Genomic DNA, 57671 nt, shown 5'->3' with positions numbered 1-57671 from the left:
GAAGGCATACAGATTAAAAGTAAGGGAGTTATTGGTATAATTACAATTGAATTGCAGCCACTCAAGGATACTTCCGAACCTTACTTTTTAGTCCTGTTTTATAAAAGCATTGTTAGTAAACTAGAAAATGACTCAGGCAATTTCAATGTGGATGAGATGTTTGAAAATGTAAATTTAAGAAGAATTGCACAACTTGAAAAAGAACTGGCAAAAATACACGATGATGTTAATGCTATCAGTGAGGATCAGGAGGCATCTAATGAAGAACTGCAGAGTGCTAACGAAGAATTATTAAGTGGTAGTGAAGAGCTGCAAAGCCTTAATGAAGAATTAGAGACTTCTAAAGAAGAATTGCAGTCGAGTAACGAAGAGCTTTTGCAGATTAATCAGGAACTTTTAAATAAACAGCAAGAGATTAATATTTCTAAAAATTACACTGAAGCTATTGTAGCCACACTAAGAGAACCTATAGTGGTGCTGGATACCGATTTAAGAATTAAAAATATTAACCGCGCATTCTCAAAAAAATATAATATTGCAAAAGAAGAGGCTACCGGTAAACTTATTTATGAAATTCAAAATCACCTTTTTGATAATAATCCGATGCGTGAAATGCTTGAAAAGGTACTTAAAGAAAAATCTCAAATTGATGATTATCAAGTGAATGTAAATCTTTTGCCTTACGGTGAAAGTATTATGCTGTTAAACGTTAGGCAGGTAACAAATGAAACAAGTAAAAAACATTTGATACTGCTTGCTATTGAAGATATTACAGAAAGAAGGATTGCTGAAAAAAAACTACAGGTTCTTTCAGATGGCTTTGAGGCCAAGGTTTTGGAACGTACAGCAGATTTGCTAAATGCTAATACTGAACTTGAAAGCTCAGTCAAAAAACTACATATTGCCAATGCCAAGCTACAAGAATATGCATACGTAGCAAGTCATGATTTGCAGGAACCTTTACGGAAGATATTAATGTTTATCAGCAGATTGTTAGGAATGGAAGAAAAAATTTCTGATGAAGCTCTGATTTTATTGGAAAAAATCAGTAAATCCTCTACAAGGATGAATACGCTAATTAAAGATTTATTGGCTTATTCACATCTTAATAATACTGACAAACAATTTGTAAAAACGGATCTAAATAAGATTGTTGAAAATATCCTTGTTGATTTTGAGTTGCTAATAGAGCAGAAAAGCATTGAAGTTAAGCACCATAAATTGCCTTTTATTAATGCTGTTCCCCTGCAAATGAATCAACTTTTTTACAACTTAATTAGTAATTCTCTTAAGTTTTGCAAAAATGACGGTTCAATTTGCAAAATAGAAATAAGTTCACGAGAACTTACTTTAACTCAAATTAAAAAGTTTCCAATTTTAGATCAAAAATTGGGTTACTGCGAAATAATTATTAAAGATAATGGTATAGGTTTCGACAAACAGTTTGAAAACAAGATCTTTACTATGTTTCAAAGACTTCACAACAATGAAGTGTATACTGGTAACGGAATTGGGTTATCTATTGGTAAAAAAATTGTAGAAAATCATAATGGTATTATTTTTTCTAAAGCAAAAGAAAATGTTGGTGCAGAATTTCATGTAATATTACCAATATAAAAAATGCGAGCCTAATTTTACTGGAAAGAGGCTAATTTTAAATCTTTAGGATTCACCATAACAGTCACTCAACAGTCTTAAATCTTTTATTAAAAGGCTTGAATTTTATCCTACGAAGTTCACAATTTGAAGTGATCCGATAGCGCGGATTTGCAATCCGTGCCCCTGACAATAAAACTTTAAAAAATATAAAGCCTAAAAAAACTCCTTAATTTCTTAAGAAGTTTTTTAGTGGTCCTTACGAAACTGTTTGAACCATTTTTTATAAGATTTAAGGAAGCTTTCAAACAAGTAGTTTTTAATAATCAATAGATATTTTATATCTTAGCTTACCAAAAATGACTAATTGGTCATAACATAAAAATTAAAGAGAGTAAAAAATAAAATTACTGAAATGGATAGTTTCGATTTTCTAAAAACGCCGAAGGTGGAGTCTGTCGATAAGATGGAAAGACCATTAACGACTTTAAAAGTACAGCCGGTCAGAAATAATCTGTATTGTTAATTTTTAAATATTATATATGAAGTCAAACCTTATTATTACAACACTTTTTATTATTTTTTCTAATTTTATTTTTGGACAAAGTAATTTCTCGGAAAATCCTTTAGATGCAATTTTTGAAACAAAAGATTCAAAGAATTTTTGGGAAGCATTTGACAAAATGGAAAAATCAAAACAAAATCCATTTATTGAATATATGCAAAAAGGTTCTCCGGGTATTAAAGGATTTACTGAAAACAGAATAATCAATGCAGACTCTCTTTTTGCTGTTGTGAAAAAAAGAAAAGCAGATTATGAGCTTTCAAGAAATGTTTTGGATGGTCTTTCTTCTAAGGAAAAGAGAGTAAGAGCCATTTAAGTGCATTAAAATATTGGTATCCAAATGCAAAATTTCCTCCAATTTATTTTGTTTATGGAAGATTTAATTCGGGGGGAACTTCTTCTTCTGAAGGAATTATCATTGGAACTGAGATGCTTAAAAATTTGGATGGAATTTCAGGCTTAATTGCACACGAGCTTATTCACTATCAACAAAAGATAGCAGGTAAAGAGATGCTGTTGAAATGGTGTTTACTCGAAGGAGGTGCAGACTTTATGGGTGAACTTATTTCAGGAGAATCAATAAATCAGTTTTCATATAAATATGGAGAGCAAAATCGGGATAAATTATCTCAGGAATTTGTAACGAGATTAAAAAATCCTGATTATCAGGATTGGTTATACGGAACCTCTAAGAAAGATGACCGACCAAATGATTTAGGATATTGGATGGGATATAAAATAACAGAATCTTATTTCAACAAACAAAAAGACAAACAAAAAGCAATTGAAGAAATACTAAATATAAAAGATCCAATGCTATTTTTAAAACAAAGTGGTTTTTTAGATGCATATATTGAAAAGTATCAAGAATCAAAGAATGAAAGTTATGATGAATTTTTCAAATAATGGAACTCATAAAATACATTGTATTACAAATTTTTGTGTATAGGTATGTGAAGTGCAAAATTCAACTATAATCTTTCTTGTTTAGATTATTTAATCTTTTACATAACCCTAACTTTTGCACCGGATCCATAAAATATAAAGCATAAAAAAACTCCGTAAGAAATTAAGGAGTTTTTTGGTGGATGTCAGGGACTGGAATCGAACACTTAATACCAATTTTGACATTCTTCGAAAATAATAAGAGGGATGCTAAAAACTATCCGCCATGTCATATAGGTTTATTTTTGAAACCTATGCTTATTATCTTTCATTTTTGTCAGAATATTATTTTTTAATTTGTAGGTACTGCTCCAATTTGTTGCAATAATGCTAATAAATCAGGTTGTCCATATTCTTCTGTAATCTGATTATCAGTAAGACGGTAAAAATTAGTAGCTTGTACTTTAATGCTATTTCCAGTTGGAGGAACTCCAAAAAAGGTTCCTTTATGTGTACCAGTCATTGTAAAACGAATAGCAGATTTATCGTTTTCTGAAATTATTTCTTCTAAATACCACTGTATATCAGGAAATCCTTCACGCATCATCAAAATAGTCGCCAAATATCCTGCTGGACCAATAAGAGGCTCTGCTTGACCTGGCGCATAAAATTTTGCTGTTGGATTAATAAGCTGTTGTGCTAAATTTTCATCAGCAGTATTAATAAATTCAACAAATTGCTTAAAGAAATTTTTGTGATTTGTCATTTTTTCATTTTTAAAATTTATAATGTAAATGTACACTGGCAATTTGCAATGAGCTAATAAACAATCTTAAGAAATTGGCTTAATATAGATTAAGAGTAAAAGCTATTTAATATTTGTTTCACTACGAATTTTGCTAAGAAATTCAGGTGTAATGCCAAGATAAGAAGCTATTTGAGTATTAGGCAATCTTAGTGCAAGTTGTGGATATTGTTCTAAAAAATCTAAGTAACGTTGATTTGCATTTGAGCTAATATTTTGTAATAAACGATTTTGAAGCTCAATAAATTTTTCTTCAATAATAACCCTGAAATTTCGATCAAACTTCGGCACATTAATGAATAAGTAAAGTAAGTCTTGCTTTTCAATTTGCAGGATAAAAGAAGGTTCTATTGCTTCAATAAACAGTTTACTTGGTTTTTCTGAATAGAAACTCCCTAAATCTGCTATCCATTCATTTTCGACCGCAAAACTAATATTGTGTTCAGAGCCTTTTTCATCGACGCTATACATTTTAAAACAGCCCTTAACTACAAATGTATAATGTTTGCAAACAAAGTTTTCCTGCAAAATCATTTGTCTGCGCTTGATTTGTCGCTGTGTCGTCCTTTTGTTTAATAATGAACTTTCTTCTTTATTTAACGGAAGATAATTTTTAAAATTTTCGATGATGGGCTGTGCAGTCAATTTCTATTTTTTTTTTCGTTTTAATCTTCTTTAATTCAGTCAAATTTACAGATTAAATATTTTATTTCAATGGGTTGGATAATTTGCAAGGTCATTTACAATATTATTTTTTACCACAGAGAACACAAAGATTTTTATCTATGAATGCCGCAGAAAACACAGAGTTCACAAGCTAGATCAATACAAAGCCTTGCGTCCCGAGGCTTCGGGATACCTTTTATAAAGTTAAGAATAAAACTTAGTGTTTTCTACGGTAATTTTTTTTAACTCTCTCCCACGTTTTGGCTTGTTTAACCGCAATGTTAGCAAAGGGTTACGCAAGGGACGCAATGTATAGCTTTGCGAACTTAATAAAGATTCTGCAAACACAGCAGAAAAAAAAATTGCGTGCTTTGCGGTAATTTTTTTGCTGGTCCACAAGTTTTCGTATTGATTCGTATTGATCCCAAATTTGCAATCCGTGCCCACAATAGAACTTTTGCACCTGATCCATAGATAGAATGACAGGAAAATATAAAGCATAAAAAAAACTCCTTAATTTCTTAAGGAGTTTCTTGGTGGACTGTCAGGGAATACAATCGAACACCTGATCTCAGTTTTGACATTTTTTGATAACTTAAAATAGTTTTATTCAAAGTTAATATTCCATTTAAGTCAAAAAAAAATAAAAGTACTTTTCAAAGTGTTTTGCTTTTTTTAGATATTATCAAATCTAAATAGTTCCAAAAGCTATACGCTTTCTGTTTTTTGTATTTTTATTCCCAAAATAAATTTTTAATATGCGATTCTACATCAATACAGAACATTTGAGGAATGAAATTGAATATCCTCAACGATATAAGTTTGAAAATCTTATCAAAAGCTCTATTGTTGTATTTCTTATCATTCTACTTTTTCTTTTAATGTTTAAACCATTTGGAGTTTATGATCCGGAACTGAAAATGCATTATTTCTTTATTTGTTTTTTACATGCTTTAGCTCCGGCAATAATTTTATTTGTTTATTTTGGAGTATTGAATTATTTCAGAAAAACGAAGAATCAAACTAAATGGACTTTACTTGAAGAATTCATTCAAATTGGAGCGCTATTAGTTTTAATTGGTACAGCAAGTTTCTTGATGCGAGATTTACTTTATAACAATCCAAACAACTGGTCATGGAATTATTTCTTTGAAGAAATCAGAAATTGTTTTGTTGCGGGTATATTTTTCTATTTTTTTCTACGATTATCAACTTTCTATTTTGAGTCAAAAAAAGGATCGCCATTTGTTCTGCAATTTACCCCGCTGACAGTTAAACCCGAAAAAACAGTTTTAAAATCTAATATTTTTATCACCACACAGGTAAAACAAGATGATTTTTTACTGGATATGGACCAATTACTCTTTGCAAAAGCAGATGGCAATTACATTGAGTTAACAAAATCGAATGGCCATCAAATGACTACAGAAGTAAAAAGAATTTCGTTAACTCAATTTGAAACTCAAATAACAGATTACCCGCACTTATTTAGATGTCACAGAACCTATTTAGTAAATATGTATAAGATCAAACAAGTAGCTGGAAACTCCCAGGGTTATGTATTATCATTTAAAGAAACAGACATAAAAATACCTGTTTCAAGAAAGCAAATCGATAACTTTAATAGCTGTTATCAGCAGCTTCAAAATAAAAACATTGCCTAAGCTTGTTGCTTATCACAAAAGCTAGTTGCTAGTAACAACCCTTGCTCTGGCTGTATTTTCTTGTTGTACGTTTGCCATAAATAACGCAAAACCTATTTATTATGCCAACTGCAACAGCTGTTTCAAATGAAGATTCTGGCTCTTTAAACAAATTATTATATATAGATAATATCAAAGTTTTACTGACAATTTTAGTGGTACTTCATCACACTTTAATTGCTTACAGTTCTTCGGGAGGCTGGTATTATAATGAACCAAGCAGCTTTTTAGGTGCACGTGCTGTTATGACAATGTTCGTTAGTATCAATCAGTCTTTTTTTATGGGGTATTTTTTTCTATTGGCAGCCTATTTTACCGGTTCTTCGTATTCTAGAAAAGGAGCTTCAAAATTTATTAAAGACCGATTAACGAGATTAGGAATTCCTATAGTATTCTATTCTTTTATCCTTACACCATTCATGTGTTATCTGGTCTATTATTTTACAAAAAATCATATCACTTATTTTGAATATCTAAGCGGTTACGATAGTTGGATTGACTTAGGAGTTACATGGTTTGTGGCGGCACTTTTGCTTTTTACATTACTTTATGCAGCAGTAAAAAAAATATTCAAAATTAACTTCGACAAACCTGTGGCAGCACCTAACACGCGTGCCATATTATTATTTGCATTAGCATTAGGAATTATTAGTTTCTTGGTTAGAATTATATTTCCTGTTGGATGGGTTCTTGAACCAGTTGGATTTCAGCTTGGGCATTTTTCACAATATATTGCACTATTCATTATCGGATTACTGGCTTCAAAAAACAATTGGTTCGATCAACTTTCAGAAAAAACAGGCAGACAGCTGAAAAGATCGGCAATGTTATGTTTATTGTTTTTTCCATTATTTTTTGTCATTAGTTTCAAGCTAAACACACCCTCTTCTTGGTTTTCCGGAGGTCTTCATTGGCAGGCATTATTATATACAGTTTGGGAACAATGGATCGGTATATCGATAATAACAGCATTATTAATTAAAGGAAAAAGAAACTGGAATATTTATTCAAAACTACTTACTAAAGTATCACGCTGTAGTTTTGCTGTTTACATTTTTCATCCGTTTGTAATTGTAGTACTTACATTAGCGGTAAGAAGCTGGTCTATTGATCCTGCAATAAAACTTCTAGCTATTGCTCCATTAATAGTGCTAAGTAGTTTTGTACTGGGATCACTTATTTTATTAATTCCAGGAATAAAGAAAATCATTTAGTATTTTATTTTAAATGATGGGATTAAAATCTTTCGCTGCAATAAATCATTCCTTCGGGATTTTATAAAGAGTTCCGGACGAACGAGATATAAAATTTCTCTTCAGATTTTGAGATTGATCCATAAAAAAATTAAGGCAAGCAATTTGTGAAGTATAAAAAACAACGCCATTGGAATCCAATGGCGTTGTTTGTCTTTGTGTGGGCGATGAGGGGTTCGAACCCCCGACCCCCTCGGTGTAAACGAGGTGCTCTGAACCAGCTGAGCTAATCGCCCTATTTTACTAGGTTGCTATTTTGTGATAGCGAGTGCAAATATACAGCTAGAATTTGTATTTGCAAGTGTTTTTACAAAAAAAATGAAATATTTTTTAATGATTCCGTTTACTAATCTATTTTTCAGCTTTTTAAAAAGTAAATAAAAATACTGTTTTCTTAGTATTAAGTTAAAAAATGAAATCTGAAAAGGGAATTTAGAATATTCTTTTGTATTCACTCGTTAGAATCATACATTTGCATACCTTAATTGTAAACTCAAATGGCCAGATTTCAAGAAAACGATTTACCTAAAGCTAAATTAGACTCTAACTCACTTCAAAAAGCACTCCGAATTTTTAAATATGGTAAAAATCATAAATGGAAATTTTTTCTGGGCTTACTCTTTTTATTACTTACCAGTGCTACTGCCCTCGCCTTTCCTAAACTAATGGGAATGTTGGTCGATTGCGTTACTAATAAAGATCTAAGCAGGGCAAATGAAATTGCTGTTGCTCTTATGGTAATTCTTGCACTACAGGCAATCTTCTCTTTTTTCAGGATATCACTTTTTGTCAATTTTACCGAAAATTCATTATCAAACATTCGTTTTGCATTGTATGAAAACCTCGTTAAATTGCCAATGGGGTTTTATTCTCAAAAACGTGTTGGAGAATTAAATAGCCGTATTAGTGCTGATATTTCACAATTACAAGACACTTTTACTACTACAATTGCCGAATTTTTACGTCAGTTTATATTAATTATTGGAGGTTTTGTTATTCTAGGAAACATTAGTCCGAAATTAACTTTAATGATGTTAGCCATTGTTCCGATTGTTGCTGTTGCAGCGGTTGTTTTTGGAAGATTTATTCGTAAATACGGAAAAAAAACACAGGATAAAGTGGCCGAAAGTCAGGTAATTGTTGAAGAAACCCTACAGGGAATAAGCAATGTAAAAGCTTTTGCAAACGAATGGTACGAAATTCAGCGCTATAAAAATAAGATCAAAGAAATTGTAAAAATTGCGATTAAAGGCGGTCAATACAGAGGTTATTTTGCATCATTTATCATTTTATGTCTTTTCGGATGCGTGGTTGCTGTAGTATGGTACGGAATCACATTGACAATAAAAGGAGAAGTCGAAGGTGTCGGAGATTTAATTTCATTCGTGCTCTATACAACCTTTATTGGTGCTTCTTTTGGCGGAATTGCCGAGATGTATGCCCAAATTCAGAAAGCGGTTGGAGCAACAGAACGCGTTTTTGAATTATTAGAAGAAACCCCGGAAGCCATCAATGCGAATCCAAAAACTTCATCTTCTATAGAAAAAATCAAAGGGACAGTTTCTTTTAAAAATGTTGCTTTTAGTTATCCTTCCCGTAAGGAAGTTGAAGTGTTGAAAGATGTGAATTTTACTGCCGATTTTGGTCAAAAAATAGCAATTGTTGGTCCGAGTGGTGCTGGAAAATCTACTATATCCTCTTTATTATTACGCTTTTACGATATAACTTCAGGTGAAATTTTGGTTGATGGAAAAAATATTTACGATTATGATTTAGAAAATCTTCGTGGAAATATGAGTATTGTTCCTCAGGATGTCATTTTATTTGGAGGAACCATCAGAGAAAACATTGCTTACGGAAAACCTGATGCTTCTGACAAAGAAATCATGTTAGCGGCAAAACAAGCAAATGCATTAAATTTTGTAGAAGGTTTTCCTGAAAAATTTGAAACTCTGGTAGGAGAACGCGGTGTAAAATTATCAGGAGGTCAACGTCAGCGTATTGCAATTGCAAGGGCTTTACTTAAAAACCCAAGTATTTTAATTTTAGATGAAGCAACTTCATCCTTAGATAGTGAAAGTGAGAAATTAGTACAGGAAGCACTGGAAGTTTTGATGGAAGGAAGAACAAGTATTATTATTGCGCACCGCCTTTCAACTATTAGAAATGCTGATAAAATCCTGGTTTTGGATAACGGAAAAATTACTGAAGAAGGAACACATCAGGAATTAATAAATCTTGAAAACGGAATTTATAAAAACCTTAGTAATCTACAGTTTAGTAATTCTTAAAAAGGAAATTTCAATTCCGAAACCTTGGAAGAAAATTCCAAATTCCAACAAAAAAAATCCATTTGCAGAGCAAATGGATTTTTTTCTAAAATCTAAAATCTAAAATCTAAAATCTAAAATTAGAACTATTTCCCTTTTCTGCGTTTACGTTCTGCTTTAATCATAGATAATTCACGGCTAGTTTGCCCTGCTACAGAAGTATTTTCTTCAGCACGACGAATTAAGTATGGCATAACATCTTTTACGGGTCCAAATGGCAAGTACTTCGCAACATTATAACCATTTTCAGCTAAGTTATAGCTAATATTATCACTCATACCATATAATTGTCCAAACCAGATTCTGTTATCGTTTTTGGCAATTCCTTTTTCCTGCATCATTTCCATCAATTTATAAGAACTCAATTCGTTGTGAGTTCCTGCAAAAATTGACATTGTCTCTAAATGATCTAACATATAATGAACAGCTGCATTGTAGTTCACATCAGTCGCTTCTTTAGAAACGCAAATTGGTGAAACGTAATTTTTCTCCTCGGCTCTTTTATTTTCTTTTTCCATATAAGCACCGCGAACTAATTTCATTCCAATAAAAAAGCCTTCAGTTTTAGCGATTTCCTTTAGTTTTTTCAAATAGTCCAAACGGTCCCAACGGTACATTTGCAATGTGTTAAAAACAATAGCTTTTTCTTTATTGTATTTACGCATCATATCAGTAACCAAATCATCAGCAGCATCCTGCATCCAGCTTTCTTCACCATCAATCAATAAAGCAACATCTTTTTTATGCGCTTCATTGCAAACTTTATCAAAACGTGCTACTACTCTATTCCATTCTGCTTGCTCTGCCGGACTTAAAGTTTGTTTTTCGCCTAATTTCTCATATAATTCAAAACGCCCTAAACCTGTTGGTTTGAAAACTGCAAACGGAATTGCTAAACGTTCTTTAGCAAATTCGATCGTTTTTAAAGTCATTTCTAAAGCTGCATCAAATTGAGCTTCTTCTTCCTTTCCTTCAACAGAATAATCTAAAACAGATGAAACGCCTTTTGTAAACATTTTATCTACTACAGTTATACAGTCATCTTCATTTACTCCTCCGCAAAAATGATCAAAAACCGTTGCACGAATCAATCCTTCAACTGGAAGATGCGCTTTGATAGCAAAATTAGTTACAGCAGTTCCAATTCTTACCAAAGGTTCGCTATCAATCATTTTAAAAAGAAAATAAGCTCTGTCAAGTTCAGTATCACTTTTAAGCGAAAATGCTACTTGAGTGTTATCAAATATTTTTTCCATTTAGGTTGTTTTTTGTGCAAATATAGAGAGAGTTTTGAATATTATTTAATAAAACAGGTCATATTTTGCATTCACTACTGTTAAAGTGATGAAGTAAGCTTTAACAAAAAAACTCATTTCAAAAAAATGACAAAAAAATATGACAAATAAGATTTCGTTATTTAATACCATTTTATTTAAGCAGTTTTTAAAACAAATTATACTCAAAGTTTGAATATTATTTAGTTAAAAATGCCGTATTTTGTGGTTTCATAAACCAAAAAGAAATATGCAATCAATTCAAGCCAATAATTATCTAGTACATTTCAACCAAAATGCATACGAAGCCTTAAATACACATTTAAAAGAAAATAAATACTCTAATTTGTTTATTATAGTTGATAATGAGACTAATGAACATTGCTTACCTAAATTTTTGCCTTTACTTGAAACCGACTTGAATATTGAAATCATTGAATTTGAAGCCGGAGAAGCGAATAAAAATATAGAAACCTGTATTCAGATTTGGAATGTTCTAACGGAGCTTGGCGCTGACAGAAAATCGCTTATAATAAACGTTGGTGGTGGTGTTGTAACTGATTTAGGCGGATTTGTGGCTTCAACTTTCAAACGTGGCGTTAATTTTATCAATATTCCAACTACCCTGTTATCTATGGTCGATGCTTCGGTTGGAGGAAAAACGGGAGTTGACTTAGGAAATCTTAAAAATCAAATTGGCGTTATTAATGTACCCCAAATGGTTTTAATTGACACAAACTATCTGGAAACTCTATCGCAAAGTGAGATGCGTTCTGGTTTGGCTGAAATGCTAAAACACGGACTTATATATGATGCTGCCTACTGGAAACAGTTTTTGGATTTAAAATCTATTGATTATGCTGATTTTGATGAATTGATTTATCGTTCTGTTGAAATTAAAAATAATATCGTAATTCAGGATCCAACAGAAAAAAACATTCGTAAAGCCCTAAATTTTGGACATACTTTAGGACATGCTATTGAAAGTTACTTTTTGGAAAGCGAAACCAAAACCACTTTATTACATGGTGAAGCAATTGCAATTGGAATGATTTTGGAAAGTTATATCTCATTACATAAAGGCTTAATTTCTGCTGAAGAATATGCTGAAATTAAAACTGCTCTTAAAAGCATTTATGATGATGTCCAAATTGAAGAAAATGATATCGATCCGATATTAGAATTGCTTATTCATGACAAAAAAAATGAGTATGGATTAATTCAATTTGCCCTGATTGAAGGAATAGGAAAAATAAAAATTAATCAATCCGTTGAAAATAAATTGATTCTCGAAGCGTTTCAAGATTATAAATCTTAAACTTTTTTTAATCAAAAGCATTGCTTTAGGTATATATTATTTTTTACATTTGCCACGATGAAAACAAACAAAAAACAAATACACTTTAGTTCTTATAGAAACCGCCTCAATAGTTCGTTACTTAGAATGTTGAACCGTTTTTATAATAGTAAAAGTCCGTTTGGTTTTGATGTATTTTTAGACTCGAAAGCAGAACACGAAAAACTGGAAATTGTATTTGCCAATATTAGGGTTTGAATTTTAGATTTAGGACCGTTTACTAAATTTAAAAATTATAACTTAAATATTTAAAAATAAATGAATACAAAATATTCCGATCTAATTAATCAAACTTATTACTTTCCTCAGGAGGAATTTAAATTAAACAAAGACAACCTACATTTTCACAATATCGATTTGATGAAATTGGTTGAACAATACGGAACCCCATTAAAATTTACCTACTTACCACAAATTTCTGAAAACATTAATAAGGCAAAAGCCTGGTTCAGAAAATCAATGGAAAAAAACAAATACGAAGCAAAGTATTACTATTGTTATTGTACAAAAAGCTCTCATTTTGAATACATTATGAATGAAGCTTTTAAAAATAACATTCACGTAGAAACTTCTTCTGCATTTGATATTAATATTGTTGAAAATTTGTTGGAGAATGGTAAAATCAATAAGAGTACGTATGTAATTTGTAATGGTTTTAAAAGAGACGAGTATATTACCAATATTGCAAGATTAGTTAATAACGGACATAAAAATACTATTCCTATTATTGACAATTATGAAGAATTAGATTTGCTTCAGGCTGAAATCAAAGGAAAATTCAAAATTGGAATTCGTATTGCAGCCGAGGAAGAACCTAAATTTGAGTTTTATACATCAAGATTAGGTATTGGATACAAAAACATAGTTTCGTTTTATAAAAAACAAATTCAGGAAAATGATAAATTAGAGCTGAAAATGCTTCACTTTTTCATCAATACCGGAATTAACGATACAGCATATTACTGGAATGAGTTGGTAAAATGTATTAAAGTATATATTGCACTTAAAAAGGAATGCCCTACTCTTGATGGCCTGAACATTGGAGGTGGTTTCCCAATTAAAAACTCTCTTGCTTTTGAATATGATTACCAATATATGATTGATGAGATTATCAATCAGATTAAAATTGCATGCGATGAAGCCGAAGTTGATGTTCCAAATATTTTTACAGAATTTGGATCATTTACAGTTGGTGAAAGCGGTGGCGCAATCTATCAGATTTTGTATCAAAAACAACAAAATGATAGAGAGAAATGGAATATGATTGATTCGTCATTCATTACCACTTTGCCAGATACTTGGGCGATAAATAAACGTTTTATCATGTTGGCGGTTAACCGTTGGAATGATACTTACGAGCGGGTTTTATTAGGTGGTTTGACTTGCGATAGTGACGACTATTACAATTCAGAACAAAATATGAACGCGATTTACCTGCCTAAATACAACAAAGAAAAGCCATTGTACATTGGTTTCTTTAATACAGGTGCATATCAGGAAACAATTGGAGGATATGGAGGCTTACACCACTGTTTGATTCCGCAACCTAAACATATTTTAATAGATCGTGATGAAAATGGGATTATTGGAACAGAAGTTTTCTCAGAACAACAGACTTCTGACGATGTCTTAAAGATTTTAGGTTATACAAAAAAAATATAAAAAAAAACTTGCAAATTAAATGTTAATATCTATAAAATTATTAATTTGCAGTATCATCTAAAGGTTAAACTTTTAATTCAAAAAAAACAAAAAAACAAAAAAAATGAAAGGACCAATCAGTCAGTTTATTGAAAAACATTATTTACACTTTAACTCTGCTGCTTTAGTTGACGCTGCAAAAGCATATGAACAACAACTTGCAAACGGTGCTAAAATGATGGTAAGTATGGCTGGCGCTATGAGTACAGCAGAAATTGGTAAAATTTTTGCCGAAATAATTAGACAAGATAAAGTACAAATTATTTCTTGTACTGGAGCCAATCTAGAAGAAGATGTTATGAATTTAGTGGCACACTCTCATTATGAAAGAGTGCCAAATTATCGTGATTTAACACCAGAAGACGAATGGGCTTTGCTAGAAAGAGGATTAAATCGTGTTACTGACACTTGTATTCCTGAGCATGAAGCATTTCGTCGTTTACAGAAACACATTTATAAGATCTGGAAAGATGCAGATGATAAAGGAGAACGCTATTTCCCTCATGAATTCATGTACAAAATGTTGTTATCCGGAGTATTAGAAGAATATTATGAGATCGATTTAAAAGATAGCTGGATGTATGCTGCAGCGGAGAAAAATTTGCCTATTATTGTTCCGGGTTGGGAAGATAGTACTATGGGGAATATTTTTGCATCATACGTAATCAAAGGTGATTTAAAAGCATCTACCATGAAATCAGGAATTGAATATATGACGTTCCTTGCTGACTGGTATCCAAAAAATAGCGCTAACGGAATTGGATTTTTCCAAATTGGTGGTGGTATTGCAGGAGATTTCCCTATTTGTGTAGTACCAATGCTATACCAGGATATGGAAATGCATGATATTCCGTTTTGGAGCTATTTCTGCCAAATTTCAGATTCAACAACCAGCTATGGTTCTTATTCTGGGGCAGTACCAAATGAGAAAATCACTTGGGGTAAATTAGATATTAAAACCCCGAAATTTATTATTGAGTCGGATGCTACTATTGTTGCGCCGTTAATTTTTGCTTATTTATTAGATTTATAGATATTTATGAAAAGAGTTATAGTTGACTACGCTAAACTTACCAACGAAATTTTAAACCTTTTGGTAGAAAAGTTTCCTGATGGTTATGATGATTCGGATGTAATCCGTTTTAGAAATGCTAAAAACGAATTGATCGAAGCTGTTGAAGTTCGTACTGAAGACACTATTTATTTAGTAAAAATTAGTACTAAACTTGCTGATAGAATTGAAAATTACGATGAGGATGATGATATTGACGTTGATGTTGATACAATCGAACCAGTAAAAGGTCTTGATCTTGATGATGATATTGATGATGACGAGGAAGATGAAAAAGAAGACAAGCCAGATGTTGACGGTGGTGATGATGACGATGAGGATAGAGATCCGGATGATATTGCTGACGAAGATGATGATGAAGACGATGAAGATTAATTTATCTCTTTAAAAATAAATTAAAGGAACTCTTTCGGGTTCCTTTTTTTATTAACCTGATTAAAACTTGATATTTTATTTAAATAATAAATTTAATATTTTTACATTTTATAAGAAATTTCTTTAAATTTAATGTTTGAAAAAATAACAGCCAAATGAATACAGAACTACTACACGCCAAGTTAAAAGAGAATTTTGGATTTGAAAAATTCCGTCCCAATCAGGAAACTATAATTAATACGATACTTTCTGGTCAGGATACTTTAGCCATTATGCCAACCGGTGGAGGAAAATCAATATGTTTTCAATTACCTGCTTTAGTTTTACCTGGAATAACCATAGTTATTTCTCCACTAATTGCCCTGATGAAAGATCAGGTTGATAGTTTAAAAACTAACGGAATTAATGCCTGTTATATCAATAGCAGCCAATCTAGCGAGGAACAACAATTTTATATTGATAATTTAAAATCGAATAATTTTAAACTTGTTTATATTGCTCCGGAAAGTTTATCTTATCTCGATGTTGTTTTTAATGAATTGACAATCAGTTTAATTGCAATTGATGAAGCACATTGCATTTCTTCCTGGGGACATGATTTCAGACCTGCTTATACTAATTTAGGATATTTAAAAAGCCGCTTCCCTTCTACTCCGGTTTTAGCTTTGACTGCAACAGCTGATAAAGCAACCCGTACCGATATTACAAAACAACTCAAATTAAAAAATCCGAAAACATTTATTGCTTCGTTTGACCGGAAGAATTTAAGTTTAGAAGTTCGTCCGGCATTGGATCGTGTAAAACAAATTATAGATTTTGTTGAAAAGAAACCAAATGAATCAGGGATAATTTATTGTTTAAGCAGAAAAACAACTGAGGAACTTGCTGATAAATTACAAAAACAGGGAATTACTGCAAAAGCCTATCATGCAGGTTTAGATAATAAAGTACGGGCCAAAACACAGGATGAATTTATAAATGATGATTGTCAGGTAGTTTGTGCTACAATTGCTTTCGGAATGGGAATTGATAAATCGAATGTACGTTGGGTAATTCATTATAATTTACCCAAAAATATTGAAGGCTATTATCAGGAAATTGGCCGTGCCGGCCGTGACGGCTTGCCTGCGGAAACAGTTTTATTTGAAAGTTATGCAGATGTAATTCAGCTGCAGAAGTTTGCTTCTGAAGGGTTAAATTCTGATGTACAGCTGGCAAAGTTGGAAAGAATGAAACAATATGCCGATGCATTGAGTTGCAGAAGAAAAATTCTACTCTCGTATTTTGGTGAATTGGTTAAAGAGAATTGCGGTAACTGCGATATTTGCAAAAATCCTCCAACTTTTTTCGATGGTACGATTCTCGCGCAAAAAGCTTTGTCAGCTATAAGCCGTTTACAGGAATCTGAACCTTTAGCAGTAATTGTAGATTTTTTAAGAGGCTCAAAAAACGCATATATCTACGAAAAAAATTATCAAAGCTTAAAAACATACGGAATCGGCGCTGATATTTCATGGTACGATTGGAATCAATATTTAATTCAGCTCATTAATTTAGGGTATTGCGAAATCGCCTTCCATCAACACAACAAAATCTTACTAACTTCTTTTGCGAAAAAAGTTTTGTTTGAAGGCGAAAAAGTAAAATTGAACACGGTTGTTAAGAAGGTAATTGATAAAAACGAAATCAAAGAAGCAAAAGCTAAAACAACTAAAAGCTCACTTTTTGAAATACTTCGAAAATTACGTTACGAAATTGCTAAGGATGAAGAAGTTCCTGCCTATGTAATTTTTAGTGATGCCGCTTTAAGACAAATGGAAACACTGCGACCAATGAGTGACGAAGAATTTCTTGCCATTGAAGGTGTTGGAAAAGCAAAACTCGAAAAGTATGGCTCTGAGTTTATAGATGCAATTACTTATTACGAAAAAGTAAAAAAGGCAAATACTAAAGCTAAAAAGAGTGGCAATACCTATAAAACAACTTTAGAGCTTTATAAAGAGGGCAATAGTGTAGAAGAAATTGCCGAAAAACGAAATTTAGGACAAACAACAATCATTTCGCATTTAGCAAAATTATATGTAGATGGTGAAGACATAGATTTAAGTCAATTTGTTACCGAGAAGGAAGTTATGAAATTACATGAAGCACAAATTGAGCTTGAATATCCTACGGCATTGAGAACATATTATGATCATTTTGAAGAAAAATTATCCTATGATAAGATTCGGTTTGGTTTGGCTATTGTTGAGAGAAATAAATAGAACAAACTAGTAAAAACTAACGATCATCAATACTTCAAAAACAAAAAATCCTGTGAAATTTCTTCACAGGATTTTTTTATTCTTAAATATTTTTAGCTCTTATAAATATCTTTCCAGAAAAACATTTTGATGATGTTTTTGATGTCCGATAATAACATATCCCAAAGCCCGAGCCGAAAGCTGATGTGTTGAAGCAGTTCCGATTCGTTTAAGTTGTTCTTCAGAAAGACTTTTATAAAACAATAAGGAAGAATGTCTTACTGCCGAAAGCTCCGTTAATAATTCCTGAATGCTTCTTCCGTTTGCATCTGTATTGTCTACATAATCATTTTCTTCAAATCCAGGCAAAGCTGTTTTGTCATTTCTTGAAAAACGCAAAGCACGATAAGCAAAAATACGTTCGCAATCAATTATATGCTGAATAATATCTTTTATCGTCCATTTTCCTTCTGCATAACGATAATCAAATTTATCTAATGGAATATTTTGAACAAATTTTATAAAATCATGAAGAGAAATTTCTAATTCCTCAATCAAATTAATTTCTCCGGCTTCCTGAATGTAATTTGCAAAAGGTCCGGAATATTCAGTTTCAGGTAATTTCATTGACTTCAATTTTTAGGCAGAGTTTCTACTCGCATTTGTATTTCCAAAAAGAGATCTTGTTACGATTTTTTCATAAACTTTAATCAACTCTTCGTTAGCACTTTTATCATTATTCAATTCGTTAATTCTTAATAACGCATATTGTTGTATTGTCAACAATGGCAATACAATACGTTCTCTTATTTGAATTGATGCTATACCATCAGGATAGTTTTCCATTAAGGTTTTATGACCGGCAATTTTCAATAAAAGACGTTTTGTTTCTGAAAATTCATCGTAGATAATTTGCCAGAATTCACCAAATTCAGGATCATTTCGCATGTATGCTGTTAATGGTAAAAATGATTTTGCCAATGACATCATACTGTTTTCTAACAACGTTTTAAAGAATAATGAATTATGGTACAAATCACTTACTTTATCCCATTGACCACTTTCTTCAAAATATCTTAAAGCAGAACCTACTCCAAAAAAGCCTGGTACATTTTGTTTTAACTGGCTCCATGAACCAACAAATGGAATTGCTCTTAAATCAGCAAAATCTAATGATTCTGATTTACTTCTTTTTGATGGACGGCTTCCGATATTTGTTTTAGAGTAATATTTCAATGTACTCATCTTCTCTAAATACGGAATGAATTTAGGATGATTTTTGAAACTTAAGTATTTATCATAACCTAAATCAGCTAATTGAGTCAAAATTTGAGTCTCATCAGCATTCAATTCATTGTCTTCCTTGCTAAAAACCTGATTAGTAACACCGGCACTTAATAGGTTTTCGATGTTATAACGACAAGAATCTAAAGTTCCAAAGTTTGAACTAATCGTTTGTCCCTGAACCGTGATCTGAATTTCATTGTTTTCAATTTTCGGCCCTAAAGAAGCATAGAATTTATGTGTTTTTCCACCGCCACGAGCCGGAGGTCCGCCACGTCCATCAAAGAAAATAGCATGAATACCATATTTTCTTGATATCTCAGTCAATGAAATTTTAGCCTGGTAAATACTCCAGTTTGCCATTAAATAACCACCATCCTTAGTTCCATCAGAGAAACCAAGCATAATAGTTTGTTTGTTTCCTCTTGCCTGCAAATGTTTAGAATATTCAGGATTCGTATATAACTGCTCCATAATTTCATGCGCATTCTGTAAATCGTCAACCGATTCAAAAAGCGGAATAATATCTACAGACGGATTTTCCCAATTATTCAAACGAATCATGGCAAAGGTTTCCATTACGTTCAAGGCGCTTTCGTTATTACTAATAATATAACGATTGGCACCAAATTCACCGTTGCGTTCCTGAATAGTTTTAATAGCTTGTACAGACTCTAATGTTGATCTTGTGATTTCGTCATTAAAATCAGAAGGATTTAAATCTCCTTTTACTTTCGATAAAACGACTAACTTTTCAGTTTCAGACAATTCAAAATAGTTTTCCGGGAATATTTTTGAATCTGAGTTTAAATAATGATTTACTACATCTTTGAAAACTGCGTCATGAATTTTACTATTCTGACGAATATCTAAAGTTGCAAAATGGAATCCGAACAAATTGATTTTTACTAAAAAAGCTTCCAATTCGTCTAAATATAACGATTGGTGTTTTTCGATAATGATAGTTCTGATTTTATTTAATTGCGCTAATAATTCATCTAAAGTGATATAAATTTCACCTTTAGAATAAAAAACTGAACGATAAAGCTTGTGTTCAAGTTCAGACACCAAAGTATCTACTCCTGAGAAGGTTAACTTTCTTTTTAAATTTCTCATTTCAACATAATAACACTTTAAAATAGAAGTACGCAAACGTTCTGCTACTTTCAAGGTAATTTCAGTTGTAACAAAAGGATTTCCGTCACGGTCACCTCCTGGCCAAAAACCAAGTTTAATTAATTGGTTTTTAATAGCGCTTCCATGAAGGATATTTTTCTGTAAATAGTGAACAATTTCTCCAGAAGTTGCATAAAACACATTCTCTAGGTACCAGATCAAACTAACCGCCTCGTCATAAGGATTTGGCTTTTCGTTCTGAATAAAAGGTGTCTTTCCTAATTGCGCCAGTAATTGTTTTATTTTTAATAAATCATTTAAACGAATAGCATCCGTTAAATCATTTATAATTCCTAAAACTGGCCCAGGGTAGAATTGTGTTGGGTGTGCTGTTAGAACGGTTCTAACATTAAAATTTTCAAGAAATTCAATTAATTCCTCGTTTTTCTCTTTAGCATCTGTTTTTTCTTTGATATCGCGCAAAGATCCACGTCCCTCCATATTATTAACGGCAGGAAAAGCGGCGTCTTCAATAGCATCAAACAATACAATCTGACGTTCTATATATTGAATAAATCGAAACATTAAGTCGATTTTTTCAGTCTCAGAGGCGTTATTCAGGTATTTATTTGAAAAGAAATCAAAGATTTCTTTAGGTGTTTCTTGTTTTCTAAATCCCGTTTCGCATGTTTCTGTGAATAACGGCAGCAAAACTCCCGTATTATCAATAGAATCGAAGGGTAATGTTATAAAAACACTATTATAAATGTGGTATTTTGAGAGAACATCTTGATTAAAACGTTCAATTTTTGGCAACGTGTACATAATCGTGTTATAGTTGGTTGATTAATTAGTCATAAAAAAACCCCAAGAATAAACTTGAGGTTATATTTTAATATAGCATTCAAGAAAATATTACATATTTTTAAAAATAGTATGCATCAAACGCTTCTTATCGTTAATACTTTCCTCTAATGAAATCATAGTTTCTGTTCTGTAAACTCCTTCAATATCGTCAATCATGAAGATAACTTCTTTCGCGTGTTTAGTGTCTTTTGCTCTGATTTTGCAAAAAATATTAAATTTTCCTGTAGTTACAGAAGCTACAGTAACGAATGGAATTTGATTGATTCGCTCTAATACAAATTTTGTTTGAGATGTATTATTAAGGAATACACCCACATAAGCAATAAATGAATACCCTAATTTGTCGTAATCTAAGGCTAATGAAGATCCCATTATTATACCGGCGTCTTCCATCTTTTTTACTCTAACATGTACTGTTCCAGCAGATATCAATAGTTTTTTTGCAATGTCAGTAAACGGAACTCTCGTATTGTCTATTAACATATCTAAAATCTGGTGATCTACTTCATCTAAACGAAATTTACTCATAATTCTTTAATTAATATTACTAATTGCTATTACAAAGTATAAAAATATATATAAAAAACAACAAATTCACATAAAAATTAACTTTTTATCAATCCGTTAACAAATTTAACATTTTTATTTAAATAAAAATCTGCTTTTTCATTCACTTTCGGAAAATTATTGTGATTATCAGAATAAATTGCTCCCTGAGCGTCATATTCATAATGTCCAAAATAATTTTCTAATTCACCTACTTCAGCGATGTAGGCATTAAAGTGAATCTTATTTTCAATCAATTCTTCTTTGTATTGTGCGACAAAATTCGTAATAATTTCGATACCATCATAATTTATTTTGATGTTTTTATACATAAAATCATAAAAAACCACTTTATTTTGTGAAATATTCAAATAATCATTAATTCTATTATCAACTAAATCGTTTTCGCTAAGCAGTTTAAAACTTGAAATAAGTGAGAAAAATATGAACTTTCGAGTAGTTTCACGCTCATAATCATTAGGAAAATGACCAGCTTCAAACAAAATTGTTGGTACACCCAAAAATTGAAAAGTATCTCCTATGCAATTGATATTGAATGAATCATCAAATCGACCAACTTGTCCCGGAATATACTTTTGCAGCACATCGTTAAGTCCGGCAATTAAATTTATAGCCTTTAATCTGTTTTCATTTATTTCTCTTTCTTCATTATAAGAAGGTGCTAAAAACGAAACTGTTGCTGGTTTCCCGGTATCACCTGCGCCAAAAATAGTACGCTGATCGTGCAGATTAAAACAATAATGTGGTTTAATGGTTTCGAAAACCTCTCTTAAAACCTTGCTTTCTGGTTGAGTCAGGTTTTGCGAGTCACGATTTAAGTCAATTTTATTCGCGTTTTCACGTGTATAAAGTGCTGCTCCATCAGGATTTAGAATTGGAATTGCATAAAAAGTAAACGTTTCAAGTAATTTTTCAGCAAAATCTGATCCGCTATTTAGGACATTAATAAAATCAAAAAGTGCTTTGGTTGTTGTGCTCTCGTTTCCGTGCATTTGCGACCAAAGGTAAATACGGGTTTTTCCTGAACCAATTTCATAACTATATATAGGTTTGTCTAAAACAGATTTACCAATAAGTTTTACTTGATTATTAGTATTTAATTTGTCTAATAAAGGTTGAATATGTTCTAATGTGAGGTATCGTCCTTCTATAGATTGTTCTTTGTAATGGCTAAATAATTCTTCTAAATTCATTGTCTTTTGATTAGTTTACAAAAGTAAACATCTTTATTTTTACAATTGTAAACAGTGAAAAAAGAAAGAAATTTATAATTGTAAACAGTTTTTTAAAGTTAAATCCGATCACTATTAAATTATTGATTAACATTTGTTATTACTTTATGTATTAAAAATCAAATTGATGTATATCAATTAGTTACATATAGTTACTTAAAGTGAAATACAATCAATTTCGAGTTAATTTAGATGATTTACAACTGTAAAATTGCTTTATTGAATCCTTTTAGTTACATTTGTAAACATAGATTTTTTAAATAAGAATTTACAATGGTAAACATCGATGATTTTGTAAAACGGCTTGAAATTATATTGGATTATTATAGTTTAAATGCCTCTTCTTTTGCTGATAAAATTGGGGTGCAGCGTTCCAGTATGTCTCACCTACTTTCTGGGAGAAACAAACCTAGTTTAGATTTTGTCATGAAAATTTTGGACGTTTTTCCGGATGTTGATCTTTATTGGATATTAAATGGAACAGGAAGTTTCCCAAAAACCGAAAGCCAACCTTTAATTTCAAGAGAAGAAATTGTTTCAGAAACTGTAAAACCTCCCACTCCTATTTCACCAAATGAAAACTTTACAGGTGGAAATTTATTTTCTCAGATAAATTTTAAAGAAGATGAAAAATCAGAAACAAGAAATTCAGTAGAAGTAAAAAACTCAAATTTCATTTCAGAAGAAGGGGAAATTGAGAAAATCGTCTTTTTTTATAAAAACGGGACATTTAAGGTATATATCCCGTAATTCTGATTTTCGCGTATTTGAAAATTTTTCAAAATATTTTTGATTTAAGAGATTCTCACGTAATTCAAAAAACATCTAAAAATTTACAATTTAAATCCATCGTTAGGAATTTTACCTAAAACGCCATCATAATGCTTTTTCAAAATTTGTAAGTCAGCTTCATAATCTCCGGTCGGATGAAAAGGCTTTCCTAAATTAACTTCTTTTTTGCCCCAATCAAAAGCAACTGGAATAATTGGCACGTTTGCCTTAAGCGCAATATAATAAAATCCACTTTTAATTTCGGTTACTTCCTTACGCGTGCCTTCAGGAGCGACTGCCAAACGAAAAACTTCTTTGCGATCAAAAATTGCAGCAATAGAATCCACTTTATTCAATCCGCCCGAACGATCTAAAGGCTCACCTCCTACGCTTCTGAAATAATATCCGAAGGGAAATTTAAATAATTCTTTCTTTCCAACCCAGTTCATTTCTAATCCTGAAATGCCACGGGTAAAAATTCCTAAATAAAAATCATGATTACTTGTATGTGGCATCACCATCATCACACATTTTTTCACTTCCACATTTTCAATTCCTCTTATTTTCCAGCCCATTAGCTTAAAAAAGATGAATTTGTACAACTGTTTCTTCATTAAATTTTATTATTTCATGCAAAATAAAAGATTTAAAATGGTATTTTTGAGTAAAAGCTTTACAAATGATCCAAAAAATTTTCAGTTATCTGATTCCAATCAAAATTTTCAAAAAAAAATCGGCAAGAAGTAAAATGATCGAAGTTACCTGGGCAAATGGCGAATTGGTTTTAGATTCTGAAAACACAAATTATTCATACGGAAGTTTACAACGCATATTAAGGTACGGATTACGAAATATTGGTTATAAAACCATTCTTGAGATGGATCATATTTTGTTATTGGGAGTTGCCGGAGGAAGTGTTGTAAAAACTTTGGTAGACGAAATTGAATACAAAGGTAAAATTACCGGAGTTGAAATTGATTCAGATATGATTCAGATTGCAAATGAGTATTTTAATCTCAATCAGATCAAACAACTTGAAGTTGTAATTGACGATGCTTTTGAATTTGTTTTAAAAACCAAACATCGGTATAACCTAATTATCATTGATATTTTTGAAGATACCAAAATGCCGAATTTTTTGTTTGAACGATTTTTTAGTGAACGGGTTTGTTCTCTTTTAAGAGATCAGGGATTTGTGCTTTTTAATACCATGATACTCGATGAAGCACAAAATGTCAGAAATCGGAAGTATATTGCAGAAATAAATTCTAAACTTTTCTCTTCAAAAATGTTGCCCCGCATTGAAGATCATAATGAACTAATAATAATTGAAAAAGTCGCCTAAATTTTACCTTTTATGAAAACCCTAGTTTCTATTTTAAAAGCCATTCCACCTACTAAAATTATCGATTCCAGCATTGATTTTTCACAATATATTCCTTTAGATTTATCAATAACGAATAAAGAATTAATGGAAAGCAAACCAGAAAATGCTACTGAATTCGAAATTTTTATTTCTAATTATTTAAAAAATAATAATGCCGAAGTAGCCTTTGGAGGTTATATAGAAGGGCGAACTTTATATAAAAGAAGTACCATTTTTAAAAATGAGTCTATTCCGGAACGTAATATTCATATAGGTCTTGATTTATGGACAAAAGTTGATACACCTGTATTGGCGGCACTTGACGGAAAAGTACATAGTTTTAAAAATAATATTGGTTTAGGTGATTATGGGCCTACAATCATTTTAGAACACGAAATTGAAAATGAAAAATTTTATACTTTATACGGACATTTATCGTTAGAAAGTATAGAAGACCTCAGTGTTGGGAAGCAATTTAAAACAGGTGAAAAAATTGCAACTCTTGGAAGTGCAGCTATTAACGGAGATTATGCGCCACACGTACATTTTCAGATTATACAAAATATTGAAGATTATTGGGGAGATTATCCCGGTGTTTGCAACAGTAATGATTTGAATTTTTACATCGAAAATTGCCCCGACCCTAACTTATTATTAAAAATAACATAAATAGTTATGAAGAAAGCAGGATTGATTATATGTTTGTTGTTGTTAATTGGATGTAAATCTAAAACCGTAAATCGTGACACCGAAGATTTAAAGATTAAACCAGTTTCAACTGCTGAAATCAATGCCAATCAGCAGAAAAAAGCATACGATTTAGGTAAACGGGTTTTAGAAACCTGCAATACGTCAAAATTTAAACCGTTTAACGAAACTGAGGTTACACAATCGGTTATGGAGAATACGACAGAAGAACGATTGACAAAAACCTGTCAGCGATTTAGACAATATTACGGAAGTTTTATTGATTTGAAATTAGACGGTGTTTACAGAACTAAACAGGAAGTCATTTACCGCTATCATGCGCTCTACACCAAAAAAGTGGCCAACAAAGAGTTACGCGTTTTTGTAAATGAAGACAATTTAGTTTCTGCAATAAAATCAATGGATTGGGATGAAAAATTTGATTCTAAATTAGAAGGACAATAACAAAAACTATGAAATTTAAAATACCATTTTTAATCTTACTGTTACTTTCAACTTTTGCAAATGCCCAGGAAACAATGAGTGTAAAAGGCTCAAAAGTGTATCCGGCAACGCAAAATTATACATTTATCTGTGAGAGATATGCTTTTTCAGGAGAAACAAATGTTCAGATTGCCAAAACAGAAAAAGGTGGAATTTTAAAATTATCAATAGCCACAGCCAATGGTGAAGCAAGAATTTCCGGAGGTGTTTATGTCGATCTGGTGAACGGCGACGTTATTGCCTGTGTTGACAAAAATGTAAAAGAAACAGTTGACGGCAAAACTACATCTTATTACTATTTCACTCCAGCCGAAATGGTTAAGCTAAAAAAAGCGGACATACAAGGTATCAGATTTATTGTAACCGGAAACTCAAAATCTTTTGGAAATCAAACGGGTTACTTTACTGCAGTAAATAAAATAGCTTACTTTTCTACAGCATACGATAAATCAAAAAAAACATTTGATACCGCAACAGCAATTAGTACATTATAAATAAAACATTTAGTATAATTAATCTTATATTTATATTCTAATTTTATTTAAATGAATGCCAACGAAAATTTAATTGCAAAATTCTACACTGCTTTTGCAAATGCCGATACTAAAACAATGAGTGAATGTTATCACCCAAAAGTGCATTTTATTGATCCTGCTTTTGGTTTACTAAAAGAAGATCAGGTCTCTAAAATGTGGGAAATGTTAATTTTAAAGAGCAAAGGCAATCTTAAAATTGAATTTTCAGATATTAAGGCTGATGAATTTACAGGCTCTGCAAAATGGGTGGCTGCTTATAACTTCAGCAAAACAAATCGAAAAGTAATCAACAAAATTTCAGCTGAATTTGTTTTTCAGGACGGTTTGATTATTAAACACACTGATAGTTTTGATGTATGGAAATGGTCTAAGCAAGCCTTCGGACTTACAGGATATTTGCTAGGCTGGACAGGTTTTTTTCAGGGCAAAATCCAAAAGCAGGCCTTATTGTCTCTTAAAAAATTTCAGCAATCAAAATAATTTTCATAAATTGAAATTTCAAAATTCTGATTAGTCAAAATATATTTCTTCTTATTTAAATATCTGCCTTATTGAGATTTTATTTTAGATGCTTGTAATATTGAATTAGTCGTTTTTTAATTTTCAATACTTATGAAAGAAGTCATACATAAAAAATTAAATCAATTACAGGCAACAGCAATTTGCGGTAACGATATTAGTTCTTCCTGTTTATATGTTTCGGCGTTAACCATTTTGTATGCAGGTCAGTATGCCTGGATTTCTTTATTAATTGTTGCTGCCGTTTTATTTTTATTCAGACGTATTTATGGTGAAGTTGTTGGAGCAATTCCTTTAAACGGTGGCGCCTACAATGTTTTATTAAATACGTCAACAAAACGTCTTGCCTCCCTCGCTGCTACATTAACTGTTTTGTCCTACATGGCAACAGCTGTGATTTCGGCATCTGAAGGAATGCATTATTTACACGGAATTTTTGAAGGGTTAAATGTAACCATCGCCACTGTCATTGTTTTAGTATTATTTACAGGACTCGCTATTTTAGGAATTGGAGAATCAGCATTTGTTGCCGTAATTATTTTCTTAACGCATATTGCAACTTTAACTTTGCTCGTTTTAGCATCATTATGGTTTTTGATGCACAACGGTTTAGAAACCTTTCATATCAATTGGCAAACCCCTATTGCCACCGGAAATATAAAAACAGCTCTTTTTCTGGGTTTTTCTGCTGCCATGCTCGGAATTTCAGGTTTCGAAAGTTCTGCGAATTTTGTTGAAGAGCAAGAACATGGCGTTTTTCCAAAAACACTTCGCAACATGTGGGCAATTGTTAGTTTTTTTAATCCGGTAATTGCTATACTATTAATAAGTGTAATTCCGCTGACAGAAGTTGGAGAAAACAAAGAATCACTTTTGGCACATCTTGGAGAAACTACCGGCGGATCCTGGCTTGCCTGGTTAATTTCTATAGATGCTGTACTCGTTTTATGTGGTGCCGTTTTGACTTCATTTGTCGGTGTTTCGGGCTTATTAAACCGAATGACTTTAGACCGAATACTTCCGAATTACTTCCTGAAACAAAATAAAAGAGGTTCGCATTACAGAATCGTAATTAGCTTTTTAGTTCTTTGTATATCAGTACTTTTCGCTACAAGTGGACATTTGGAATCGCTTGCAGGTGTCTACACTTTTTCATTTTTGGCTGTGATGGCCTTATTCGGAATCGGGAATTTACTACTGAAATTCAAACGACGAAAACTCCCAAGACCAGAGCGCGCACGAGGCATCGCTGTGGTAATAGCTGTTTCGTTTATTATCGCCGCCTTTATAGGAAACATGAGGCTTAACATCAATGCGTTTTACACATTTTTGCAATACATGATTCCATCCTTAATTTTTATTGCAATCATGCTTAATCGCGTCATGCTGATCAAACTTTTAATTGAAGCGTTAGAGTATTTCTACCAGCCCTTACGCCGAATGGTAATTGTCAGCAATCGATATTTACAAAAAATGAGTATCGAAATCAATTCGCAGGAATTTGTCTTTTTTACCAAAGGAGATGATATCGCAATCCTGAACAAGGTATTGCAATATGTCGAAAATAATGAAACTACCAAAAAGTTAAAAATAGTTCACATCAAAAGTGACGGTGCAAACAATGAAGAGCTTAAAAAAGATTTAGAAGTTTTAGATCGCGCATACGACGATATTGATATCGAATTTCTGGAAATTCACGGTGTTTTCGGTCCTGAAATTATCGATGAGCTTTCTGAAAAATGGAAAATCCCAAAAAACTTTATGTTTATCGGTTCACCCGGAAATAAATTTTCGTACCGCGTTTCAGACTTAGGTGGAGTTCGTTTAATTATGTAGTTTCATATTTTTCAGGAGCAAATGTCTTTGGGTTTTCAAGACGACCAGTCCCGCTTTCGCCTATATCTTTGTTCGTTCCTCTCAAAGGATACCGGTTCTATCGGGGCTAAATTATAAGTTTAGTTTTTCATAATGCGTTTAGCATAACGTTACCAATTTAACCACAAGGTTCGCAAAGTTTATTTTAAATCGCGCAAAGACGCGAAGGTGCAAAGTTTATCCTCAAAGCTTTGCGAACTTTTCATTTGTAAACACATAAGGGGAAAAAACTTAGCGTCCTTTGCGTTAAAAAAACATTCCAACCCTAAGATTTAAACCACCCGGCAACTAATTCATCTTCAAATGAAGTAGCATTTTTATGAACAAATTCATTGGTTTTATTATTATAAGAATAATCTAAAGCCCATGTTTCGTGATTATTAGCTAAATCTTTAATGCTATCACAAACATAAGCGATTTCTTCATCGGTGGTAGTTGGATGAATTGACATTCTGATCCATCCTGGTTTTTTAATCAAATCTCCAATTGTGATTTCGTCAACCAATTTATTTGAGGTTTCCTGATCAACATGAAGTAAAAAATGACCGTAAGTCCCTGCACAACTGCATCCTCCTCTGGTTTGGATTCCGAATTTGTCATTCAATAACTTTACACCTAAATTAAAGTGTAGATTTTCAATAAAAAAAGAAACAACTCCTAGACGATTTTTATGTTGTCCGGCCAGAATTTTAATATTCTCAACTGGTTCCAACGCTTCAAAAACATAATCAACGATTTCGTGTTCACGCTGCAAGATGTTCTCAATTCCCATTTCTTCTTTCAATTCAATTGCCAGTGCGGTTTTGATAACCTGTAAGAAACCTGGTGTTCCCCCATCTTCACGGTCTTCGATATTGTCAATATATTTATGTTCGCCCCAGGGATTTGTCCAGCTTACTGTTCCTCCTCCAGGACAATCCGGAATCATATTATTGTATAATTTTTTATTGAAAATCAAAACCCCTGAAGTGCCGGGACCTCCTAAAAATTTATGAGGAGAAAAGAAAATAGCATCCAGATAGGCTTCAGGATCTGAAGGATGCATGTCAATTGCTACATAAGGACCGGAACAGGCAAAGTCAACAAAACAAACTCCGTTATGTTGGTGCATTAATTTTGCTGCTTCATGAAAAGGCGTTTTCAAGCCTGTTACATTCGAACAGGATGTTATTGAGGCAATTTTAATTGTTCGATCTGCATATTTCTCTAATAAAACAGTCAGATTATCTAGACAAAAAAGCCCTTTTTCACAAGACGGAATAATTTCAACATGTGCAATAGTCTCCAGCCAGGAAGTTTGGTTGGAGTGATGTTCCATATGAGAGATAAAAACGACAGGTCTTTTTTCAGCAGGAACAGTGGTAAAATCTTTCAGGTTTTCAGGAATTTTTAAACCCAAAATACGCTGAAATTTATTAATAACACCCGTCATTCCGGTTCCATCCGTAATTAAAACATCATCCTGATTCGCATTAGCATGACGCTTAATAATATTTCTGGCATGATGATAGGCTTTTGTCATGGCAGTACCTGACACAGTAGTTTCAGTATGTGTATTTGCTACAAAAGGGCCAAAATCATTCAGAAGTTTCTCTTCAATTGGTCGATACAATCTTCCGCTGGCAGTCCAATCGGTATAAATAATCTGTTTTTTACCGTATGGAGACGTAAATTCCTGATTAATTCCAACTATATTTTTACGAAAATCCTGAAAATAAGTTTCTAAAGTGATGGTATTATTTTTGCTATTCATTAGTGTGCCTGAGTTTGATGCAAATATAATTGCTTTTTTGCAAAATTGCGAATTTATCAATTGTAAACTTCAAACATTCAAGAACTGATTAGTATATTTAACTAAAATGCTGTTTTTTTAACAAATTATCATAATATTCTATCGGATTAATAGGGCAATAGAAACTTAAATGAGACTATTCTATGAAGAATTTATCAGTAGCTACTTTTGGTGGTGGATGCTTTTGGTGTATTGAAGCTGTAATTCAGCGTTTAAATGGTGTAGAATCCTTAAAATCAGGATATTCAGGAGGTTTTATTAAAAATCCACCGTACCGTGAAGTTTGTACTGGCAGAACGGGTCATGCCGAAGTCATACAAGTCACTTTCAATCCTGACATAATTTCATATCATGATTTGATTTTTATATTTATGACAAGTCACGATCCAACAACACTCAATCGACAAGGAGCAGATGTTGGTACGCAATACCGTTCCATCATTTTATATCATGATACAGAACAAAAAGCGATTGCAGAGAAGGTTTTTGAAGAAGTGAAATCATTTTACGAAGATCCAATTGTAACGGAACTTACTGCTTTTGAAGTATTTTACGAAGCCGAAGAAGATCATCAAAATTATTATAATAACAATCAGGATGCGCGTTACTGCCAAATCGTAATTGACCCAAAAGTGCAGAAATTAAAAAAAATGTACGCAGAGAGATTAGTAAACTAATTTAAAAGTTTTTGCCACAGATTAAAGGATTTCATGGATTAATTTTGGAATAAAAATTTCCGCCACGAATTCACGAATTTTTTAAATACTTAGCGCAATCATTCGTGAATTCGTGGCTATTTTTATACATATAGCAGTAATTTTAATCCGTGTAATTGGCCGCAAAAAAAAAAGAAAAAATTCAAATGAAAAATTTAAAAATAAATAATCGATTTACAACTGAATTACCTGCAGATCCCGATGAAGCCAATGAAATTCGTCAGGTTAAAAACACGCTATTTTCTTATGTAAATCCGACAAAACCTTCAAATCCAACTTTAATTCACGCTTCTGAAGAAGTCGCAAAGATGGTTGGAATAACAGCAGATGAAATTCAGTCAAAAGAATTTTTGAATGCTTTTTCAGGAAAAGAAATTTTACCGGAAACCCGTCCATATGCGATGTGTTATGCGGGACATCAATTTGGGAATTGGGCCGGACAATTGGGCGACGGTCGTGCTATTAATTTAACCGAGGTTGAACACAATAACGAGTTTTTTGCCTTACAATTAAAAGGTGCAGGGAAAACTCCCTATTCAAGAACCGCAGATGGTTTGGCTGTTTTACGCTCTTCAATACGTGAATATTTATGTGCTGAAGCCATGCATTATTTGGGAGTTCCCACTACCCGATCACTTTCCTTAATGTTATCTGGAGATCAAGTATTGAGAGATGTTTTATATAATGGAAATCCTGCGTATGAAAAAGGTGCTATTGTTTGTCGCGTTGCACCATCATTTATCCGTTTTGGAAGTTTCGAAATGCTTACTGCAAGAAATGAACTTAAAAATCTAAAGCAATTTGTTGAGTATACGATCAAACATTATTTCCCGGAAATAAAAGGGGAACCAAAAGAGCAGTATTTACAGTTCTTTAAAACTATAGCAGATACAACTCGTAAAATGATTGTAGATTGGCAGCGCGTGGGATTTGTGCATGGCGTTATGAATACAGATAATATGTCGATTCACGGAATCACGATTGATTACGGTCCCTACGGCTGGTTGGAAAACTACGATCCAAATTGGACTCCCAACACGACAGATTCGCAAAACAGACGATATCGATTTGGAAATCAGCCTCAGGTTGCACAATGGAATTTATATCAATTGGCTAATGCCCTTTATCCATTAATTAATGAAGCAGAACCTTTAGAGAATATTCTTCAATCATTTATTACTGATTTTGAAGAAGAATATAAAACTATGTTTTTAAGCAAATTGGGATTATTTACTTCAACTGAAACTGATAGCAAACTAATTGCGGGTTTAGAAGCTGTTTTACAATTATCTGAAACGGATATGACTATCTTTTTTAGAAATTTAAGCAAGATTACGAAGGCAGATTCTGTTGAAAATGCAATTGAAAAAATTCAGGATTCTTTTTATTTACCGAATGAAATTAAAGAGGATATTTTAGATTCCTGGAAAAAATGGTTTACTGTTTATCTGCAAAGATTAAATAAGGAAGCGCTTTCTGATGGGGATCGTGCAGAAAAAATGAATCATATTAATCCAAAATATGTATTGCGAAATTATATGGCACAATTGGCTATTGATGAAGCCGACAAAGGTGATTATGCTGCAATCAATGAGTTATATTTACTATTACAAAAACCTTATGATGAACAACCTCAATCAGAAAAATGGTTCGCAAAACGACCAGATTGGGCACGCTCAAAAGTGGGTTGCTCTATGCTTTCCTGTAGTTCGTAAAAAGTTTTTGCCACAGATTCAAAGATTACATAGATTAATCATTGAAATCCTTTAATCTGTGGCATTTTTTTTATTTCGAAATAATACAATCCACAATCATTTTGGCGTGAACGCGTGAGTTTTCTATAAACCATTTATGCGTTTGCATTCCGCCACAAACTACTCCTGCTAAAAATAAGCTTTCAACATTGGTTTCCATTGTTTCCGGATTGTAAGTTGGTATTTTCAATTCATCATCAGAAAGCTGAATTCCCATTTTTTCCAGGAAAGTTAAATCTGGTTTGTATCCCGTCAAAGCTAAAACAAAATCATTTTCAATGGTTACTTTTCCCGTTGGCGTTGCAATTTCGACTTCATTTTCCCGAATTTCAGTAATATTCGATTCAAAATAAGCTTTGATGCTTCCCTCTGCAATTCGGTTTTCGATATCGGGTTTTACCCAGTATTTTACCCTATTATTAATTTCGTTTTTACGAATCACCATCGTAACGTTTGCTCCTTTTCTCCAGCATTCCAGTGCAGCATCAACAGAAGAATTATTAGCGCCAACAATTAAAACATTTCTAAAAGCATATTCATGTGCCTCCTTGTAATAATGACGAACTTTAGGCAACACCTCACCTTTTACCTTCATTTCTATTGGAATATCATAAAAACCTGTTGCAATTACCACGTTTTTAGCTTCATATGAATTTTTATCAGAAGTGATTTTGAAGATTGAATTTTCTTGTTTTTGAACACTAAGTACTCTTTCAAACAAGTGAATCGAAAAATTAAAGTAACGATGAATATTTCGGTAATATTCAAGAGCTTCCTGACGACCAGGTTTTGGTGCCAGACAGTTAAACGGAATATCTCCGATTTCTAATCTTTCGGCAGTAGAGAAAAAAGTCATGTATAACGGATAATTGAAAATACTATTAACAATTGCACCTTTTTCAATAATTAAATATTTTAATTTTTTCTTTTGAGCTTCAATTGCACAAGCCAATCCAATTGGACCGCCTCCCACAATTATCAAATCATATGCTGCCATAAATTAGTGTTTTTCCCACGTTTTAAAAGGATTTTTGCTCAAATACGCATTGTAATATCGTTCATCATTTGTTACTTCTTCTCCCAGCCAATCTGGTTTTTCAAAAGAATCTGTTTCTGATTCCAATTCAATTTCAGCCATTATCAAACCTTCATTTTCCCCATAAAATTCATCGACTTCAAAAACATGTTTTCCGGATTGTATTTCATAACGTGTTTTCTCTATCTTTCCCTTTTCGCATAATTTCAGCAATTCCTGCGCTTCATCCAGCGGAATTTCATTTTCCCATTCAAAACGAGACATACCACCGTGCTGACCAATTCCCTTAATAGTAAGAAAGCCTTTTTTTCCTTTAATTCTAACACGCACGGTTCGCTCCGGAAGTGAACTTAAATAACCTTGCGCAATTTGATTTTGAGCAAAAGCCTGTTCCTTAAAATCACTGGATTTTACAAGAAACTTTCTTTCAATTTCTATCATTTTAATATCGTAATTAATTTTTAATGCAAGTTACTCAATTTAATTCAGTCCTGAAATTGAGATCACATAATGTCAATAAGAATCGAAAAATATAACTGCTTAAAAATTAAACCGATAACATTAAATTAACTGATTATTAATACAGTCTATATTTATTTTTTTGTTAATTTGATAGAGCATTCAGCCTTATTCTTCTCGGCCAATAATTTAATGTTCAATCAAAAATATACTGTTATGGATATCTCTAGTATCTTAATCCCTATATTAACGGGAGTAGTCTTTGGAATTTTAGGCTATTTTTTAGGAAAGAAATCAGCATCAAATATACATCATTCACTTGCCTTATCGCTACAATCAGAGTTAGATGCCTGCAAGAAACATACAAAAAGTTTAACTACCAGGATTTCGTCTCTCGAGGCTGATTTAGCAACAAAGAAAACGAAATCTGTTAAAAAGAAATCTATTGTAACTAATTCAACATCGACATTTTTATTTGATGCAGGAATAGCCAAAACAGTTTTTGGTAAAAAAATAAAAGAAAATGATCTGAAAATCGTTGAAGGAATTGGACCGAAAATAGAAGGTTTATTTAATGCGGCCGGAATCACAACATGGAAAGATTTATCTGAAACATCGACTGAAAAACTACAAGCGATATTAGACGGTGGCGGAGAGAATTATGCAATACATAATCCCAGCACTTGGGGTAAACAGGCTTTATTAGCTTATGAAGGTAAATGGGAAGAACTTAAAGCATGGAAAGCCGGATTGCGCGGAGGGAAAGAATGAAACTTGAGAAGGTTCAGAGCAACAAAGGAACAAAGATTTTTTTTTCTCTTTGTTATTTTAAATCTTATTTTTCTTAACTGAATTAGGTTAGTTTTTTATTCTTTATCGAAAAATGACGAATCCCATTTTTTTGTTTTGTTGTACCATAATTGTCCCTTTGAAACTTCTAAAGGACAATCAAAATTATTGGTATAAAGTGCTCCTGTTCCTAAGCCCTGAGGCATTTTTGAGTTTAATGTAAATGTCCATTGTGCAATAGCATTAAGTCCAATATTACTTTCTAATGCAGAGGTGATCCACCAGCCAATATTATATTTATCCGCCAATGTAATCCATTCCTGTGTCCCTCTAAAACCGCCAACAAAACTTGGTTTTAGAATAATGTATTGTGGTTTTATTTTTTGTAATAATTTTTCTTTTTCTTCGAATGAAAATACGCCAATTAATTCTTCATCCAATGCAACCGGAAAAGGTGTTGTTTTGCATAATTCTGCCATTGCCAGAACATTCCCTTTTTTAATAGGTTGCTCGATACTATGTAGCTGAAATACTTTTAATTGATTTAATTTATCTAAAGCTTCATTTAAAGCAAAAGCGCCATTGGCATCCACTCTGATTTCGATTTGCTCTGCAGAAAAATGGCTTCTGATAAATTGCAATAATTCGAGTTCTTTCTGGAAATCAATTGCGCCAATTTTTAGCTTTATACAATCAAAGCCTTGTGCTAATTTTTCTTCAATTTGTTCTTTCATGAAAGAAGCTTCTCCCATCCAAACTAAACCGTTTATAACAATAGATTTGGAATTATTAGTAAATTCTGAAGGAAACAAGAGATATGGGTTTTTACTTTTCAATGATATAAAAGCCATTTCGATTCCGAATTGTATGGAAGGAAATTCTAACAAAGCTTCCCAAAGAGCGGTTTCTCCCAAATGAATATTCTGGCATGCCCAATTTAATTTTTCTTCATAATCATCCCGATCATCAGCACTTAAACCACGCAAAATACCACACTCGCCTATTCCTTTATTACCATTTTCTTCAAGAACGATGAACCAGGTTTCTTTCTCGGTCATAACGCCTCTGGAAGTTCCGGAAGGTCGTTTAAACTCAAGCATATATTTGTGATAGGTCGCTTTCATATTTTTTTCACCATCTAAGTGATATAAGAAAATTTAAGTTTCGCTTAATTTAGTAACTAGAAAGAAATATAAGCTAAATCTTCAGCCCACTATAAAATGAACTTATATAACTTATATGGTGGAAAATTTACTAATTATAAAGCTTCAATACTTTTTCGAAGTCTTTTGATGGTAAACCTGCTTTTTTGAAATTCGTAAAATCAAGTCTTGTTTTATCTGTCCAGCTTAGGCTGTCGGTTACATTTTGCGTTTGATATTTTTTGTAAATTGGTTTTGCAGTACCATAATCATCACTTAATAAATAAACATGAGCAAGGTTTAATTTTATCTCCAATTCTGTATCGTCGAGCTTCTCGCCTTCTTTTAAGAATTTAATAGCTTTTGCATATTGTTTGGTCAAAATATAGCAGTAACCAATTGAACTGTAGTCTAAAACTGTTGCTTTTCCGTCGTTAATAATTGTATTTAACTTCGGAATTGCTTCATTGTATTTTTGCAATTTTATTAATGTAGCAGCCTGTGTTCGTAAATCGCCGTATACGTTTTTAGAGATGTCAGCGTCTTTATAACAAGCATTTCCAAAATCTTTATATACTTTGTTTTTTTCGATTGGCAATAACTTTTGAAATTCTGAATAACGATATTGTTTTATAATTTTATCTAAAATACAAACGCAAAAATCATCAGAATTAGCCATTTTTTGAGCCATTGTTGATGTTTTGCATAAGCTGATGATTTCATTTTTGTTATCCTGATTCCAGCCACGGTTCAATTTGGTATCAACCCAAGGCACCACTTCTAAAACAATTTTTTGATTCAAAAGCCAGTTTTTGCTGTGAAAACCAAACCAAATTGTGCTGATGTCTTGTCCTAAACAAGAAGATTTGTCTAATGATAATCTTTTCGCATCTTTACTTACTTCATCGACTTGGGCGTAACAGGCTTTGTCTGTTTTTCCGTCGTCAATGTATTTTTTTGCATATTCTTCTGAAGTAAAAAGTGCATAAGTGCAGTTGTCGTCACCGGAAATTTTTGACATTAGAAAAACGGCTCCGGCAGAACCCTGACTTATTCCGGTTGGGTCCGGAATTGCTTTTAATACCGAAACCAAACTATTCGCCATTTGCTGGTTTTCATCTAAAAGCGTAATTCGGTATACAATTTCTGTGGTTCCAACAGGAAGATCTTCTGTTTTTAAAGTGATTCGGTCGCGTGCAGAAACTATGATTTCTTTGGTTGTTGCACGCTCTTTGTCCCAATAACCATCTTTTTGGGCAAAAGAATTAAAGGAAACAATAATTAAAAGAGATAAAATTATTTTTTTGAAATTCATATTTATGGTAATAAGTTTTTTAGCCACGAATGCACGAATTAAAACTGGATTATTAAATTTTATTTTGATCATTTAATGATGACATATATTATGCCAAAATAAATGTTCTTTTGAAACCAAGTCCCCTAGCCCCGATAGAAGCGATATCCTTTTGTGCCGGGGTTCGGCACAAAAGATATAGCGGATAGCGGGATTAGCTCCTTATTCTTCGACTTCGCTCAGAATGACAATTAATTATAATTCAATAGATTCTCCGATTTCCAAAAGCATTAAATCTTTTCCTTTATCGAAAAATTTTCGAATTGATTCTTCGTGATTGATTTCGATGTAACCAAAAGTATCAAAATGATAACCTAAGATTTTATCGCATTCTACAAAATCAGACGCAATAATAGCATCTTCAACATCCATAGTAAAATTGCTTCCGATTGGAAGAATCGCTAAATCTAACTTGGTACGCATCGGAATCAGTTTCATATCCATTGTAAGAGCTGTGTCGCCTGCAATGTAGATGTTTTTATGTTCTCCTTCAATAACAAAACCTCCGGGATTTCCGCCGTAACTTCCGTCTGGAAAAGAACTTGAGTGAATAGCGTTTACATATTTTACTATTCCGAAATCGAATTTCCAGCTTCCACCATGGTTCATCGGGTGTGCATTATGGCCTAATTTGGCATAATAACTTGTTATTTCTGCATTAGAAACGATTACTGCATTGGTACGATTTGCGATAGCTTCAACGTCTAAAACGTGATCGCCATGCGCATGTGTAAGCAAAATATAATCGGCTTTTAATGTGTCTATATCAATTCCCGCAGCTTGTGGATTTCCTGTAATAAAAGGATCAACAAGAATATGTTTTCCTCCAACTTCAATGCCTAAAGAAGCGTGTCCGTAGAATGTGATTTTCATTTTTATACAATTTAAAGTTGAACTTTATCTTATCTTCCTCCTAAGAAGAGATTAACAATGATATCTGAAATTAACGAAATCATACATACTGTCAAAAATATTGAAAGCAAGAAAGTGCTTAACGCCACTTTTTTTAATTCCGGATCTAAAAGCTTTGGATCTTGGTTTTTATAAACGGTGATTAAATGTTTAGTTAAAGGAATATAAGCCAATAAAAATAAATATTGGTCGAAACGATAATCGCTCAAAATAGCAAAAATAAGCACCAAAAGCATCGCTGTAATAATCAATGTGAAATGATAAATTTTGGCTTTTGCACCACCAATTTGCACTACAATAGTGTTTTTGCCTGATTTTTTATCAGATTCTTCATCACGCATATTGTTTAGGTTTAAAACACCTACACTTAATAATCCGATAGAGATTGCCGGTAAAATTAAAAGTGGATCTATTTCTTTTGAATATAAAAAGTTAACACCCAAAGTACTTACTAATCCGAAGAAAACGAAAACAAAAATATCTCCAAAACCTCTGTAGCCATAAGCTGAGTTACCAACGGTATAACGAATCGCAGAAGCAATTGCTGCAATTCCTAACAATAAAAAGAAAATTGAATAACCGAAATTACTTTCCCCAAAAGCAAAATAAATTAATATGATAGCTGACAATAAAGTCAATGAAGCAGTAATAATAATAGCTTTTTTCATAGCCTGAGGCGTAATCACGCCGCTTTGAATGGCACGTTGCGGGCCAACACGATCTTCATTGTCTGTACCTTTTACACCATCTCCGTAATCATTTGCAAAATTGGATAAAACCTGTAAACCAAGTGTTGTTAAAAGTGCAAAACCAAAAATTTTCCAACTGAATACTTCTGTTGGTGTATTGATGGTTGCAGTTGGGTTTGATAAGGCGTATATACTTCCTACTATAATTCCGGAAACTGATAAAGGCAATGTGCGCAGTCTGGCGGCTTCAATCCAATGTTTCATTCTTTTAAATTTTAGATTTTAGAGTTTTGATTTTAGATTATTAGATTCTGAATTAAGATCACAGATTTTAAAAATCTAAAATCTGCAATCTAAAATCTAAAATATTTTTAAGGAAGCCATTTATTTTCTCCGAAATTTGGTTTTCTTTTTTCTAAGAATGCGTTTCTACCTTCTTTTGCTTCTTCGGTCATGTAGGCCAAACGAGTTGCTTCTCCGGCAAAAACCTGTTGTCCTACCATTCCGTCGTCTGTTAGGTTCATGGCGAATTTTAGCATTTTTATAGAAGTTGGAGATTTTTGAAGAATTTCCTGTGCCCATTCATAAGCAGTAGCTTCAAGTTCGTCGTGAGGAATAACAGCGTTTACCATTCCCATATCCATTGCTTCCTGAGCTGAATAATTTCTTCCTAAAAAGAAAATCTCACGTGCTTTTTTCTGCCCCACCATTTTTGCTAAATAAGCAGATCCGTAACCTCCGTCAAAACTGGTAACATCAGCATCTGTTTGTTTGAAAATAGCATGTTCTTTACTGGCTAAAGTCATATCGCAAACAACATGCAAGCTATGTCCACCACCAACTGCCCAACCCGGAACAACGGCAATAACTACTTTTGGCATAAAACGAATTAAACGTTGTACTTCCAGAATATTTAGACGATGTTGTCCATCTTCACCTACATAACCCTGATGTCCGCGAGCGTTTTGATCGCCACCACTGCAAAAAGAATAAACGCCATCTTTAGTTGATGGGCCTTCAGCAGAAAGTAACACTACTCCTATCGAAGTATCTTCTTGTGCATCGTAAAAAGCCTGGTATAATTCTGAAGTTGTTTTTGGGCGGAAAGCATTTCTAACATTAGGTCTGTTAAATGCTATTCTGGCAACTCCATTACATTTTTTATAGGTTATATCTTCAAATTCTCTGGCAGTGATCCAATCCATTTCTATTTGTTTAGTTTTAATAATTATAGTGTAAAAATAAAGCATTTTTACATTTTTACCTACTCAAATCGGCTTAAGTCTGCATGAAAATAACTTTAGAATGCAGCAGAAACTATTTACTAACAAAAAATAACATTATTTAACATTGGATTTCAAAAATAATTAAGTAATTTTATACCCTAGAAATCAATGAGATACATTTTATTTCACTGATTTATGATTGATTTTCTTTCACTGATTTATTAACCTAAAAAATGACTTTTTTTGAGAAAAATTAAAAATTTTGTCGCTCATTTTTTTACGGTTTTTATTAGTAAACCTTTGACTAATGAGCAAATGATTTATGCGTTTGTTAAGACTTCAAAAAGGAGATAGTAACACCTAAGGTTAAATGCTAGAATTGTTTAAGTAATTAGTATAAGATTGATTACGAAAAAGAAGAAAATGCTAACCAGAACATTCTATAAGTTATTTTATCAACCAAATGGATTAGCCGCGAAATTGATTTTTTGCTTTTAAGATGAACGTATTGATTGTTTAAAGACATACCAGATGAGAGCGTAACTCCTAAAATTTATAAAGTTGTTATTCTTTTAATGGATTCGAATTATTTTATTTCTGTTTTTTTTTAATTACAATTTTTTTTAAAACTGAATAAAAAGAGAAAGGCTGCTTGTAATGAGCAGCCTTTCTTGTTATAATGATTCTTGCGAATAAATTCCAAACTCCAAGCTATAAATTCTAAATAATTCTTATGGAATTTAAATATTGGAATTTTAGAAAATCTAATTTTCTTTTACCAGATAAATTCCATCTTCTTTGATTTCGATGAGTTTATCTTTGTATAAAGCTCCAATTGCTTTTTTAAAGGTTTTTTTACTCATTTTTAAAACCGTTTTAATGTCTTCCGGATGTGAGGCGTCATTTAGTCTCAGGAAACCGCGATTGGCACGTAATTCATCCAAAATCTTTTCAGCATTTGGCTCAATACTTTGATAACCTTGCACTTGTAGAGCAACATCTATTTTATTATCCGGACGAATGTTTTTAATAAAACCGATCATTCTGTCTCCGGTTCTAATCGCGTCATCATAAACTTCATCTTTATATAACAAACCCTTGTGTTGTTCATTGATGATAACATTGATACCTAATTCAGTAATGTGTGAGACTATCAAATCAACTTCTTCTCCTTTTTCAACTGTAAGCTGATCGTTATTTAAAAATTGATTCAATTTACTTGAAGCCACCAAGCGATTGGTTTTTTCATCCATATAAAGGTAAACTAAGTAACGTTTTCCTTTTTCCATAGGGCGAGCCTGTTCTTTAAACGGAACAAGAATATCTTTCTCCATTCCCCAATCCATAAAAGCACCAACCTGATTGATATAATTTACTCTTAAAAGTGCAAATTCATTCAATAAAATATAAGGTTCAAGTGTCGTCGCCACCGGACGTTGTTCGTGGTCTAAATAAACGAAAACTATAAGCTCCTCGCCTATTTCAAATTCGTTTGGAACGTATTTATTCGGTAATAATATATCGTGAATTCCTTCAGGATCTTTTTCAGGATTTCCTAAAAATAACCCGACTTTGGTATCGCGTAATATGGTAAGTGTATTGTATTTTCCTATTTCAATCATATTCTTAAGTTCTGAGTCGATAAATGACTAAGTTTCTAGCTGCAAATGTACGAAGTTTGAAAATGGTAAACCGAAAAATATTTTGGATTAAAAAAAAGCAATCCCCATCTTATTATAGTTTATGCTTTTTAATTAAATTTGAGAACCTAAATTAACTCCAAATCAATGAAAAAAATTACTTTTTACTTCGTTTTTGCCTTTTTACTATTTTCTCAGACGGGTATTTCGCAGGTTGCTGAGGATCCGGAAATTAAAAAGATGATTTCAGAAGTTAAAGCCGAAAACCTCGAAGCAACTGTCAGAAAACTGGTGACTTTTGGAACCAGACATACATTAAGCGATACCAAAAGCAAAACAAAAGGTATTGGAGCCGCACAACAATGGGTAAAATCTGAGTTTGACAAATATGCGTTAGAATCTGGTGGAAGATTAACTTCTACAATTGATTATTTTACAGTTAAGGCAGATGGAAAACGTGTTAAAGTAGATAGCCAGCTTGGTAATGTAATGGCTACTTTAAAGGGAACAGATCCTAATGATAATCGTGTACTTATTATTAGTGGACATCTTGATTCACGCGTTTCTGATGTAATGAATATAAAATCTGACGCTCCCGGTGCCAATGACGATGGTTCTGGTGTTGCAGCTGTTATCGAATTGGCTAAAATAATGAGCAAAAGATCTTTTCCGGCAACTATTATTTTTGTTGCTGTTGTTGGTGAAGAACAAGGACTTATTGGAGCCCGTCATTTGGCTGAATTCGCTAAAGAATCAAACTGGAATATCATCGCCATGCTTAATAATGACATGATTGGAAACAGTTTATCCAGCGGAACTAATTTAAGAGACAATACACAAATCAGAGTTTTTAGCGAAACTATTCCGTTTTTAGAAACCGAAGATGAAGCCAAAATGCGTAAATCAATTAATCGTGATAATGACAGCCCTTCGAGATTATTGGCACGCTATATTAAAACAACTACAGAACAATATGTAGACCAGCTTTCTGTAAAATTAGTGTACAGAAATGATCGTTTTTTACGCGGAGGAGATCATACTCCTTTTAGTCAAAACGGATTTACAGCAGTTCGCTTTTGCGAAATGAATGAAAATTTTGATCACCAGCATCAGGATTTAAGAACGGAAAACAATATAAAATATGGCGACCTTCCTGAATTTATGGATTTTAATTATTTAAGAAAAAATACCTGCTCCAACTTAGCGGTTTTAGCTAATCTGGCATGGTCTCCAAAAGCACCTGTCAATGTTGGAATTGAAGTTAAAAACCTTTCTAACTCTTCTACATTAATTTGGAGTGCTCCAGAAGATAAACCGCAATTTGGTTATCAGATTTTGATGAGAGAAACATCATCATCTCATTGGGAAAAAACATTTTTTGTAAAAGATACCAAAGCTGAGATCCCGTATTCTAAAGACAATTATTTCTTTGCCGTACAAACAGTTGATGCGTTAGGCCATGCCAGCATACCGGTTTTCCCACTTCCGATTCGTTAAGATTTTATTTCAATAGAAAAGCGCCTTGTAAGGCGCTTTTCTTTTTATATACTAGTCTTAAACCAGCTCTTTAAAATATTGTTTTAGAATGACATCATTTTCTCTGGTCGGTGTAAAGACTTCTAAAATAACAGGTTTATCGTTCTGTGAATAAAGCTTATCAATTCCATTTTCCAATGATTTCGTATCGGAAGCTGTTATATATTCAAACTGATACATTTTCGCCAAATGCTCAGCAGTTAAATGGTGTGAAGTTTCAAAATACGTATTGAAAACAGGTTTTTCTTCATGGCCTGGTAAAATTCTAAAAATTCCTCCTCCTCCATTATTGATCAAAATAATTTTGAAGTTTTTTGGGATGTATGAATTCCACAAAGCATTGCTGTCGTACAAAAAGCTAATGTCTCCGGTAATAAAAACATTTGGTTTTCTGCTTCCTACTGAAGCACCAATAGCTGTTGATGTACTTCCGTCAATTCCACTCGTTCCACGGTTACAAAAAACTTCTATTGAAGGATCAATATGAATTAATTGCGCATATCGAATGGCTGAACTATTACTAATTTGCAACTGGCTGTTTTTAGGTAACGATTCGATAACTTTCTCGAAAACTTTAAAATCTGAAAAGGGTATTTTTTCCAGGTATTGATTTCTTTTGATTTTACGAAATTTATAAATTGTACCAATTTTTTCAGCATATTTACTTTTTGTAAAGCTTGTTTTTGAAAACAAATCGGTAAAGAAATCATTTGGCTGCATTACAAAATGTTTTGTCAAAGCATTGAATGTATCGTAAGCCCTCAATGTATCAATATGCCAATGCTCTTTTGGTTTGTGTTTACGCAGGAAACCTTTGATACGTTTAGACACAATCATACCTCCAAAAGTTATTAAAATATCTGGATTAAGCTCTTTAAAATCAACATCGTCAAATGGTGTAATTAAAGTATCTATGCTATTAATAAAATCGGGATGATGTAAGTTTGAAGTCGTTTCTGTCAGCACTACAACAGACGGATCTTTTGCAAAATTGTCGATAATTTCCTGCTCGATAACGTTAGCTTCATTTACGCCAACCAAGATTAATTTGCGTTTGGCTGAATTCCAGATTGAAACAAAATCGGCCACATTTTCAATAGTTTTTGTACCGATGATTTCTTCTGAATTCGTGATTTTTGGTTGAACAGAAAGTGTTTCTACCGTTTCATACAAAGGTTCTTCAAAAGGTGCATTAATATGAACCGGTCCTTTTTGAAGAATCGCAGTTTCGATAGCTTTGTTGATTTTTAAGTCATTTTCATCAGAAGCTTCTTCTGCTAAATTGGCATTAAAAACCGAATGATTCTGAAAAACATTTTCCTGACGAATTGTTTGTCCGTCTCCAATATCAATTTTACTTTGCGGACGATCTGCTGAAATTATTATCAATGGAATCTGACTGTAAAAGGCTTCGGCTACAGCCGGATAATAATTCAAAAGTGCTGAACCAGAAGTACAAACAAGGGCAGTTGGCTTTTTAGTTTGCTGTGCGATTCCCAATGCAAAAAAAGCAGCGCAACGTTCATCTGCTATGCTATAACAAGTAAAATTAGGATTTTGTGCAAAACCTATCGTTAAAGGTGCATTTCGTGATCCAGGAGAAATAATAATATTAGTAATTCCTTTTGCTAAACAAATTTCGATAATGCTCTGAGCAAGCGGTATTTTGGGGTAAATCATTCTTATGGTGTATTATTTTTAAAGAAAATCTAAACTTGAAGATTTTTTTTGACATCACAAAGTTACAAACTTCACATTTGATTTACTTATAAATTAGGAAGATATTAAGGCGGTTTTTATAAAAAGGAAATATATTTGTAAAAGCATTTTTTTTGATCAAAATAAACTTTGTATGCGTTTCATCTATCTTTTTTTACTTTGTATTTCGATACAAACCGTAAAGTCACAAAATCAATTTGTACCTGATGATACGCCTTATAAAAAAGCTTTAGAAACTGCAAAAACAGCAGGAAAACCACTTTTTATAATGCTTTATGCCGACTGGTGTCCGCATTGTAATCTGATGAAAAAAGAAGTTTTTAGTGATCCGAATGTGATCAATTTTTTGAAGGAAAATTATGTCTGCATTTGGAAAAACATTGAAAAAGAAGAAGGATTAGCGCTTAAGAATAAATACAATACCAAATCGTTGCCTACTTTTTTGTTTTTAGATTCTAATGAAACACTTTTATATGCACTGAAAGGCGAAATGAAAACCGCCGAGTTCATGAGCGAAGTAAAATATGCCTTGAATTCAAGAATGCAATTGCCTTATTTAGAAAAAGAATTTCTTTCAGACCCTAGTAATTCTAACAAGTTTTTTGCTTACCTAAACACTTTAAAAAAAGGAAAAGACAGAACGGAATTATCTGTTCCCACTCATATTTATCTAAAAACACAGTCAGATATGCAATTGGTTAGTGAAACGAATTGGCGAATTATAGCCAATGGTGTTACGGATATTAATTCGAGAGAGTTTCAATACGTTTTAAAACATCAAAAGGAATTTGCTGCTGTGGCTTCGCAAAATCGTGTAGATCGTAAAGTAGAAAGTATTGTTACCGAATTACTTCGTCCTTTAGTTGACAATTTAGATACTGTAAACTATTACAAACAGAGAGAAGTTGCAAAATCTATTCGGTTGCAAAAGACAGATTCTTTGGTTTTTAAATTTGATTTGACTTTGGCAGAAAGAACTGAAAAATGGCAGTTCTATAAAACAGTGACACTAGAAAATACACAAAAATTAGTTTGGAATGATGCCAGCTTTCTGAAAGATATTGGGCAAACTTATTTGAAACATATTAAAGATACAGAAAGCCTGAAAAAATCTATTTTCTGGGTAAAACATTCTTTAGAATTAAATGATTCTTACGATGGAAATTTGCTCGTCGCAAGACTTTACCATAAAATTAAAGACAAAAAATCAGCTTTGCAATATGCCAATGATGCCAAAGTTATTTGTACCGAAATGACCTGGAACACTAAAGAGGTTGACACTTTATTAGCTGAATTGAACACTAAATAAAAAAAATAGCCACGAATTCACGAATTATTAAAATAAAAAATTCGTGAATTCGTGGCTAAAAAAAATTAAAACCATGAGCCTTACTCTGAGACCTGCGACAAAAAATGATTTAGAAAAAATTCTGGACATTGTAAACCATTCCATTCTGTATACAACTGCAAACTACAGTTATGACATTCAAACTATTGACGTTCAAACAAAATGGTTTGAAGATAAAACTGCAAAAAATCTTCCTATTGTGGTTGCTGATCTAGATGGCGAAGTGGTTGGTTTTGGCAGCTATGGACAGTTCCGTGAAAAAATTGGTTATCAATATACGGTTGAGCATTCGGTTTATGTGGTGGATCATTTGATTGGAAAAGGCATTGGGTCTCAATTATTGACAGAATTGATTCGCCTGGCCAAAGAACAAGGATATCACGTTATGATTGGAGCTATTGACGCTGATAATGCAGGAAGTATTGCTTTTCATGAGAAATTTGGTTTTGTGGTAACGGGAACAATTCGTGAAGTGGGTTACAAATTTGATCATTGGCTTGATTTGGTTTTTATGCAGTTGATCCTTGCTTAACCGCAAAGGGCGCAAAGGTTTTTTGCCTTAGCTTACCCTTAGAAAACGCAAAGTTCGCAAAGCTTTGCTTGTAAGTACTTTGCATCTATTGCGTAACTCTTTGCGAACCTTGCGGTTAAATCACTTCAATCCATTAAACGCAAAGAACACAAGGTTTTTATTAAGGTCGTAAACTATTAAGCTTTTCAATAAAAAAATCCACAAACTTGAGTTTCAAAATTCAAATTTGTGGATTTTTTGGTTGAGATTATTTTGAATTAGCTTTTAATCCAATTAATCACTTCTGGTTCTGTAACTAGTGTTTTTGGTTTGATTACTTTTACGAGTTCACCTTTTTCATTGATTAAGTATTTTTGGAAGTTCCATTCTACTTCAGAATCCTGTAAACCGTTTTTCGATTTTTGTGTTAAGAATTTATAAACCTCACACATATCATCTCCTTTTACCGAAACTTTGTCCATCATTGGGAAGGTTACACCGTAATTTAATTGGCAAAACGCTTGAATTTCTTCATTGGTACCTGGTTCCTGAGAGGCAAAATTGTTTGCAGGGAAACCAACAATTACAAAACCTTTGTCTTTATATTCTTTGTAAACAGCTTCAAGATCTTTGTATTGAGGCGTTAATCCGCATTTTGAAGCGGTGTTTACAATCATGATTTTTTTTCCTTTTAAAGAAGCAAAATCAAAAACGTTTCCTGATAAATCTTCAACTTTAAATTGATAGATGGTTTGTTTTCCCATAACTTTTTCTGTTTTAGATTTATTGATACTTGTTTGTGCCTGAAGTTGTGACGCCATTAAAAAGACGGCACTACAAACTAAAAATGCTATTTTATTCATCGTTTAATTTTTTATAAAATTAGTTAAAATCTGTTTTACAGAAAGACTTTGATCGCTTTATTTTTATTAAACATAAGTTAAATAAAAAAACGAAGCCTAACGTTAATCACTCGTTAGGCTTCTCCCATACAAACAAATCAAACCATGAATTAATATTATCCTTTAATTTTATAAAATAAGAAAATTGGTGCTATCCTGAATCCTTACCTTATAGTTACTTTATCTTTAAATTATAGTTGATGCCTTCCGGTTATAGTGAAAATTAATTTTAAAACTCTAATTCATATTCCCCAGCTGATCTTTTTAATGGCGTGTATATGGAAATCTCAATTCGATTTAATTTGGAAAATACAGTTTGCAAATAATTTTCGGGTTGGAAGTCCGGGGACATCAACTATTAATCTTTAACTGTTAATTTGAATACAATCGCTTTGACAAACTACAACATTTAAAGCCGAATGATGAACCATTCCTTTTCGAAAATTTTTATTATTCAAATTTGACAATGCTAAAACACTAGTCAGACCTATAATTAAAATTTTTAATTTATTCAGATTTTTCATAGTATCATTCTTTTTTATCACGATTAATTTTAAATAATTCTTTAAACGAATGTTAAAATAAATATTTTTGATTTATTTCTAACATGCTAATTATAAGCAAACAAAAGTGTTATTTATGAAAATGTTGTTTTATCGAATAGTACTTTTTATGTTATAACAGCATTTACGTAATTGGGTTGCTTTTGGTTTTAAAAAAAATAAAAAAAATCAATATTTTTTTCTAAATCCCTTATTTCACTAAGGGTTCTGTTGTTAAAAAAAATCTATTTTTGATAAAAAAATAAATTATCTTTATCTCAATTAATACAATATTGCTTAATAAATTTTGTTTAAACTTTAAAACCTTAATCTATGAGTCAAGAAGAACTATTAGTTTTGATCTACAAAAAAGACGAAAGAGCTTTTACCCACTTGTATGATATGTATTCCAAAAGTTTATTTTCGGTCATCCATGTTTTGATAAAAAATAGGGAAGAATCTGAAGATGTTTTGCAAGAAGTTTTTGTGAAAATCTGGAAAAATATCGATTCGTATAATGAAAGTAAAGGCCGCTTTTATACGTGGATCCTTAATATTGCCCGAAATACCTCAATAGATAAATTAAGATCTAAAAACTTTAATAACAGCAAAAAAAACCTTTCATCAGATAATTTCGTAAATCTGTTAGACGACAGTAACAAACTGCTTAATAAAATTGATACCATTGGGATTCAGGAATTCGTCAAAAAACTGAAACCAAAATGTATTGAAATTATCGATTTGTTATTTTTTAAAGGATATACCCAACAAGAAGCTTCAGAAGAATTGGCATTGCCACTGGGAACTATCAAAACGCAAAACAGAAATTGTATCAATGATTTACGTAATTATTTAAAAATCTAATGGAAGCACAAGAATATATAGAATCAGGAATTCTAGAACTATACGTTTATGGTTTATTAACCGAAACTGAAAATTTAGAAATAGCCGAGATGGCTAAAAAAAGTCCGGAAGTGGATCAGGAAATTATTTCGATAGAAAAAGCTATTGTAGCTTTATCATCAAGCTTCTCTCCTTTTCATTCTGTAGCCAATTTCGAGAAGATAAAAGCCCGTTTAGAACTAAAACATGGCAAAGTAGTCGAAATAAAACCGACTTCGAAATGGTCACAATATGTGGGCTGGGCCGCAGCAGTTTTATTCCTTTTAGGACTTGGATATCAAACTTTAGAATTGACAAAAACCAAAGATGCTATTTCAACTGTTGGTAATGAAAAAACTAAAATCGAAAGAGAGTTTGCTTATTTAGATCAAAAAAATAAAGAAACTGAGAAAAGTTTAACAATCGTTAGGGATATCAAAAACACAGGAGTAACACTTGGTGGTCAGGCTGTTTCGCCAGCATCATTTGCAAAAGTGTATTGGAACAAAGAGACCAAAACCACTTATATTGATGCTGCCGGTTTACCTAAACCTCCAAAAGGAATGGTTTATCAGGTTTGGGCATTGAAATTAAGTCCGGTGCTTACACCGACAAGTATTGGTTTATTGAGCGATTTTGAAGGAAATTCAAATAAAATCTTTGCTGTAGACCGTACTAACGAAGCTGAGGCTTTTGGTATAACATTAGAACCTGCCGGAGGAAGCTTAATTCCAACAATGACACAATTGTATACTTTAGGAAAAGTTTAAATAGTAACTTAGTATAAAACTTTAAACGCATATTAATTTATTTAATGTGCGTTTTTTTATTATTTTTAATTCTACTAACTAACGAAAACCAAAAATGAACGGAACTTTACTTTTAAGAATTGCTGTCGCTATTATCCTTCTCACGCATTCCGTTTTTGGAATGTTTAACAACGGTATAAATGACTTTGGAAATTTATATTTAAATCAGATTGGGTTTGCTCCTTTTGGTGTTTTTCTGGCCTGGTCTATCAAATTATCGCACGTTGTTGCAGCGATACTTTTAATTCTGAATAAATATGTGAAACTGGCCGGATTCATAACCATTTTTGTTTTAATTATGGGAATCGTTTTAGTTCATTTTCAGGAAGGCTGGTTTGTAGTTGGTGGCGGAAGAAATGGTGTTGAATATAATTTTTTATTAATTGTAGTACTATTGGCAATTATGTTTCCTAATGGCTTTAAAAAGAATAAAATCGGATAAAATTATTTGAATTAAATACCATAAAATGGAAGTAATATGCGAAAATTGTCATCAGGTATAATTTTAAATCAAAAAAGGTTCAACATTACATTGAACCTTTTTTATGAATTAATAATTACACTTTATAATTATCTATTTTTTGATTTTTTTGCTTTTATAATATTTACTGTATTTCGGATAAGTAACAATTCCAATTAAAGATATCGTTCCTAATGAATACCAAATCCAGCTTAAAGAATGTGCTTCTCCACTTGCATACGAGTGTAACCCAACCAAGTGAAAGTTTACACCATAGTAAGTAAACAAGATAGAAATAAAAGCATACATACTCATTAAATTAAAGAACCATTTTCCTCTTAAAGAAGGAACAAAACGAGCGTGAATCACAAACGCATAAACCATGATCGAAATCAAAGCCCAGGTTTCTTTTGGATCCCATCCCCAGTAACGTCCCCAGCTTTCATTGGCCCATTGTCCTCCAAGGAAGTTACCAATAGTTAACATGATCAAACCAATTGTAAGCGACATTTCGTTGATATAAGTAATCTCTTTTATGTTTAATTCCATTTTGGCTTTGTTTTTCTCATTGGTAAAGAAAATCAATATCAGGGCTACAAAACCTAAAATCATTGAAAGTGCGGTAGGCCCGTAACTTGCCACAATTACTGCAACGTGAATCATTAACCAATACGAATTTAAAACAGGCTGTAAATTAGCAATTTCAGGATCTATCCAGTTGGCGTTTGCTGCCATAAAAATCATCGAAGTAACAAATGCTGCAGATGCAACCGTAAGTTTTGATTTTCTGTCAAAAGCCAATCCGAAGAACATTGTTGACCAAGCCACATAAACAATTGCTTCATAAGCGTTACTCCACGGTGCGTGACCCGAAATATACCAACGTGCAATTAATGCAACGGTATGAAATGCAAATATTAGCCCAATTAAAATATGAAAACCATTTACAGTAATGCGTAAAAACTTTTTATCGAAGAAAATACTAAATAAAGTAAAGATCAACATGAAGATACCCGAAAGCGAATACCAATAAAACATTTTTGGTAAAATATTGTATTTGTTATAGGCGATTTCAAGATCTATTTTCCTTTCGCTTGGGCGAACTTTACTTCCAAATTTCTTCTGAAAACCATCAATACTTTCTACTAATTGATCAGCAGTTTTAAAATCTTTAGAAATCGATCCATTATTAAGCGCGCTGAAATATAAAGGTAAAATTTGCTTCACATAAGTAGCATCCATTCCCTTTAAACCTGCATGTTCAATTTCTAAATAAGAAATCCATTTGTTATTTGGATCATTTGGAATCGGGAAAATTCTCAAAATACTTCCGCTTAAGGCAGATTCCATTAAGTTTACCTTTTTATCGGTTTCAATAAAATCTTTCTCAAAACTATTCGGATTTGCTGCTTTATACGCCGCATCTAAATATGGTGAAAGTTTATAGTTTCCGTTTTCATCAAAAAACTTGACAAAGGGTGCCAGTTTTGCTTTTCTGTCAATACCAATAATTTTACGAATACTATCGTCTTTTGTATTAAGATAAATGATCGGAACTTGTATCCAAACCTGAGCGTATTGCGTCATAGACAAAAATACCTGATCAGAATTCATTCCATTATAAGTGTCACTTTGGCTAACTTTTCTCAATAATTCAGATGAGAAAGTATTAATAGGTTTCATTCTACCACCTGCATCCTGAATAATCAATCGACCAAATTTGGCTGCATGCGCTTCCGGGACTTTATAGATCGATAATAATGAATCTAATTGTTTCTGACTTGGAGCAGCTGTAACGTGATTCGCATGATCGTTTGGATCTGTTGTATGATTGTGATCATGACCAGGCGTATGAACATGTGGTGCCTGAGCAAAACCGCTCAAACCGATCATTAAAACCAAAATAGTAATTAGCTTTTCTTTTTTCTCTTTTACTTTCTCCAATTTTCGCTTAAGATCTGCAAAACGAGAACCTTTAGTGAACATAATGGCCATTAATCCGAAGAATAACATAAAATAACCTAAATACGTAATTGAAGTTCCCCAGAAATCATGGTTTACAGATAATACGGTTCCTTTTTCATCCGGATCAAATGAAGACTGGAAAAAACGATATCCTTTATGGTCTAATACATGGTTCATATAAATTCTGGCATCAAAGGTTTCTGATGAATCCTGAACGGTAACTTTGCTTTCAAAAGCCGAATAACTTTTCTCAGTTCCCGGGTATTTAGTAGCAATAAAATCGTTTAGTTTTACTTTAAAAGGCAACACATATGCTTTACTTCCGTAGAATAAACTGTATTCTATTTTTCCAATTTTAACTGTTTGTGGCTCTCCTACTGAACCTTTAGAACCTAAAAGACGTACTTGTTTTTCTTCTCCATCAGCTTTTACTTTTACAATTAAAGCATCATGATGAGATTTTGCTTTGAAGTCATTATTAGATTCATAATCTATAATTCCTCTAACAGCCGGGTCCGGAAAAACAATTCGGATATCACCAATACTGTATAAAGAACGCATCATTAAAGGTTGCACATTATCTTTTGTAACAGTTCCTTTCAATTTATCTGCCATTCGCATAAATTCTCCTTCAAATGGCGTTTGAATTGTATATTTTTCTCCGGTTGTCGTAATATTGATAGCGCCGTCAGTTTGTTTATTCAAAGCAAATAGAACATTATGGATATTCTGAACTTCACCTTCTTTCAAATAATGTTCTTCACGTCCTCCCGCTCCTGCTTCAACTAATTTCAAATATAAAGTTCCTTTAGGATCTGGTTTTACTGTTTCTTTAGCTCCCATAATGTAGTTTACGTAAGTAACTTCAAAAGGAGTTTCGTCAAATTGACCTGAAAGAGTAAAATCATTATTGGTAACAGGCGAAAACAAAAGGCTTTTTTCAAAAACCCTGCGTTTCATTTCGCCTTTGTATTCTCCGTCTGCAAAAACAGTTAAGAATGTTTTATCAGAATAAATTTGATTCTCTGCAGCGCCTTCACGAATTGGCATCATACCTTCATAGCTAATATAACGCGTAATAAAAGCTCCTAAAAGAATAAAGATAAAGGCAATATGTAGTAATAAAGTTGCCCATTTTTCTTTTCTTAATAGTTGGTAACGTTTGATGTTTCCGAAGAAGTTAATCATGAAAAAGACCATTATAGCCTCGAACCATTTGGTATTGTAAATTAAAATTCTGGCAGTATCAGTATTGTATTTACTTTCGATAAAAGTTCCAACACCCATTGCGATTGCGAATGTTAAAAAAAGAACGGCCATTAATCGTGTAGAAAACAAAAAAGAGAATATTTTTTTATCCATTTCTGAGGAATTACATTGTATAAAAGTGCCACAAAAGTACTTAAAAATGTTGAGTTCCAATATTTGCCTTTTGTTAATAAAAACCAAAAAAGGCTAGTTTCATTTTTAAATTTCATTAACAAACCCGAATTAAATAGAATTCAATAATTTCTTTGATAGTAAATATTTTTTATTAGATTTGTGTAATCGATTACATTGTAAATTTGTTTTTTATTGGAGCTATTTTTTTACTATCATTAAAAAATCAACTTATTTATAAGAATTGTTTCTACTAACAACCAAACTTCATATAATTAAAAGCATGAAAACTAAACCTATTAACTTATTTTGTATTGCTCTAACCATTTTACTAGGAAACTGGTCAACTAATACAATTGCCCAAAATTCACAGCCTTACGATTCGTACGAAAATATTGAATTTAAAATGGCAAAAATTCAAGAGCCAAAAATCCCAAATAATACCGTAAACATAAAAGAATTTGGTGCTATTAACGGTGGTTATGTTTTAAACACTAAGGCTTTCGCCGATGCCATAGATGCCGTTTCAAAAAAAGGTGGTGGAAAAATAATAATTCCACCAGGAATCTGGCTTACGGGTCCGATTATCTTAAAAAGTAATATTGAATTGCACGCTGAAACAGGTGCATTAATAAAATTTTCAACCGATAAAAGTTTATATCCTATTATTCAAACCAGTTTTGAGGGATTGAATACCTGGCGTTGCATCTCTCCTATTTACGGTAAAAATCTTGAAAATATTGCTTTTACAGGAAATGGTGTTTGGGACGGTTCAGGAGAAGTTTGGAGACAAGTAAAAAAGAGCAAACTAACCGAAAGCCAATGGAAAAAAGTAATTGCTTCTGGAGGTGTTTTAAATGATAAAAAAGAAAGCTGGTATCCATCTGAGACTTTTATGAAAGCTTCTGTTGGAGCCGATCAAAATGTACGTCTTGATTTAAAAACCAAAGAAGAATTTGAAGCTATTCATGACTTTCTTCGTCCGGTAATGGTGAGTATCCAGAATAGTAAAAGAGTTCTTTTTGACGGACCGGTTTTTCAAAATTCTCCGGCATGGAATATTCATCCACTTATGGTTGAAGATTTAATTGTTCGTAATGTTACCGTTAGAAATCCGTGGCATTCTCAAAACGGAGATGGACTTGACGTTGAATCATGTAAAAATGTATTGGTAGAAAATTCTAGTTTTGATGTAGGTGATGACGCGATTTGTATCAAATCAGGAAAAGATAAGGATGGTCGTGAAAGAGGTGTTCCGTGTGAAAATATAATTGTAAAAAACAATATCGTATATCATGGACATGGCGGTGTAACTGTTGGAAGTGAAATGTCAGGCGGCGTAAAAAATCTTCACGTTTCAAACTGTACTTTTATGGGGACGGATGTTGGACTTCGTTTTAAAAGCAACAGAGGACGTGGCGGAGTAGTTGAAAATATCTTTATTTCGGATATTTTTATGACTGATATTCCATCTCAGGCGATTTCTTTTAATCTCTATTATGGAGGAAAATCTATAGAAGAAACATTGGCAGAAGGAGATACTAAAATTAAAACTCAGGTAATTCCGGTAAACGAAGAAACACCTCAGTTTAAAAATATTTCAATCAAAAATATTACGATTAAAGGGGCACAGCAGGCTGTATTTTTACAAGGTTTACCAGAAATGAATCTGCAAAACATCGAACTTTCTAATTTGATTATAACCGCTGATAAAGGGTTTTCTATAATTGATGCTAACGGAATTAAAATTACTAATGCCAAATTAGATATTAAAAATCCGACGATATTCGAAATATACAATGGTAAAAATATGGTTCTGAAAGATGTTGAATTCAACTCCACTTCGCCAAAAGCCGTTATAATTGATGGTACTGCAAGTGAAAAAATAGAATTAATTTCTTCTAAAAAAACAGAATATGTTAAAAAAACAACTATTAGCGAAGCCGTTTCAAAAGGCGCCGTAAAACTTTAAACGCACTAAAATTTAGAATAAACCCGTTACTTATAATTAGTTAAGTAACGGGTTTTTATTTTGTGTAAAAATTTAAATAATTAAGAGGTTTTTAAATGAAGGACAAACTGGTAAAAACAACCTACTTTAAAAAATAATCTTATTTTTGCTTTATGATTCGAATAACGTTAATTGGTTCAGGAAATGTTGCGCAGCATTTGATAAAAGCTTTCTCTAAAAGTGAAGCTGTCGAAATTGCACAAGTATTTTCGAGAAAAAAAGAAACTTTGGCTTCTCTAATTGATTATGATAAAATTGTAAATGATTTTGAAAATTTAAAAGAAGCTGATTTATATATTATTGCTGTTTCAGACAATTCAATTTCAGAAGTTTCACAAAAAATACCGTTTAACAATCAACTTGTGGTTCATACTTCGGGAGCAGCTTCCATCGAAACGTTAGACGATAAAAATCGTAAAGGCGTTTTTTATCCCCTTCAAACTTTTTCAAAGAATAAAGACATTGATTTTTCTGTAATTCCGATTTGTCTGGAAGCTGAAAATACATTTGACTTTCGTGTTTTGGAAACTGTCGCCAAAAGTATTTCAAATGCCGTTTTTCCAATAAATTCAGAACAACGAAAAGCATTGCATGTAGCAGCCGTTTTTGTGAATAATTTCACGAACCATTTATATCAGATTGGTCAGGAAATTTGTGATGAAAATCAGGTTTCGTTTGAGATTTTGAAACCCTTGATTCAGGAAACTGCTGAAAAAATAAAAACTTTAGACCCAATTGATGCACAAACAGGACCTGCAAAACGCAATGACTCCAGTACAATTAAAGCACATTTGAATTATTTAACCACAGAAAATCAAAAGAATATTTATAAAATACTAACACAATCTATACAGCATAATGGCAAAAAGTTATAAAGAAATAATGAATGACATCACAACGTTTATTTTTGATGTTGATGGTGTACTTACAGACAGTTCAGTTTTTGTA

General features: G+C 32.5%; 51 protein-coding genes and 1 tRNA gene (2 of these 52 only partly in view). 31 read left to right on the top strand and 21 right to left on the bottom strand.

The window, feature by feature from the left end; translation table 11 throughout:
- The 3 genes from ASC72_RS12660 to ASC72_RS24240 all read left to right on the top strand — a co-directional run.
- On the top strand, positions 1-1617 hold the 3' portion of the coding sequence (locus ASC72_RS12660; protein ID WP_056191240.1) for a CheR family methyltransferase. Its footprint begins 1749 nt before the window's first position; the window shows 1617 of its 3366 coding nt (coding positions 1750-3366); its start codon lies off the left edge, out of view; it ends in the stop codon at positions 1615-1617.
- Between the two features lie 521 nt (positions 1618-2138).
- A complete protein-coding gene (locus ASC72_RS24245) occupies positions 2139-2477 on the top strand; it encodes a hypothetical protein (protein ID WP_198528494.1) in 339 nt (112 codons plus the stop codon).
- Between the two features lie 125 nt (positions 2478-2602).
- On the top strand, positions 2603-3067 hold the full coding sequence (locus ASC72_RS24240) for a DUF2268 domain-containing putative Zn-dependent protease (protein WP_241775695.1): 465 nt from the start codon (positions 2603-2605) through the stop codon (positions 3065-3067).
- Positions 3068-3398: 331 nt separating this feature from the next.
- Here the strand turns inward: ASC72_RS24240 and ASC72_RS12650 are convergent, their stop codons facing one another.
- Both ASC72_RS12650 and ASC72_RS12645 read right to left on the bottom strand, forming a co-directional pair.
- Positions 3399-3812, bottom strand: a complete 414-nt coding sequence (locus ASC72_RS12650) for an ester cyclase (RefSeq protein WP_056191238.1) — start codon at positions 3810-3812, stop codon at positions 3399-3401.
- Between the two features lie 102 nt (positions 3813-3914).
- Complete coding sequence (locus tag ASC72_RS12645; RefSeq protein WP_056191237.1) at positions 3915-4496, bottom strand: Crp/Fnr family transcriptional regulator; 582 nt, start codon at positions 4494-4496, stop codon at positions 3915-3917.
- A gap of 779 nt (positions 4497-5275) precedes the next feature.
- Between ASC72_RS12645 and ASC72_RS12640 the strand changes: the two genes are divergently transcribed.
- Together ASC72_RS12640 and ASC72_RS12635 are read left to right on the top strand one after the other, a co-directional pair.
- A complete protein-coding gene (locus ASC72_RS12640; protein WP_056191235.1) occupies positions 5276-6181 on the top strand; it encodes a LytTR family DNA-binding domain-containing protein in 906 nt (301 codons plus the stop codon).
- Between the two features lie 101 nt (positions 6182-6282).
- Positions 6283-7434, top strand: a complete 1152-nt coding sequence (locus ASC72_RS12635; protein ID WP_056191233.1) for an acyltransferase family protein — start codon at positions 6283-6285, stop codon at positions 7432-7434.
- Between the two features lie 200 nt (positions 7435-7634).
- On the opposite strand, the gene ASC72_RS12630 is transcribed toward ASC72_RS12635, so the two are convergent.
- Positions 7635-7709, bottom strand: a tRNA-Val gene (locus tag ASC72_RS12630).
- Positions 7710-7970: 261 nt separating this feature from the next.
- Between ASC72_RS12630 and ASC72_RS12620 the strand changes: the two genes are divergently transcribed.
- The gene (locus tag ASC72_RS12620; protein ID WP_056191229.1) at positions 7971-9764 is read left to right on the top strand and encodes an ABC transporter ATP-binding protein; all 1794 of its coding nucleotides are present in this window, start codon (positions 7971-7973) and stop codon (positions 9762-9764) included.
- Between the two features lie 125 nt (positions 9765-9889).
- Here the strand turns inward: ASC72_RS12620 and ASC72_RS12615 are convergent, their stop codons facing one another.
- Positions 9890-11059, bottom strand: a complete 1170-nt coding sequence (locus ASC72_RS12615; RefSeq protein ID WP_056191227.1) for a proline dehydrogenase family protein — start codon at positions 11057-11059, stop codon at positions 9890-9892.
- A gap of 268 nt (positions 11060-11327) precedes the next feature.
- Here ASC72_RS12615 and aroB point away from each other — a divergent pair, with 268 nt between their 5' ends.
- From aroB to recQ, 6 genes are all read left to right on the top strand, one after another.
- Complete coding sequence (aroB, locus tag ASC72_RS12610) at positions 11328-12395, top strand: 3-dehydroquinate synthase (RefSeq protein WP_056191225.1); 1068 nt, start codon at positions 11328-11330, stop codon at positions 12393-12395.
- Positions 12396-12452: 57 nt separating this feature from the next.
- Complete coding sequence (locus ASC72_RS12605) at positions 12453-12632, top strand: hypothetical protein (RefSeq protein ID WP_056191222.1); 180 nt, start codon at positions 12453-12455, stop codon at positions 12630-12632.
- 60 nt (positions 12633-12692) lie between these two features.
- On the top strand, positions 12693-14096 hold the full coding sequence (locus tag ASC72_RS12600; protein WP_056191220.1) for an arginine decarboxylase: 1404 nt from the start codon (positions 12693-12695) through the stop codon (positions 14094-14096).
- 103 nt (positions 14097-14199) lie between these two features.
- The gene (locus ASC72_RS12595) at positions 14200-15168 is read left to right on the top strand and encodes a deoxyhypusine synthase family protein (protein WP_026985069.1); all 969 of its coding nucleotides are present in this window, start codon (positions 14200-14202) and stop codon (positions 15166-15168) included.
- 6 nt (positions 15169-15174) lie between these two features.
- Positions 15175-15582 carry a hypothetical protein gene (locus ASC72_RS12590; protein WP_056191218.1) on the top strand — a complete coding sequence of 136 codons (408 nt, stop codon included), beginning with the start codon at positions 15175-15177 and terminating at the stop codon, positions 15580-15582.
- 155 nt (positions 15583-15737) lie between these two features.
- Positions 15738-17846 carry a DNA helicase RecQ gene (recQ, locus tag ASC72_RS12585; RefSeq protein WP_056191215.1) on the top strand — a complete coding sequence of 703 codons (2109 nt, stop codon included), beginning with the start codon at positions 15738-15740 and terminating at the stop codon, positions 17844-17846.
- Between the two features lie 99 nt (positions 17847-17945).
- Here the strand turns inward: recQ and ASC72_RS12580 are convergent, their stop codons facing one another.
- The 4 genes from ASC72_RS12580 to ASC72_RS12565 form a co-directional block, all read right to left on the bottom strand.
- The gene (locus ASC72_RS12580) at positions 17946-18452 is read right to left on the bottom strand and encodes a DinB family protein (RefSeq protein ID WP_371258456.1); all 507 of its coding nucleotides are present in this window, start codon (positions 18450-18452) and stop codon (positions 17946-17948) included.
- A 12-nt stretch (positions 18453-18464) separates the two neighbouring features.
- Positions 18465-21050, bottom strand: coding sequence for a phosphoenolpyruvate carboxylase (locus ASC72_RS12575; RefSeq protein ID WP_056191211.1), 2586 nt, complete (start codon positions 21048-21050; stop codon positions 18465-18467).
- Positions 21051-21140: 90 nt separating this feature from the next.
- Positions 21141-21620 carry an Lrp/AsnC family transcriptional regulator gene (locus ASC72_RS12570; RefSeq protein ID WP_007805990.1) on the bottom strand — a complete coding sequence of 160 codons (480 nt, stop codon included), beginning with the start codon at positions 21618-21620 and terminating at the stop codon, positions 21141-21143.
- 77 nt (positions 21621-21697) lie between these two features.
- Complete coding sequence (locus ASC72_RS12565) at positions 21698-22852, bottom strand: M14 metallopeptidase family protein (RefSeq protein ID WP_056191209.1); 1155 nt, start codon at positions 22850-22852, stop codon at positions 21698-21700.
- 312 nt (positions 22853-23164) lie between these two features.
- On the opposite strand from ASC72_RS12565, the gene ASC72_RS12560 reads away from it, so the two are divergent.
- On the top strand, positions 23165-23641 hold the full coding sequence (locus ASC72_RS12560; RefSeq protein ID WP_056191207.1) for a helix-turn-helix transcriptional regulator: 477 nt from the start codon (positions 23165-23167) through the stop codon (positions 23639-23641).
- Between the two features lie 83 nt (positions 23642-23724).
- Here ASC72_RS12560 and ASC72_RS12555 read toward each other — a convergent pair whose 3' ends face one another.
- Positions 23725-24276, bottom strand: coding sequence for a 1-acyl-sn-glycerol-3-phosphate acyltransferase (locus ASC72_RS12555; protein ID WP_056191204.1), 552 nt, complete (start codon positions 24274-24276; stop codon positions 23725-23727).
- 65 nt (positions 24277-24341) lie between these two features.
- Here ASC72_RS12555 and ASC72_RS12550 point away from each other — a divergent pair, with 65 nt between their 5' ends.
- The 6 genes from ASC72_RS12550 to ASC72_RS12525 all read left to right on the top strand — a co-directional run bounded on the left by ASC72_RS12550 (position 24342) and on the right by ASC72_RS12525 (position 29110).
- Complete coding sequence (locus ASC72_RS12550) at positions 24342-25007, top strand: spermidine synthase (RefSeq protein ID WP_056191202.1); 666 nt, start codon at positions 24342-24344, stop codon at positions 25005-25007.
- Positions 25008-25019: 12 nt separating this feature from the next.
- A complete protein-coding gene (locus ASC72_RS12545) occupies positions 25020-25697 on the top strand; it encodes a peptidoglycan DD-metalloendopeptidase family protein (protein ID WP_056191200.1) in 678 nt (225 codons plus the stop codon).
- A 6-nt stretch (positions 25698-25703) separates the two neighbouring features.
- Entirely contained in the window at positions 25704-26180 is a 477-nt protein-coding gene (locus ASC72_RS12540; RefSeq protein WP_056191198.1) for a hypothetical protein, read from the top strand.
- A gap of 8 nt (positions 26181-26188) precedes the next feature.
- On the top strand, positions 26189-26713 hold the full coding sequence (locus ASC72_RS12535; protein WP_056191196.1) for a hypothetical protein: 525 nt from the start codon (positions 26189-26191) through the stop codon (positions 26711-26713).
- A 51-nt stretch (positions 26714-26764) separates the two neighbouring features.
- A complete protein-coding gene (locus ASC72_RS12530) occupies positions 26765-27235 on the top strand; it encodes a nuclear transport factor 2 family protein (protein ID WP_056191194.1) in 471 nt (156 codons plus the stop codon).
- Between the two features lie 132 nt (positions 27236-27367).
- A complete protein-coding gene (locus tag ASC72_RS12525) occupies positions 27368-29110 on the top strand; it encodes an APC family permease (protein ID WP_056191192.1) in 1743 nt (580 codons plus the stop codon).
- A gap of 304 nt (positions 29111-29414) precedes the next feature.
- Here ASC72_RS12525 and ASC72_RS12520 read toward each other — a convergent pair whose 3' ends face one another.
- Positions 29415-30902 carry an aminotransferase class V-fold PLP-dependent enzyme gene (locus ASC72_RS12520; RefSeq protein WP_056191190.1) on the bottom strand — a complete coding sequence of 496 codons (1488 nt, stop codon included), beginning with the start codon at positions 30900-30902 and terminating at the stop codon, positions 29415-29417.
- Positions 30903-31084: 182 nt separating this feature from the next.
- On the opposite strand from ASC72_RS12520, the gene msrA reads away from it, so the two are divergent.
- Positions 31085-31618, top strand: coding sequence for a peptide-methionine (S)-S-oxide reductase MsrA (gene msrA / locus ASC72_RS12515; protein ID WP_056191189.1), 534 nt, complete (start codon positions 31085-31087; stop codon positions 31616-31618).
- Between the two features lie 185 nt (positions 31619-31803).
- Positions 31804-33372: a YdiU family protein gene (locus ASC72_RS12510; RefSeq protein WP_056191930.1), complete on the top strand. Its 1569-nt coding sequence runs from the start codon at positions 31804-31806 to the stop codon at positions 33370-33372.
- A gap of 70 nt (positions 33373-33442) precedes the next feature.
- On the opposite strand, the gene ASC72_RS12505 is transcribed toward ASC72_RS12510, so the two are convergent.
- Positions 33443-34408 carry a YpdA family putative bacillithiol disulfide reductase gene (locus ASC72_RS12505; RefSeq protein ID WP_056191188.1) on the bottom strand — a complete coding sequence of 322 codons (966 nt, stop codon included), beginning with the start codon at positions 34406-34408 and terminating at the stop codon, positions 33443-33445.
- Between the two features lie 3 nt (positions 34409-34411).
- Positions 34412-34888, bottom strand: a complete 477-nt coding sequence (locus ASC72_RS12500; protein ID WP_056191187.1) for a CYTH domain-containing protein — start codon at positions 34886-34888, stop codon at positions 34412-34414.
- Between the two features lie 234 nt (positions 34889-35122).
- On the opposite strand from ASC72_RS12500, the gene ASC72_RS12495 reads away from it, so the two are divergent.
- Positions 35123-35677 (top strand): hypothetical protein, encoded by a 555-nt coding sequence (locus ASC72_RS12495; RefSeq protein WP_056191928.1) that lies wholly within the window; start codon positions 35123-35125, stop codon positions 35675-35677.
- A 95-nt stretch (positions 35678-35772) separates the two neighbouring features.
- Here ASC72_RS12495 and ASC72_RS12490 read toward each other — a convergent pair whose 3' ends face one another.
- From ASC72_RS12490 to ASC72_RS12465, 6 genes are all read right to left on the bottom strand, one after another.
- Positions 35773-36819 (bottom strand): o-succinylbenzoate synthase, encoded by a 1047-nt coding sequence (locus ASC72_RS12490; RefSeq protein WP_056191185.1) that lies wholly within the window; start codon positions 36817-36819, stop codon positions 35773-35775.
- A gap of 130 nt (positions 36820-36949) precedes the next feature.
- Complete coding sequence (locus ASC72_RS12485; protein ID WP_056191927.1) at positions 36950-38152, bottom strand: M48 family metallopeptidase; 1203 nt, start codon at positions 38150-38152, stop codon at positions 36950-36952.
- 234 nt (positions 38153-38386) lie between these two features.
- Complete coding sequence (locus ASC72_RS12480) at positions 38387-39064, bottom strand: metal-dependent hydrolase (RefSeq protein WP_056191183.1); 678 nt, start codon at positions 39062-39064, stop codon at positions 38387-38389.
- A 29-nt stretch (positions 39065-39093) separates the two neighbouring features.
- Positions 39094-40056: a 1,4-dihydroxy-2-naphthoate octaprenyltransferase gene (menA, locus tag ASC72_RS12475; protein ID WP_056191181.1), complete on the bottom strand. Its 963-nt coding sequence runs from the start codon at positions 40054-40056 to the stop codon at positions 39094-39096.
- Between the two features lie 107 nt (positions 40057-40163).
- Positions 40164-40997: a 1,4-dihydroxy-2-naphthoyl-CoA synthase gene (locus tag ASC72_RS12470; protein WP_017498510.1), complete on the bottom strand. Its 834-nt coding sequence runs from the start codon at positions 40995-40997 to the stop codon at positions 40164-40166.
- Positions 40998-41782: 785 nt separating this feature from the next.
- A complete protein-coding gene (locus tag ASC72_RS12465) occupies positions 41783-42640 on the bottom strand; it encodes a S1 RNA-binding domain-containing protein (RefSeq protein WP_056191179.1) in 858 nt (285 codons plus the stop codon).
- A gap of 165 nt (positions 42641-42805) precedes the next feature.
- Here ASC72_RS12465 and ASC72_RS12460 point away from each other — a divergent pair, with 165 nt between their 5' ends.
- The gene (locus ASC72_RS12460) at positions 42806-44155 is read left to right on the top strand and encodes a M28 family metallopeptidase (protein ID WP_056191177.1); all 1350 of its coding nucleotides are present in this window, start codon (positions 42806-42808) and stop codon (positions 44153-44155) included.
- A gap of 57 nt (positions 44156-44212) precedes the next feature.
- On the opposite strand, the gene menD is transcribed toward ASC72_RS12460, so the two are convergent.
- Positions 44213-45874, bottom strand: a complete 1662-nt coding sequence (gene menD / locus ASC72_RS12455) for a 2-succinyl-5-enolpyruvyl-6-hydroxy-3-cyclohexene-1-carboxylic-acid synthase (RefSeq protein WP_056191175.1) — start codon at positions 45872-45874, stop codon at positions 44213-44215.
- Between the two features lie 172 nt (positions 45875-46046).
- Between menD and ASC72_RS12450 the strand changes: the two genes are divergently transcribed.
- Positions 46047-47222 carry a thioredoxin fold domain-containing protein gene (locus ASC72_RS12450; protein ID WP_056191172.1) on the top strand — a complete coding sequence of 392 codons (1176 nt, stop codon included), beginning with the start codon at positions 46047-46049 and terminating at the stop codon, positions 47220-47222.
- Between the two features lie 73 nt (positions 47223-47295).
- The gene (locus ASC72_RS12445; protein ID WP_056191171.1) at positions 47296-47793 is read left to right on the top strand and encodes a GNAT family N-acetyltransferase; all 498 of its coding nucleotides are present in this window, start codon (positions 47296-47298) and stop codon (positions 47791-47793) included.
- A gap of 257 nt (positions 47794-48050) precedes the next feature.
- Here ASC72_RS12445 and ASC72_RS12440 read toward each other — a convergent pair whose 3' ends face one another.
- The gene (locus ASC72_RS12440) at positions 48051-48635 is read right to left on the bottom strand and encodes a glutathione peroxidase (protein ID WP_056191169.1); all 585 of its coding nucleotides are present in this window, start codon (positions 48633-48635) and stop codon (positions 48051-48053) included.
- A gap of 914 nt (positions 48636-49549) precedes the next feature.
- Here ASC72_RS12440 and ASC72_RS12435 point away from each other — a divergent pair.
- The 3 genes from ASC72_RS12435 to ASC72_RS12425 all read left to right on the top strand — a co-directional run bounded on the left by ASC72_RS12435 (position 49550) and on the right by ASC72_RS12425 (position 51349).
- The gene (locus tag ASC72_RS12435; protein ID WP_056191167.1) at positions 49550-50080 is read left to right on the top strand and encodes an RNA polymerase sigma factor; all 531 of its coding nucleotides are present in this window, start codon (positions 49550-49552) and stop codon (positions 50078-50080) included.
- Positions 50080-50868 (top strand): anti-sigma factor domain-containing protein, encoded by a 789-nt coding sequence (locus tag ASC72_RS12430; protein ID WP_056191165.1) that lies wholly within the window; start codon positions 50080-50082, stop codon positions 50866-50868. The genes ASC72_RS12435 and ASC72_RS12430 overlap by 1 nt, the downstream gene beginning before the upstream one ends.
- Before the next feature lie 94 nt (positions 50869-50962).
- Positions 50963-51349, top strand: coding sequence for a DoxX family protein (locus ASC72_RS12425; protein WP_056191163.1), 387 nt, complete (start codon positions 50963-50965; stop codon positions 51347-51349).
- Between the two features lie 132 nt (positions 51350-51481).
- Here the strand turns inward: ASC72_RS12425 and ccsA are convergent, their stop codons facing one another.
- Entirely contained in the window at positions 51482-54694 is a 3213-nt protein-coding gene (gene ccsA / locus ASC72_RS12420) for a cytochrome c biogenesis protein CcsA (RefSeq protein WP_056191161.1), read from the bottom strand.
- 301 nt (positions 54695-54995) lie between these two features.
- On the opposite strand from ccsA, the gene ASC72_RS12415 reads away from it, so the two are divergent.
- The 3 genes from ASC72_RS12415 to ASC72_RS12405 all read left to right on the top strand — a co-directional run.
- Positions 54996-56684 carry a glycoside hydrolase family 28 protein gene (locus ASC72_RS12415; protein ID WP_056191159.1) on the top strand — a complete coding sequence of 563 codons (1689 nt, stop codon included), beginning with the start codon at positions 54996-54998 and terminating at the stop codon, positions 56682-56684.
- Between the two features lie 152 nt (positions 56685-56836).
- Positions 56837-57598: a Rossmann-like and DUF2520 domain-containing protein gene (locus tag ASC72_RS12410; RefSeq protein ID WP_056191157.1), complete on the top strand. Its 762-nt coding sequence runs from the start codon at positions 56837-56839 to the stop codon at positions 57596-57598.
- Positions 57582-57671 carry the 5' portion of an HAD family hydrolase gene (locus tag ASC72_RS12405; protein ID WP_056191155.1) on the top strand. It continues 438 nt past the right edge of the window, so the window shows 90 of its 528 coding nt (coding positions 1-90); it begins with the start codon at positions 57582-57584; its stop codon lies off the right edge, out of view. The genes ASC72_RS12410 and ASC72_RS12405 overlap by 17 nt, the downstream gene beginning before the upstream one ends.

The sequence above is a fragment of the Flavobacterium sp. Root420 genome (genome assembly GCF_001427905.1).
In the GTDB taxonomy this organism is placed as follows: domain Bacteria; phylum Bacteroidota; class Bacteroidia; order Flavobacteriales; family Flavobacteriaceae; genus Flavobacterium.
The sequence above is the reverse complement of the archived record's forward strand: the minus strand, read 5'-3'. Positions and strand labels throughout refer to the sequence as shown.

Bases quoted from the DNA above. Each gene is read 5' to 3' on its own strand.
- menD (WP_056191175.1), bottom strand. From the start codon at position 45,874: ATGATTTACCCCAAAATACCGCTTGCTCAGAGCATTATCGAAATTTGT.
- ASC72_RS12615 (WP_056191227.1), bottom strand. From the start codon at position 11,059: ATGGAAAAAATATTTGATAACACTCAAGTAGCATTTTCGCTTAAAAGT.
- ASC72_RS12430 (WP_056191165.1), top strand. From the start codon at position 50,080: ATGGAAGCACAAGAATATATAGAATCAGGAATTCTAGAACTATACGTT.
- ASC72_RS12425 (WP_056191163.1), top strand. From the start codon at position 50,963: ATGAACGGAACTTTACTTTTAAGAATTGCTGTCGCTATTATCCTTCTC.
- ASC72_RS12535 (WP_056191196.1), top strand. From the start codon at position 26,189: ATGAAATTTAAAATACCATTTTTAATCTTACTGTTACTTTCAACTTTT.
- ccsA (WP_056191161.1), bottom strand. From the start codon at position 54,694: ATGGATAAAAAAATATTCTCTTTTTTGTTTTCTACACGATTAATGGCC.
- ASC72_RS12565 (WP_056191209.1), bottom strand. From the start codon at position 22,852: ATGAATTTAGAAGAATTATTTAGCCATTACAAAGAACAATCTATAGAA.
- ASC72_RS12605 (WP_056191222.1), top strand. From the start codon at position 12,453: ATGAAAACAAACAAAAAACAAATACACTTTAGTTCTTATAGAAACCGC.
- ASC72_RS12470 (WP_017498510.1), bottom strand. From the start codon at position 40,997: ATGGATTGGATCACTGCCAGAGAATTTGAAGATATAACCTATAAAAAA.
- ASC72_RS12540 (WP_056191198.1), top strand. From the start codon at position 25,704: ATGAAGAAAGCAGGATTGATTATATGTTTGTTGTTGTTAATTGGATGT.
- ASC72_RS12595 (WP_026985069.1), top strand. From the start codon at position 14,200: ATGAAAGGACCAATCAGTCAGTTTATTGAAAAACATTATTTACACTTT.
- ASC72_RS12525 (WP_056191192.1), top strand. From the start codon at position 27,368: ATGAAAGAAGTCATACATAAAAAATTAAATCAATTACAGGCAACAGCA.
- ASC72_RS12570 (WP_007805990.1), bottom strand. From the start codon at position 21,620: ATGAGTAAATTTCGTTTAGATGAAGTAGATCACCAGATTTTAGATATG.
- ASC72_RS12560 (WP_056191207.1), top strand. From the start codon at position 23,165: ATGGTAAACATCGATGATTTTGTAAAACGGCTTGAAATTATATTGGAT.
- ASC72_RS12505 (WP_056191188.1), bottom strand. From the start codon at position 34,408: ATGGCAGCATATGATTTGATAATTGTGGGAGGCGGTCCAATTGGATTG.
- ASC72_RS12530 (WP_056191194.1), top strand. From the start codon at position 26,765: ATGAATGCCAACGAAAATTTAATTGCAAAATTCTACACTGCTTTTGCA.
- ASC72_RS12465 (WP_056191179.1), bottom strand. From the start codon at position 42,640: ATGATTGAAATAGGAAAATACAATACACTTACCATATTACGCGATACC.
- ASC72_RS12460 (WP_056191177.1), top strand. From the start codon at position 42,806: ATGAAAAAAATTACTTTTTACTTCGTTTTTGCCTTTTTACTATTTTCT.
- ASC72_RS12640 (WP_056191235.1), top strand. From the start codon at position 5,276: ATGCGATTCTACATCAATACAGAACATTTGAGGAATGAAATTGAATAT.
- ASC72_RS12435 (WP_056191167.1), top strand. From the start codon at position 49,550: ATGAGTCAAGAAGAACTATTAGTTTTGATCTACAAAAAAGACGAAAGA.
- ASC72_RS12550 (WP_056191202.1), top strand. From the start codon at position 24,342: ATGATCCAAAAAATTTTCAGTTATCTGATTCCAATCAAAATTTTCAAA.
- ASC72_RS12500 (WP_056191187.1), bottom strand. From the start codon at position 34,888: ATGATAGAAATTGAAAGAAAGTTTCTTGTAAAATCCAGTGATTTTAAG.
- ASC72_RS12450 (WP_056191172.1), top strand. From the start codon at position 46,047: ATGCGTTTCATCTATCTTTTTTTACTTTGTATTTCGATACAAACCGTA.
- ASC72_RS12510 (WP_056191930.1), top strand. From the start codon at position 31,804: ATGAAAAATTTAAAAATAAATAATCGATTTACAACTGAATTACCTGCA.
- ASC72_RS12520 (WP_056191190.1), bottom strand. From the start codon at position 30,902: ATGAATAGCAAAAATAATACCATCACTTTAGAAACTTATTTTCAGGAT.
- aroB (WP_056191225.1), top strand. From the start codon at position 11,328: ATGCAATCAATTCAAGCCAATAATTATCTAGTACATTTCAACCAAAAT.
- msrA (WP_056191189.1), top strand. From the start codon at position 31,085: ATGAAGAATTTATCAGTAGCTACTTTTGGTGGTGGATGCTTTTGGTGT.
- ASC72_RS12600 (WP_056191220.1), top strand. From the start codon at position 12,693: ATGAATACAAAATATTCCGATCTAATTAATCAAACTTATTACTTTCCT.
- ASC72_RS12545 (WP_056191200.1), top strand. From the start codon at position 25,020: ATGAAAACCCTAGTTTCTATTTTAAAAGCCATTCCACCTACTAAAATT.
- ASC72_RS12620 (WP_056191229.1), top strand. From the start codon at position 7,971: ATGGCCAGATTTCAAGAAAACGATTTACCTAAAGCTAAATTAGACTCT.
- ASC72_RS12580 (WP_371258456.1), bottom strand. From the start codon at position 18,452: ATGAAATTACCTGAAACTGAATATTCCGGACCTTTTGCAAATTACATT.
- ASC72_RS12555 (WP_056191204.1), bottom strand. From the start codon at position 24,276: ATGAAGAAACAGTTGTACAAATTCATCTTTTTTAAGCTAATGGGCTGG.
- ASC72_RS12650 (WP_056191238.1), bottom strand. From the start codon at position 3,812: ATGACAAATCACAAAAATTTCTTTAAGCAATTTGTTGAATTTATTAAT.
- ASC72_RS24245 (WP_198528494.1), top strand. From the start codon at position 2,139: ATGAAGTCAAACCTTATTATTACAACACTTTTTATTATTTTTTCTAAT.
- recQ (WP_056191215.1), top strand. From the start codon at position 15,738: ATGAATACAGAACTACTACACGCCAAGTTAAAAGAGAATTTTGGATTT.
- ASC72_RS12445 (WP_056191171.1), top strand. From the start codon at position 47,296: ATGAGCCTTACTCTGAGACCTGCGACAAAAAATGATTTAGAAAAAATT.
- ASC72_RS12590 (WP_056191218.1), top strand. From the start codon at position 15,175: ATGAAAAGAGTTATAGTTGACTACGCTAAACTTACCAACGAAATTTTA.
- ASC72_RS12490 (WP_056191185.1), bottom strand. From the start codon at position 36,819: ATGAAAGCGACCTATCACAAATATATGCTTGAGTTTAAACGACCTTCC.
- ASC72_RS12485 (WP_056191927.1), bottom strand. From the start codon at position 38,152: ATGAATTTCAAAAAAATAATTTTATCTCTTTTAATTATTGTTTCCTTT.
- ASC72_RS12480 (WP_056191183.1), bottom strand. From the start codon at position 39,064: ATGAAAATCACATTCTACGGACACGCTTCTTTAGGCATTGAAGTTGGA.
- ASC72_RS12635 (WP_056191233.1), top strand. From the start codon at position 6,283: ATGCCAACTGCAACAGCTGTTTCAAATGAAGATTCTGGCTCTTTAAAC.
- ASC72_RS12415 (WP_056191159.1), top strand. From the start codon at position 54,996: ATGAAAACTAAACCTATTAACTTATTTTGTATTGCTCTAACCATTTTA.
- ASC72_RS12440 (WP_056191169.1), bottom strand. From the start codon at position 48,635: ATGAATAAAATAGCATTTTTAGTTTGTAGTGCCGTCTTTTTAATGGCG.
- ASC72_RS12575 (WP_056191211.1), bottom strand. From the start codon at position 21,050: ATGTACACGTTGCCAAAAATTGAACGTTTTAATCAAGATGTTCTCTCA.
- ASC72_RS12410 (WP_056191157.1), top strand. From the start codon at position 56,837: ATGATTCGAATAACGTTAATTGGTTCAGGAAATGTTGCGCAGCATTTG.
- ASC72_RS12495 (WP_056191928.1), top strand. From the start codon at position 35,123: ATGGATATCTCTAGTATCTTAATCCCTATATTAACGGGAGTAGTCTTT.
- menA (WP_056191181.1), bottom strand. From the start codon at position 40,056: ATGAAACATTGGATTGAAGCCGCCAGACTGCGCACATTGCCTTTATCA.